The 54,580-nt window shown below is 69.2% G+C and carries 57 protein-coding genes and 1 other RNA gene (2 of these 58 only partly in view); 25 read left to right on the plus strand and 33 right to left on the minus strand.

Annotated features, from left to right (window positions below):
* From BUR94_RS03340 to BUR94_RS03355, 4 genes are all read left to right on the plus strand, one after another.
* Nucleotides 1–248: the final stretch of a YcjF family protein gene (locus BUR94_RS03340; protein ID WP_074254842.1), read on the plus strand. It extends 754 nt beyond the left edge of the window; only the last 248 of its 1,002 coding nucleotides appear in the window; its start codon lies off the left edge, out of view; the stop codon is at nt 246–248.
* A 74-nt stretch (nt 249–322) separates the two neighbouring features.
* Entirely contained in the window at nt 323–3,121 is a 2,799-nt protein-coding gene (locus tag BUR94_RS03345; protein ID WP_084192893.1) for a DUF2339 domain-containing protein, read from the plus strand.
* Nucleotides 3,122–3,328: 207 nt separating this feature from the next.
* Nucleotides 3,329–6,301 (plus strand): isoleucine--tRNA ligase, encoded by a 2,973-nt coding sequence (ileS, locus tag BUR94_RS03350; RefSeq protein ID WP_074254844.1) that lies wholly within the window; start codon nt 3,329–3,331, stop codon nt 6,299–6,301.
* On the plus strand, nt 6,298–6,753 hold the full coding sequence (locus BUR94_RS03355; RefSeq protein WP_074254845.1) for a methylated-DNA--[protein]-cysteine S-methyltransferase: 456 nt from the start codon (nt 6,298–6,300) through the stop codon (nt 6,751–6,753). Before ileS ends, BUR94_RS03355 begins: the two co-directional genes overlap by 4 nt.
* Here the strand turns inward: BUR94_RS03355 and BUR94_RS03360 are convergent.
* The 6 genes from BUR94_RS03360 to fsa all read right to left on the minus strand — a co-directional run bounded on the left by BUR94_RS03360 (nt 6,750) and on the right by fsa (nt 11,285).
* Nucleotides 6,750–7,328 carry a ferric reductase-like transmembrane domain-containing protein gene (locus BUR94_RS03360; protein ID WP_245794355.1) on the minus strand — a complete coding sequence of 193 codons (579 nt, stop codon included), beginning with the start codon at nt 7,326–7,328 and terminating at the stop codon, nt 6,750–6,752. The two genes, BUR94_RS03355 and BUR94_RS03360, sit on opposite strands and share 4 nt — an antisense overlap.
* A gap of 4 nt (nt 7,329–7,332) precedes the next feature.
* Nucleotides 7,333–7,827, minus strand: a complete 495-nt coding sequence (locus BUR94_RS03365) for a peptidase associated/transthyretin-like domain-containing protein (protein ID WP_074254846.1) — start codon at nt 7,825–7,827, stop codon at nt 7,333–7,335.
* Between the two features lie 92 nt (nt 7,828–7,919).
* Nucleotides 7,920–8,618 (minus strand): CDP-alcohol phosphatidyltransferase family protein, encoded by a 699-nt coding sequence (locus BUR94_RS03370; protein ID WP_074257555.1) that lies wholly within the window; start codon nt 8,616–8,618, stop codon nt 7,920–7,922.
* A 97-nt stretch (nt 8,619–8,715) separates the two neighbouring features.
* A complete protein-coding gene (locus tag BUR94_RS03375; RefSeq protein ID WP_074254847.1) occupies nt 8,716–9,648 on the minus strand; it encodes a tyrosine recombinase XerC in 933 nt (310 codons plus the stop codon).
* On the minus strand, nt 9,645–10,352 hold the full coding sequence (locus BUR94_RS03380) for a DUF484 family protein (RefSeq protein WP_074257556.1): 708 nt from the start codon (nt 10,350–10,352) through the stop codon (nt 9,645–9,647). Before BUR94_RS03380 ends, BUR94_RS03375 begins: the two co-directional genes overlap by 4 nt.
* 279 nt (nt 10,353–10,631) lie before the next feature.
* Nucleotides 10,632–11,285, minus strand: a complete 654-nt coding sequence (gene fsa, locus BUR94_RS03385; RefSeq protein WP_074254848.1) for a fructose-6-phosphate aldolase — start codon at nt 11,283–11,285, stop codon at nt 10,632–10,634.
* A gap of 84 nt (nt 11,286–11,369) precedes the next feature.
* Between fsa and BUR94_RS03390 the strand changes: the two genes are divergently transcribed.
* Nucleotides 11,370–13,565, plus strand: coding sequence for a primosomal protein N' (locus BUR94_RS03390; RefSeq protein WP_245794357.1), 2,196 nt, complete (start codon nt 11,370–11,372; stop codon nt 13,563–13,565).
* A gap of 308 nt (nt 13,566–13,873) precedes the next feature.
* On the opposite strand, the gene BUR94_RS03395 is transcribed toward BUR94_RS03390, so the two are convergent.
* Nucleotides 13,874–14,620: a YebC/PmpR family DNA-binding transcriptional regulator gene (locus BUR94_RS03395; protein WP_074254849.1), complete on the minus strand. Its 747-nt coding sequence runs from the start codon at nt 14,618–14,620 to the stop codon at nt 13,874–13,876.
* A gap of 142 nt (nt 14,621–14,762) precedes the next feature.
* On the opposite strand from BUR94_RS03395, the gene BUR94_RS03400 reads away from it, so the two are divergent.
* Entirely contained in the window at nt 14,763–16,541 is a 1,779-nt protein-coding gene (locus BUR94_RS03400) for an SLC13 family permease (RefSeq protein WP_074254850.1), read from the plus strand.
* A gap of 25 nt (nt 16,542–16,566) precedes the next feature.
* On the opposite strand, the gene BUR94_RS03405 is transcribed toward BUR94_RS03400, so the two are convergent.
* Complete coding sequence (locus tag BUR94_RS03405; protein ID WP_074254851.1) at nt 16,567–17,445, minus strand: LysR family transcriptional regulator ArgP; 879 nt, start codon at nt 17,443–17,445, stop codon at nt 16,567–16,569.
* 87 nt (nt 17,446–17,532) lie between these two features.
* Here BUR94_RS03405 and BUR94_RS03410 point away from each other — a divergent pair, with 87 nt between their 5' ends.
* Together BUR94_RS03410 and BUR94_RS03415 are read left to right on the plus strand one after the other, a co-directional pair.
* Nucleotides 17,533–18,138 carry a LysE/ArgO family amino acid transporter gene (locus tag BUR94_RS03410; RefSeq protein WP_074254852.1) on the plus strand — a complete coding sequence of 202 codons (606 nt, stop codon included), beginning with the start codon at nt 17,533–17,535 and terminating at the stop codon, nt 18,136–18,138.
* A gap of 42 nt (nt 18,139–18,180) precedes the next feature.
* Nucleotides 18,181–19,101 carry a DMT family transporter gene (locus BUR94_RS03415; protein WP_074254853.1) on the plus strand — a complete coding sequence of 307 codons (921 nt, stop codon included), beginning with the start codon at nt 18,181–18,183 and terminating at the stop codon, nt 19,099–19,101.
* 22 nt (nt 19,102–19,123) lie between these two features.
* Here the strand turns inward: BUR94_RS03415 and BUR94_RS03420 are convergent, their stop codons facing one another.
* The 18 genes from BUR94_RS03420 to BUR94_RS03505 form a co-directional block, all read right to left on the minus strand.
* Nucleotides 19,124–19,792, minus strand: a complete 669-nt coding sequence (locus tag BUR94_RS03420) for an SDR family oxidoreductase (RefSeq protein WP_074254854.1) — start codon at nt 19,790–19,792, stop codon at nt 19,124–19,126.
* 1 nt (nt 19,793) lies between these two features.
* Nucleotides 19,794–20,228 carry a DUF1178 family protein gene (locus tag BUR94_RS03425; protein ID WP_074254855.1) on the minus strand — a complete coding sequence of 145 codons (435 nt, stop codon included), beginning with the start codon at nt 20,226–20,228 and terminating at the stop codon, nt 19,794–19,796.
* Nucleotides 20,229–20,260: 32 nt separating this feature from the next.
* Nucleotides 20,261–20,719 carry an NUDIX hydrolase gene (locus tag BUR94_RS03430; RefSeq protein ID WP_245794359.1) on the minus strand — a complete coding sequence of 153 codons (459 nt, stop codon included), beginning with the start codon at nt 20,717–20,719 and terminating at the stop codon, nt 20,261–20,263.
* 124 nt (nt 20,720–20,843) lie between these two features.
* The gene (locus BUR94_RS03435) at nt 20,844–22,118 is read right to left on the minus strand and encodes a 3-deoxy-D-manno-octulosonic acid transferase (protein ID WP_175570418.1); all 1,275 of its coding nucleotides are present in this window, start codon (nt 22,116–22,118) and stop codon (nt 20,844–20,846) included.
* Between the two features lie 62 nt (nt 22,119–22,180).
* The gene (locus BUR94_RS03440) at nt 22,181–23,290 is read right to left on the minus strand and encodes a thiolase family protein (protein ID WP_074254857.1); all 1,110 of its coding nucleotides are present in this window, start codon (nt 23,288–23,290) and stop codon (nt 22,181–22,183) included.
* A complete protein-coding gene (locus tag BUR94_RS03445) occupies nt 23,287–24,471 on the minus strand; it encodes an AMP-binding protein (RefSeq protein WP_074254858.1) in 1,185 nt (394 codons plus the stop codon). The genes BUR94_RS03440 and BUR94_RS03445 overlap by 4 nt, the downstream gene beginning before the upstream one ends.
* Nucleotides 24,468–25,280, minus strand: coding sequence for a metal ABC transporter permease (locus BUR94_RS03450; RefSeq protein ID WP_074257559.1), 813 nt, complete (start codon nt 25,278–25,280; stop codon nt 24,468–24,470). Before BUR94_RS03450 ends, BUR94_RS03445 begins: the two co-directional genes overlap by 4 nt.
* Entirely contained in the window at nt 25,270–26,070 is an 801-nt protein-coding gene (locus tag BUR94_RS03455; protein ID WP_074254859.1) for a metal ABC transporter ATP-binding protein, read from the minus strand. The genes BUR94_RS03450 and BUR94_RS03455 overlap by 11 nt, the downstream gene beginning before the upstream one ends.
* On the minus strand, nt 26,067–26,552 hold the full coding sequence (locus BUR94_RS03460; protein WP_074254860.1) for a transcriptional repressor: 486 nt from the start codon (nt 26,550–26,552) through the stop codon (nt 26,067–26,069). Before BUR94_RS03460 ends, BUR94_RS03455 begins: the two co-directional genes overlap by 4 nt.
* Nucleotides 26,553–26,618: 66 nt before the next feature.
* Entirely contained in the window at nt 26,619–27,062 is a 444-nt protein-coding gene (gene dtd / locus BUR94_RS03465) for a D-aminoacyl-tRNA deacylase (protein ID WP_074254861.1), read from the minus strand.
* Entirely contained in the window at nt 27,059–27,985 is a 927-nt protein-coding gene (locus tag BUR94_RS03470) for a carbohydrate kinase family protein (protein WP_074254862.1), read from the minus strand. Before BUR94_RS03470 ends, dtd begins: the two co-directional genes overlap by 4 nt.
* Nucleotides 27,986–28,100: 115 nt before the next feature.
* A complete protein-coding gene (locus BUR94_RS03475; RefSeq protein ID WP_074254863.1) occupies nt 28,101–29,207 on the minus strand; it encodes a TFIIB-type zinc ribbon-containing protein in 1,107 nt (368 codons plus the stop codon).
* A gap of 68 nt (nt 29,208–29,275) precedes the next feature.
* The gene (locus tag BUR94_RS03480; RefSeq protein ID WP_074254864.1) at nt 29,276–29,746 is read right to left on the minus strand and encodes a cytochrome b; all 471 of its coding nucleotides are present in this window, start codon (nt 29,744–29,746) and stop codon (nt 29,276–29,278) included.
* Between the two features lie 79 nt (nt 29,747–29,825).
* Nucleotides 29,826–31,043: an SPFH domain-containing protein gene (locus BUR94_RS03485; RefSeq protein WP_074254865.1), complete on the minus strand. Its 1,218-nt coding sequence runs from the start codon at nt 31,041–31,043 to the stop codon at nt 29,826–29,828.
* A 118-nt stretch (nt 31,044–31,161) separates the two neighbouring features.
* Nucleotides 31,162–32,079 carry a DUF2927 domain-containing protein gene (locus tag BUR94_RS03490; RefSeq protein WP_074257560.1) on the minus strand — a complete coding sequence of 306 codons (918 nt, stop codon included), beginning with the start codon at nt 32,077–32,079 and terminating at the stop codon, nt 31,162–31,164.
* Nucleotides 32,080–32,127: 48 nt separating this feature from the next.
* Entirely contained in the window at nt 32,128–33,327 is a 1,200-nt protein-coding gene (locus BUR94_RS03495; RefSeq protein ID WP_074254866.1) for a toxic anion resistance protein, read from the minus strand.
* 29 nt (nt 33,328–33,356) lie between these two features.
* Nucleotides 33,357–34,268: a 5-bromo-4-chloroindolyl phosphate hydrolysis family protein gene (locus BUR94_RS03500; protein WP_074254867.1), complete on the minus strand. Its 912-nt coding sequence runs from the start codon at nt 34,266–34,268 to the stop codon at nt 33,357–33,359.
* Between the two features lie 169 nt (nt 34,269–34,437).
* Nucleotides 34,438–35,241, minus strand: a complete 804-nt coding sequence (locus BUR94_RS03505; protein ID WP_074254868.1) for a pseudouridine synthase — start codon at nt 35,239–35,241, stop codon at nt 34,438–34,440.
* A 63-nt stretch (nt 35,242–35,304) separates the two neighbouring features.
* Between BUR94_RS03505 and BUR94_RS03510 the strand changes: the two genes are divergently transcribed.
* A complete protein-coding gene (locus BUR94_RS03510; protein WP_074254869.1) occupies nt 35,305–35,757 on the plus strand; it encodes a nucleoside deaminase in 453 nt (150 codons plus the stop codon).
* Nucleotides 35,758–35,853: 96 nt separating this feature from the next.
* Here the strand turns inward: BUR94_RS03510 and BUR94_RS03515 are convergent, their stop codons facing one another.
* The gene (locus BUR94_RS03515) at nt 35,854–36,525 is read right to left on the minus strand and encodes a metal-dependent hydrolase (protein WP_074254870.1); all 672 of its coding nucleotides are present in this window, start codon (nt 36,523–36,525) and stop codon (nt 35,854–35,856) included.
* Between the two features lie 117 nt (nt 36,526–36,642).
* Here BUR94_RS03515 and gatC point away from each other — a divergent pair, with 117 nt between their 5' ends.
* From gatC to BUR94_RS03555, 8 genes are all read left to right on the plus strand, one after another.
* Nucleotides 36,643–36,930: an Asp-tRNA(Asn)/Glu-tRNA(Gln) amidotransferase subunit GatC gene (gatC, locus tag BUR94_RS03520; RefSeq protein ID WP_074254871.1), complete on the plus strand. Its 288-nt coding sequence runs from the start codon at nt 36,643–36,645 to the stop codon at nt 36,928–36,930.
* Nucleotides 36,930–38,417, plus strand: coding sequence for an Asp-tRNA(Asn)/Glu-tRNA(Gln) amidotransferase subunit GatA (gatA, locus tag BUR94_RS03525; RefSeq protein WP_074254872.1), 1,488 nt, complete (start codon nt 36,930–36,932; stop codon nt 38,415–38,417). Before gatC ends, gatA begins: the two co-directional genes overlap by 1 nt.
* 42 nt (nt 38,418–38,459) lie before the next feature.
* Nucleotides 38,460–39,215 carry a hypothetical protein gene (locus BUR94_RS03530; protein ID WP_074254873.1) on the plus strand — a complete coding sequence of 252 codons (756 nt, stop codon included), beginning with the start codon at nt 38,460–38,462 and terminating at the stop codon, nt 39,213–39,215.
* A 19-nt stretch (nt 39,216–39,234) separates the two neighbouring features.
* Nucleotides 39,235–39,921 carry an N-acetylmuramoyl-L-alanine amidase gene (locus tag BUR94_RS03535; protein ID WP_245794363.1) on the plus strand — a complete coding sequence of 229 codons (687 nt, stop codon included), beginning with the start codon at nt 39,235–39,237 and terminating at the stop codon, nt 39,919–39,921.
* A gap of 60 nt (nt 39,922–39,981) precedes the next feature.
* Nucleotides 39,982–40,348, plus strand: an RNA gene (gene rnpB / locus BUR94_RS03540) — RNase P RNA component class A.
* A 123-nt stretch (nt 40,349–40,471) separates the two neighbouring features.
* Nucleotides 40,472–40,639: a 50S ribosomal protein L33 gene (gene rpmG / locus BUR94_RS03545; RefSeq protein ID WP_012179442.1), complete on the plus strand. Its 168-nt coding sequence runs from the start codon at nt 40,472–40,474 to the stop codon at nt 40,637–40,639.
* 122 nt (nt 40,640–40,761) lie between these two features.
* A complete protein-coding gene (locus tag BUR94_RS03550; protein ID WP_084192894.1) occupies nt 40,762–41,313 on the plus strand; it encodes a GNAT family N-acetyltransferase in 552 nt (183 codons plus the stop codon).
* A 48-nt stretch (nt 41,314–41,361) separates the two neighbouring features.
* Complete coding sequence (locus BUR94_RS03555) at nt 41,362–41,910, plus strand: P-loop NTPase family protein (RefSeq protein WP_074254874.1); 549 nt, start codon at nt 41,362–41,364, stop codon at nt 41,908–41,910.
* A gap of 28 nt (nt 41,911–41,938) precedes the next feature.
* On the opposite strand, the gene BUR94_RS03560 is transcribed toward BUR94_RS03555, so the two are convergent.
* From BUR94_RS03560 to BUR94_RS03575, 4 genes are all read right to left on the minus strand, one after another.
* Nucleotides 41,939–42,916, minus strand: coding sequence for a zinc-binding dehydrogenase (locus BUR94_RS03560; RefSeq protein ID WP_074254875.1), 978 nt, complete (start codon nt 42,914–42,916; stop codon nt 41,939–41,941).
* Nucleotides 42,917–42,977: 61 nt separating this feature from the next.
* Nucleotides 42,978–43,565, minus strand: a complete 588-nt coding sequence (locus tag BUR94_RS03565; RefSeq protein ID WP_074254876.1) for a TetR/AcrR family transcriptional regulator — start codon at nt 43,563–43,565, stop codon at nt 42,978–42,980.
* 120 nt (nt 43,566–43,685) lie between these two features.
* Nucleotides 43,686–44,420: a Bax inhibitor-1/YccA family protein gene (locus BUR94_RS03570; protein WP_074254877.1), complete on the minus strand. Its 735-nt coding sequence runs from the start codon at nt 44,418–44,420 to the stop codon at nt 43,686–43,688.
* Nucleotides 44,421–44,603: 183 nt separating this feature from the next.
* The gene (locus BUR94_RS03575) at nt 44,604–44,837 is read right to left on the minus strand and encodes a YjiS-like domain-containing protein (protein WP_074254878.1); all 234 of its coding nucleotides are present in this window, start codon (nt 44,835–44,837) and stop codon (nt 44,604–44,606) included.
* Between the two features lie 123 nt (nt 44,838–44,960).
* Between BUR94_RS03575 and BUR94_RS03580 the strand changes: the two genes are divergently transcribed.
* Nucleotides 44,961–45,923 carry a LysR family transcriptional regulator gene (locus BUR94_RS03580; protein WP_084193101.1) on the plus strand — a complete coding sequence of 321 codons (963 nt, stop codon included), beginning with the start codon at nt 44,961–44,963 and terminating at the stop codon, nt 45,921–45,923.
* On the opposite strand, the gene BUR94_RS03585 is transcribed toward BUR94_RS03580, so the two are convergent.
* Entirely contained in the window at nt 45,874–46,839 is a 966-nt protein-coding gene (locus tag BUR94_RS03585; RefSeq protein WP_074254880.1) for an NADPH:quinone oxidoreductase family protein, read from the minus strand. The two genes, BUR94_RS03580 and BUR94_RS03585, sit on opposite strands and share 50 nt — an antisense overlap.
* A 325-nt stretch (nt 46,840–47,164) precedes the next feature.
* Between BUR94_RS03585 and BUR94_RS03590 the strand changes: the two genes are divergently transcribed.
* The 4 genes from BUR94_RS03590 to BUR94_RS03605 all read left to right on the plus strand — a co-directional run bounded on the left by BUR94_RS03590 (nt 47,165) and on the right by BUR94_RS03605 (nt 50,321).
* On the plus strand, nt 47,165–47,551 hold the full coding sequence (locus BUR94_RS03590; protein WP_074254881.1) for a helix-turn-helix domain-containing protein: 387 nt from the start codon (nt 47,165–47,167) through the stop codon (nt 47,549–47,551).
* Nucleotides 47,552–47,655: 104 nt separating this feature from the next.
* On the plus strand, nt 47,656–48,471 hold the full coding sequence (gene hisN, locus BUR94_RS03595) for a histidinol-phosphatase (RefSeq protein WP_245794365.1): 816 nt from the start codon (nt 47,656–47,658) through the stop codon (nt 48,469–48,471).
* Complete coding sequence (locus BUR94_RS03600; RefSeq protein ID WP_074254882.1) at nt 48,468–49,805, plus strand: 8-oxoguanine deaminase; 1,338 nt, start codon at nt 48,468–48,470, stop codon at nt 49,803–49,805. Before hisN ends, BUR94_RS03600 begins: the two co-directional genes overlap by 4 nt.
* Before the next feature lie 69 nt (nt 49,806–49,874).
* Nucleotides 49,875–50,321, plus strand: coding sequence for a CAP domain-containing protein (locus BUR94_RS03605; RefSeq protein ID WP_074254883.1), 447 nt, complete (start codon nt 49,875–49,877; stop codon nt 50,319–50,321).
* A 9-nt stretch (nt 50,322–50,330) separates the two neighbouring features.
* Here BUR94_RS03605 and guaD read toward each other — a convergent pair whose 3' ends face one another.
* Complete coding sequence (guaD, locus tag BUR94_RS03610; RefSeq protein WP_074254884.1) at nt 50,331–51,656, minus strand: guanine deaminase; 1,326 nt, start codon at nt 51,654–51,656, stop codon at nt 50,331–50,333.
* Between the two features lie 163 nt (nt 51,657–51,819).
* On the opposite strand from guaD, the gene mgtE reads away from it, so the two are divergent.
* From mgtE to BUR94_RS03625, 3 genes are all read left to right on the plus strand, one after another.
* Complete coding sequence (gene mgtE / locus BUR94_RS03615) at nt 51,820–53,229, plus strand: magnesium transporter (protein ID WP_074254885.1); 1,410 nt, start codon at nt 51,820–51,822, stop codon at nt 53,227–53,229.
* The gene (locus tag BUR94_RS03620; protein ID WP_074254886.1) at nt 53,226–53,777 is read left to right on the plus strand and encodes a 5-formyltetrahydrofolate cyclo-ligase; all 552 of its coding nucleotides are present in this window, start codon (nt 53,226–53,228) and stop codon (nt 53,775–53,777) included. Before mgtE ends, BUR94_RS03620 begins: the two co-directional genes overlap by 4 nt.
* Before the next feature lie 119 nt (nt 53,778–53,896).
* Nucleotides 53,897–54,580, plus strand: partial view of a TIGR00282 family metallophosphoesterase gene (locus tag BUR94_RS03625; RefSeq protein WP_074254887.1) — the 5' portion only. The gene runs 141 nt beyond the window's last position; 684 of the gene's 825 nt are visible here — the first part of the coding sequence; the start codon lies at nt 53,897–53,899; its stop codon lies beyond the right edge, outside the window.

The following is a 54,580-nucleotide window of genomic DNA, read 5'->3' on the forward strand; positions in this document are numbered from 1 at the left end:
CCGGCGCGGTGGCGGTGGGCGACGACCTGATCGGTTCGGTCGCGGGCGGCGGCGTGCTCAGCAAGCTGTCGCGCCGCTTTGGCGAGGGGGTCATCAACGGGGCGCTCACCGCGCGGGTGGGCGTGGCGGCCATGGAGGTTTGCCGTCCACTGCCCTTTGGCGAGGGGCGCAGGCCGAGCGTCACCGGCCTCGTGCGGCGCGCGCTGACCGGGCTCTTTGGCCGGGGCGAGCCAGCCGAGGCGGAGTGATCGCCGCTTCACTGTTTCGTTTCAGGGCATTACTGTTTCTGAAAACGGGACAGTGAGGGCGGATCGTGGAAGTAATGGTGGCGCTGTTGACGCTTGCCGTCATCGGGCTCGGCGTTTGGCTCATTGCCGTTCAGATCGGATTGGGGCGCGTGCAGCGCAGGCTGGGCGCGGCGTTGCGGGAGCTCGAAGGGCTCAAGCGGGCAGGGCAGACCCCGCGGACAGAGCCCGAGGAGGCGGAGGGGATTGCGTCGACCGCGGCGGCCGAGGCCGAAGTGGCGCCACGCAAGACGGCGCGGGAGCTGCTTGACCCGGCCATCACGCCCCCCGAACCTGCGCGAGACGGTGAACCCCGGCGCAAGCTGCCGTGGGAAGAGGGCTACATTCCCGAGACGGAGACCGGGGGCGCCATCCCCGACGGGCCGCGCGAGCCGGGGGCGGGAGAGAAGGTGGTGGCCTGGTTGCAGGCCAACTGGTTCTACGCCGTTTCGGCCCTGTCTCTGGCGCTGGCGGGACTGTTCCTGGTGCAATACGGCATCGAGCAGGGCTACCTGACGCCGACGATGCGGGTGGCCGCGGCGCTCGCGCTGGGTGCGGCGCTGATCGGGGGCGGAGAATGGATCCGAAGGCGCCAGACTGATGCCACGGCCTACCTGCCGGACACCTTCAGCGCGGCGGGCATTGTCTCGCTCTATGGCGGGGTCCTTGCCGCGCGGGCGCTCTACGGGCTGATCGGGCCGGGGGTGGCGATGTCGGGGCTGGTGGCCGTCTCGGTGGGCGCGATGGTGCTGGGCTGGCTCAATGGCCCGGTGCTGGCGGCCTTCGGGCTGATCGGCGCGGGCGCGGCGCCCTTCCTCGTGGGCGGCGATGCCGACAGTGCGACGCTCTTTTATGTCTACTACGGCTGCCTCGGGATCGTGGGCCTTGCCATCGACGCCTGGCGGCAGTGGCGCTGGGTCTCGGTGCTGGCGCTCGGCGTGGCGGGCGCGGGCGGGCTGGCCTGCTTTGCCGCCTCGGCCGAAATGCCGGGCTTTGCGGTGCTGCTCACCGTGCTGGTGCTGGCCGCCATGGCTTTTCCGCGCCGCGAGATTGGCCCGACCCACGAGGGCGGCGCGCCGTTGCGCTGGCTCTTCGACCGGAGCGCGGGCAAGGGCGGGTTCGACGTGCTGATCGCCTGGGGGGCGATGCTGGCGGCCTGCGTGGTTCTGCTGGCGCTGCCGCGCGCGGGCGCGGCAGAGCTTCTGCTGATCGAGGGGCTCTTCACGGTGCTGATCCTCGCGGTGGCGCTCTGGGCCTGGCAGGCGCGGGCGCTGAGCGAGCTGGCGCTCTTTCCGGCGCTGGGCTTTCTGGCGGTGATCCCGCTCGAAAGCTTCCTGGGCGGGGTGCTGATGCGCGACACGATGCGGCCCGATGCGACGGGCGTGCCGATGCCCGCGCTGCCGCTGGAGGCAAGCATCGTGCTGGTGATGGCGGCCCATGGCACGGTGGCGGCGGCCTGGCGGAGCCTCGTGGCCACCCGCGGCGGTGCGCTGGGCCGGGAGGCGCTGTTCTGGGGTCTCTTCGCGGCCCTCTTCGCGCCGCTCGTGCCGCTCGGGCTCGAGCTGTTCTGGCTTTCGCCGCGCGTGCCCGGCACCTTTGGCTGGGCCGGGCACGTGCTGGCGCTGGCCTCGCTGATGGTGGCGATCGCGGTGCGCTTTGCCAGGGCCGACGGCGGGCCGGGCCGCCGCACCGCATGGGCGGTGCTCTCGGCCTCCGGGCTCATTGCCCTGGCGCTCTTCGTGATCCTGACCAAGTCGGCGCTGACGGTGGCGCTGGCGGTGCTGCTGGTGGTGGCGGCGGCGCTGGACCGGCGGTTCAGGCTGCGGGAGATGCAGCTCTTCATCGCGCTGGGCGTGATCGTTCTGGGGTGGCGCGTGGTGATCGACCCCGGGCTGGTCTGGTCGGTGCAGGCGAGTTGGGGCGCGTTCTTTCTGGGCTTCGGCGCGGCGCTGGCGGGCATGGCCGCGGCCTGGCGGCTGCTGCCGGAAGAGAACCGCCTGCTGGGTCGGGCCTTTCTCGAGAGCGGGCTGCTGATGATCGGCGGTATCTTCGTGACCGCGACGCTCTGGCGGTTCATCGACGAGCGGGTGGGCGGCGACGGGCTGGCGAGCCACTGGACGATGGGGTTGAGCGCCATGGTCTGGCTCTTCTGCGCCGCCGCGCAGGTCTACCGCATGCGGCTGGGCGGGCGGCTGAAGTGGCTGCGGATCACGCTGGCCTCGCTTTACGTGCTGGTGGCGGGCCTCTTCCTGCTGGTGGGGCTGACCATCTCCAACCCCTTCGTTTCGGAGGGCGGCTACTCCTTGCCCGACACCACGATCCACGGGCCCTTGGTGCTGGATAGCCTTGCGGTGGCCTACCTCGGCCCGGCGCTGGTGCTGCTGCTCCTGGCCAGGGTCGGCGCAGGGCGCTGGCGCTACGCGGCCTGGGTGCCGGCGGGCGCGTTGGCGGCCTTCTGGGTGTTTCTCGAGATCCGGCGGTTCTGGCAGCCGGGGACGGTCTGGGTGGGCGTGGGGTGGCTCGACGGCGAGCTCTACACCTACACCGTCGTGCTCATCGCGCTCGGCGCGGCGCTCTTGTGGCAGGCCATCGCCACGGGCTCCACGCCGCTGCGGCGGGCGGCGCTGGTGGTGATCGGGGTTGCGGTGGTGAAGGTCTTCCTGATCGACGCGCGGGGCCTGACCGGGCTCTTCAGGGTGTTCAGCTTTCTTGCGCTGGGCCTGTCGCTCGCGGCGCTGGCCTGGCTCAACCGATGGGCGGCGCAGGAAGCGGCGGAGCGGCGAAGCGGCGAGGAGGGTCCGGAGCAGAGCGGCGAGGGCGACGAGCCGCCCGGATGAGGGCAGGGCTTGGCGCGTCTGGGCGTCCTCGCGGCTGGACCTTGCCCGCAGCCCTGCCTATAAGCCATGCCATGACATTCGCGGGCCTCGTCATCATTCGAATTAGCGGCCCGGCGCTCTGACAGATGAGCCGCCGGGACAAGGCGCATGGCCTGCCGCGCCGCTCCTCACCGAACACCCGAAAAGACCACGCCAAGGACGCCCCCAATGTGCGCCGACACGCCTGACTACAAAGACACCCTGAACCTTCCCGTGACCGAGTTTCCGATGCGCGCGGGCCTGCCCAAGCGAGAGCCCGAGTGGCTGGCGCGCTGGGAGGAGATCGGGGTTTACGACCGCCTGCGCGAGAAGGAGGGCCGCAAGCCCTTCATCCTCCACGACGGCCCGCCCTATGCCAACGGCCACCTGCACATCGGCCACGGGCTGAACAAGATCCTCAAGGACATGGTGGTGCGCTCGCAACAGATGATGGGCCGCGACAGCCGCTACGTGCCGGGCTGGGACTGCCACGGGTTGCCGATCGAGTGGAAGATCGAGGAGCAGTACCGCCAGAAGGGCAAGAACAAGGACGACGTGCCGGTGGTCGAGCTGCGCCGCGAGTGCCGCGCCTTCGCCGAGGGCTGGGTGGACATCCAGCGCGAGGAGTTCAAGCGGCTGGGCGTGACCGGCAACTGGGCCGATCCCTACCTGACGATGGACTTTCACGCCGAGGCGACCATCGCCGCCGAGTTCCAGAAGTTCCTGATGAACGGCTCGCTCTACCAGGGCTCCAAGCCTGTCATGTGGTCGCCGGTCGAAAAGACCGCGCTGGCCGAGGCGGAGGTGGAATACCACGATCACCAGAGCCACACGATCTGGGTGAAGTTCCCGATCGCGGCCTTCGGCGGCTCGCCGGAGTTGATCGAGCACCTGCAATCGCAGGGCGCCGAGTCGCAGCCCGAGGTGATGGGCGCGATGATGAAGATGGCCGAGGATTTCGGCCATTCCCACGTCGTCATCTGGACCACAACGCCCTGGACGATCCCGCAGAACCGGGCGGTCTGCTTCAACCCCGACATCTCCTACGGTCTCTACCAGGTCACCGAGGCCCCCGAGGGCAACTGGGCGCAGGTGGGCGAGAAGTTCATCCTCGCCGACGATCTCGCCGAGGAGGTGCGCAAGGCCGCCAAGATCGACGCCTGGGAGCGCAGCTTCGATGTGCTGCCGGCCCAGATGAGCGCCCTGCAGTTTGCCCACCCTTTCCGCGGGCTCGAGGGCGCCAATGGCGAGTGGGATTTCAACGTGCCACTGCTGCCGGGCGAGCATGTGACCGCCGAGGCGGGCACCGGCTTTGTGCACACCGCGCCCAGCCATGGCGATGACGACTACCAGATCGGCCGGAAATACGGGCTGGAGATGACCTACAACGTGCTGGAGGACGGCTCCTTCCGGCCCGACCTGCCGTTTTTCGGCGGCGAGGTCATCATCAAGCCGAACGGCAAGGAGGGTGGGGCCAACAAGGCGGTGATCGACAAGCTCGTCGAGGCGGGCATGCTGGCCGCGCGTGGCCGGATCACCCACAGCTACCCGCACAGCTGGCGCTCCAAGGCGCCGCTGATCTACCGCAACACGCCGCAATGGTTTGCGGCGATCGACAAGGATCTGGGCGACGGGCAGGACACGCTGGGCACCACCATCCGTGCCCGCGCGCTGACCGCCATCGACAAGGTCAAGTGGACCCCGCAGAGCGGCCGCAACCGTCTCTACGCGATGATGGAGAGCCGCCCCGACTGGGTGCTGTCGCGCCAGCGTGCCTGGGGCGTGCCGCTCACCTGTTTCGTGAAGAAGGGGGCGCTGCCGGATGATCCGGAGTTCCTGCTGAGGGACGAGGCGGTGAACGCCCGCATCATCGCCGCCTTCGAAGAGGAAGGCGCGGATGCCTGGTATGCCGAGGGGGCCAAGGCGCGGTTCCTCGGCGACGACTACGATGCGGAGGCCTACGAGCAGGTGTTCGACGTGCTCGATGTCTGGTTCGACTCAGGGTCGACCCATGCCTTCGTGCTGCGCGACCGGGCCGATGGCGCGGCGGACGGCGTGGCCGATCTCTACCTCGAAGGCACCGACCAGCATCGCGGGTGGTTCCATTCCTCGCTGTTGCAGTCTTGCGGAACCAAGGGCATCGCCCCCTATCGCGGCGTGCTCACCCATGGATTTACGCTGGACGAGAAGGGCAACAAGATGTCCAAGTCGCTCGGCAACACCATCGTGCCCGAGGAGGTGGTGAAGCAGTACGGCGCGGATATCCTGCGTCTCTGGGTGGCCCAGACCGACTACACCGCCGACCAGCGGATCGGGCCCGAGATCCTGAAGGGCGTGGCCGACAGCTACCGGCGCCTGCGCAACACCATGCGCTTCATGCTGGGCTCGCTGGGCGGGTTTGACGCCGCGCAGGCGGTCGATCCTGCGGAAATGCCCGAGCTGGAGCGCTGGGTGCTGCATCGCCTTGCAGAACTGGATGTGCAGGTGCGCGAGGGCTACTCTGCCTACAACTTCCAGGGCGTGTTCCAGGCGGTGTTCAACTTTGCCACGGTCGAGCTTTCGAGCTTCTACTTCGACGTGCGCAAGGATGCGCTCTACTGCGATGGCGACAGCACGCGCCGGCGTGCGGCGCTGACCGTGCTCGACATCCTCTTCCACCGGCTCACCACCTGGCTGGCGCCGGTGCTGGTGTTCACCATGGAGGAGGTCTGGCTCGAGCGGTTCCCCGGCGAGGGCTCCTCGGTGCACCTTGTCGACTTTCCCGAGACCCCGGCGGCCTGGCGCGACGAGGCGCTGGCGGCCAAGTGGGCCGGCGTGCGCCGGGTGCGGCGCGTGGTGACGGCGGCACTGGAGGTGCAGCGGCGCGACAAGGTGATCGGCGCCTCGCTGGAGGCCGCGCCGGTGGTGCATGTCGAGGATGGCGAGGTGCTCAAGGCATTGAAGTCGGTCGCTTTCGAGGACCTGTGCATCACATCCGACATCTCGCTCTCGGGCGACCCGGCGCCCTCCGAGGCCTTCCGGATGCCCGAGGTCGAAGGCGTGGGCGTGGTCTTCGAGAAGGCTCAGGGCCAGAAGTGCCAGCGTTGCTGGAAAATCCTGCCCGACGTGGGCACGCACAAGCACGCGGGCGTCTGCGGGCGCTGTGACGAGGCCTTGGGGTGACCACGCTCGCCCTGTCCACCCCGGTCGGCCGCATGGTGCTGACCGAGGAGGACGGGGCGATCACGCGGGTCGCCTGGAGCCGGGATGCGGCGGGTGACGGCTCGCCGCTCTTGCGTGAGGCGGAGCGCCAGATCGGCGCGTATTTCGCCGGAGAGCGCGAGGGGTTCGACCTGCCGCTGAGGGTAAGGGCGGCGCCCTTGGTGGTGCAGGTCTGCGAAGAGATTGCCGCAATTCCCTTTGGCCATACCCGCACCTACGGTGAGATCGCGCGGTCGCTGGGCACCGCGGCGCAGCCCGTGGGCGCGGCCTGCGGGGCCAATCCGATACCGCTCATCATTCCCTGCCACAGGGTGCTGGGCGCCAGCGGTCTTGGCGGGTTTTCGGGCGGCGTGGGGGTGGAAACCAAGGTGGCCTTGCTCAAGCACGAAGGCGCGGCGAGCCTTCTGATCTAGCGGCGGAGCAGGCGCAGGTCGACCAGGGCGGCCACGGTGGCGGCCAGCACGGCAAGGCAGAGTGCCCATTTCGACCAGAGCTCCATCGCGCCTTCGATCTGGACGGCGTGGAGCACGGTGGCCAGGACCACCAGCGCGGCCAGCGCGTTGTGCGCCCAGCGCCAGCCGCGCGACGGGACGTGCCTGCGCAGGGCGACCAGCACCCCGGTCAGCGCGATGCCCCAGAGCGAAACGAAGCCCCAGAGCGAAAACGGCGTCGGCGCGCGCAGGAGCAGGGCATCCAGCGTGTCGGGCGGGCTGGTGACCCAGAGGCCGGCGAGGTGGAGCGCGGCAAGGGCCAGGAGCGCCACCCCGGCGCGGCGGTGCCAGAGGCGGCCGCGAGGTCCGCGCAGGCCGGGGAGGTAGCCGGCGGCCAGCAAGGGCTGGGCCAGAAGCAGGCAGAGCGCGAGGATGCCGGCGAAGCCGCCGGTGATGTAGGCGAAGCCGCGGTAGGCAAGCCAGGGGCTGCCGGCGGCCAAGCCGACCGGCACGGCGACAAGGGCCACGACGAAGAGCCAGGGGAGCGTGCGACGCAAGCCGTCAGGCAGGGGCAAGGACGAAGTCGCCACGCACCGAGGTATCTGACGGGCTCGGCATGACGGGGCGCAGGAAGACCGTTTCGAAGGCACCGTCATCATAGGCGAGGTGGGCGTGAGGCTGGCCGAAGTTGGGCACGATCTGCTCCATCTCGAGGGCAAAGCTGCCATCGGCCCGGGTCAGGGTGGAGCCGTGGTTGCGCGGCTCGCGCTCGCCGCCCAGGGTGGTAGCGGCCCAGATCTGGATGCGCAGGCCCTCGAGCGGCTTGCCGTCACCGGCGCGGAGCACCTTGCCGTGGACGATGAAACCGTTGCCCAGCTTCTCCACCATCGGGGCACCGGGGCGATAATTGTTGGCGCCGCCGCGCATGGAGCGGGTCGGGGCAAAGCCTGCGGCGCGGGCCGGGGCGGTGGCCCCGAGCGGAAGCTGCGCCATCGCCACGGCGGCGAGGCTGGCGGAAGCGGCGGTCAGAAAGCTGCGGCGGGTCTGGAGGAGCATGGGCGGGGTCCGGCACGGCTGCGGTTGCCGCGATGGTAGCCTGAAACGCGCCGTGGCGCACCTGATCGGACGGCACGATTGCGTGAGGCGGTTCAGCCGGCGCGGCGCTCGGGGATGACCTGCTGGAGGATGCCGGCAAAGCTGATCCAGAGCGTGGTCAGCCCCAGTGACCACGACAGCCAGGGCTGCTGCTCGAAGCTCTGCCAGGCGGCGATGACGGCCAGCGCGACCCAGATCACAGAGACCGGCAGGGTGATTTTGCGCCAGCGCCTGGTCCGCGTCGGGTGGACGAACTTCAGCGGCAGGAACATGGCCGCCGCAAGCACCGCGCAGGTGACGACGATGATCCACGGCGCGGGGTGCATGGCCATCAACACCAGCACCGCGAGGTTCCAGCAGCCGGGAAATCCCCGGAAGGACTTGTCGGTGAGCTTCATCCGGGTGTCGGAGAAGTAGAGCACCGAGGAGAAGCAGATTCCGAGTGCGCAGAGCGCCCCCCAGGGCGAAGGCAGCAGCTCGGAGCCGTAGAGCGCGTAGGCGGGGATGAAGACGTAGGTCAGAAAGTCGATGATCAGATCGAGCAGCGCCCCGTCGATGATGGGGGCATGAATCGTAACGTTGTACTTGCGGGCCAGCGGCCCATCGATGCCGTCGACCGCGAAGGCCGCCAGCAGCCACAGAAACATGACCGGCCAGTCGCCCTGGACGGCCGCCAGCATCGCCAGCATCGCAAGCGCTGCCCCCGTGGCGGTGAAGAGGTGGACCCCGTAGGCCTTGAACCGATCCGACATGGGCCGAAGGGTTACCGGGCCGGGCAGGGCGCGGCAATCGAAATTCCGGTGCCGGTGCGGATTGGCCCTGCGGGCGTGGCCGATGGGTGGCGCGGGGTCACGCCCGCTTGCGCCCCATCGGGTGCGCGCGATCATAGACATCCATCAGCCGGGCGGTGTCGACCGCGGTATAGGCCTGTGTGGTCGAGAGCGAGGCGTGGCCGAGCAGCTCCTGGATCGTGCGCAGGTCGCCGCCCGCTTCCAGCAGGTGGGTGGCGAAGCTGTGGCGCAGGGCGTGGGGCGTGCAGGTGGCAGGCAGGCCGAGCTGCATCCGGGCGGCCTCGGTTACCTTGGCCACGGCGCGGCGCGAGAGCGGCTTGCCCCGCACCGAGCGGAAGAGCGGGCCGGCGGGCTCGAGCCGGTGCGGACAGTCGCGGCGGTAGTCCTCCACCGCCTGACGGGCGATGGGCAGCACCGGCACGATCCGCTCCTTGCCGCCCTTGCCGGTGATCCGCAGCACATCGGCCAGCGGTGCGTCGGCCCCGGTGAGCGCCAGCGCCTCGGAGATCCGCAGCCCGCAGCCGTAGAGCAGGGTGACCACGGCCACGTCGCGGGTGGCGACCCAGGGCTCGGGGTGCTGGAGCGAGACGGTTTGGATCAGGTCGCGGGCGGCGGCGCGCCCCACGGGGCGCGGGAGCTTGCGCTGGTACTTGGGCGCGCGCACCGAGAGCGGGGCGGACATCTCCATGCCCTCGCGCTCCGCGATCCAGCCAAGAAAGCCCTTCACGGCGGAGAGCATCCGCGCAAGCGACCGCGCGCCAACGCCGCCTGCGCGCTCATGGGCCATCCAAGCGCGCATGTCGGGCAGGGTGAGGCTGGCGAGCCCTGCGAGGCCGATGGCCTGGCCCTTGTGCTGTGGCAGGAAAGCCAGAAAGCCCGAAACATCGCGGCGGTAGGCCTCCAGCGTGTTCTCCGCCCGGCCATCGAGCGCCCGGAGCTGGGCGAGCCACAGCTCCAGCGCCTCGGTCAGCGCCGGAGAGGGGGCGATCATCCCAGGAAGCGCCGCATCTGGCGCTCGAACACCCCGGCGAAGAAGCCCAGCAGATCGGTGCCCTGGGAGGGGCGAAACTGGTGCGGATCCTCGGCGCCCATGACCAGGAGGCCGGGCAGCCGGCCCTCGCCGAAGTCGAGTTTCAGGCAGGCTTCGGAGTGGATGTTGGGTGCGGCGGCGCCATAGATCACCGAGAACTGCGGCCGGGTCTGGCGCAGGGTGACCGGGCGCACCGGCTTGTCGCGGCCCATGGTGAGGTAGTCGTTCACGAAGCCCGGAGGGGCGACATGCAGCACCTCGCCGAGCTTCTTGACGGCGGGATCCTCGCCCTCCTGAACGCTCTCGAGCACCAGCTTCAGGCAGTCGACGCGGAGGATATGGGCGACCTCGTTGCCGAGGTTCTTCAGGAATTCCTCGAAGTCACCGGGCTCCAGCATGCTGAGCACCGCGCGATGCACCTGGTTGGTGCCGGCGAGGTTTTCATAGGCGGCGGCGATGACGGAGCGGTGGGTATCCTCCAGCCGGTCGAGCCGGGCTTCGAGCCGCTCCATCGCGATGCCGCGCAGGTCGACGATATTGCCGCCCAGCGACCTTTCGTTGGCCGCGATCAGCGCGTGCATGATGTCGCGATCCTCAAGGATCATGTCTGGTTCGGAAATGATCATGGACCGCAGCCCGATCAGCTGCTCCGCCGCTTCGCTCATGTCTGCCTCTTTCTCCGACATGGGCGGATCATACCCCATGCGTGGTTTTTGTTGCGCCTTTTGTTTCAAACCGGGGTGCGGGCGGGCAAGGAATTTGTGGCGGGCGGCGGGGCTGGAGCGACGAGGGTGGCGCTTGAGTCACAGGGACGGCGTGGCGGCGCTGCCCACGAAGCCGAAGAAGAATCGCCGTGGAAAAATGGGGAAGATCGGGGCGGTTCCGGGTGAACCGTGGTGGATCCCCGGGCAGATTCGTGCTGCCCGAGGCCCTGCCTGACAGCGTCAGAGGATCTTGATGCCGGCCTTGGCGGCGTCTTGCACGAACTGGTCGAGGCCCTTGTCGGTCAGAACGTGGTTGGCCATCTGCTTGATCACGCCGGGAGGGGCGGTGGCCACATCGGCGCCGATCAGGGCGGCGTCCTTCATGTGGTTCACCGAACGGATCGAGGCCGCGAGGATCTCGGTGGAGAAGCCATAGTTGTCGTAGATGGTGCGGATGTCCTGGATCAGGTCCATCCCGTCGAGGTTGAGGTCGTCGAGCCGGCCGATGAAGGGGGAGATGAAGGTGGCCCCGGCCTTGGCCGCGAGCAGCGCCTGGTTGGCGGAGAAGCAGAGCGTGACGTTGACCATGGTGCCCTGCTCGGAGAGCGCCTTGCAGGTCTTCAGCCCGGCCCAGGTGAGCGGTACCTTCACCGCGATGTTCTCGGCGATGCCGGCGAGCTTCTTGCCCTCTTCGAGCATGGTTTCGGCGTCGGTCGCCACCACCTCGGCGGAGACCGGGCCGTCGACCATGGCGCAGATCTCCTTGGTGACCTCGAGGATGTCGCGGCCCGATTTCAGGATCAGCGATGGGTTGGTGGTGACCCCGTCGACCATGCCGAGGTCGTTCAGCTCGGCGATGGCGTCGATCTCGGCGGTATCTACGAAGAATTTCATGGGCGGCCTCCTCGGGCGGGACTTGCGGTTGCGCCTCTCATACCGCAGGACAGGGGGCACTGAAACCCGGATATTGGGGCGATTGTGAGCGCTAACGGCATCTTTCAGGCGGGCGAGGCGGTCGCGGTGCTGACGACTCAGCCGCTGGGGGGCACGCTGGACTATGCCGCGCCCGAGGGCGGCGTGGCGGAGGGCGCCTTCGTGGTGGTGCCGCTCGGGCCGCGCCGGGTGATGGGTGTGGTCTGGGGGCCTGGGGAGGGCGGGTTCGACCGGTCCAGGCTGCGGCGCGTGGCGGAGGTGCTCGACGTGGCGCCGATGGGTGCGGGGATGCGGGAGTTCCTGACCCGCGCCGGGGCCTACACGCTCACCGACATGCACCAGATGCTGCGCATGGCGACCCGGGCGCCCGGGCTCACCACGCCGCCGGGGCTGCGCAAGGTTTACCGGCCCGGCGCGGGCGAGGTGGACCGGATGACCCCGGCGCGGGAGCGGGTGCTGGGGGTGCTGGAGGAGCATGGCGGGCTGTCCTTCACCCTGGGCGAGCTGGCGGAGATTGCCGGGGTCTCGACCGGGGTGGTGAAGGGATTGGTGAAGCTGGGCGCGGTGAGCGAAGAGCTTGCGCCGCGCGACGTGCCCTACCCGGCGCTGGACCCGGGATATGGCGGCAAGGCGCTGAACGAGGAGCAGGCGGTGGCGGCTGCGGCGCTGCGGGCAGGCGTGGCCTCGCGGGACTACGGCACCACGCTGCTCAAGGGGGTGACGGGCTCGGGCAAGACCGAGGTTTACCTGGAGGCGGTGGCGGAGTGCCTGGCGCAGGGGCGGCAGGCGCTGGTGCTGCTGCCGGAGATCGCGCTGACGCAGGAGTTTCTGGCCCGGGTCGAGGCACGCTTCGGGGCGCGGCCGGCGGAATGGCACCACGGGGTGACGGTCACCGAGCGGCGGCGGTGCTGGAAGATGGTGGGCGAGGGCGGGGCGCAGTTGGTGGTGGGCGCGCGCTCGGCGCTGTTCCTGCCGTTCCGCGAACTGGGGCTCATCGTGATCGACGAGGAGCATGACGGCTCCTACAAGCAGGAGGACGGCGTCACTTATTCGGCGCGCGACATGGGGGTGCTGCGGGCGAGCATCGAGGGCGCGCAGGTGGTGCTGGCCTCGGCCACGCCCTCGCTGGAGAGCTGGGCCAACGCCGAGGCGGGCAAATACGCGCGGGTGGAGCTGGCCTCGCGGTTCGGCGCCGCCGTGCTGCCCCAGATGCGCGCGATCGACATGCGGACGGAGGGGTTGCCCGGCGACAGGTGGGTGTCTCCGACCCTGCAGGGCCTGGTGCGCGACCGGATGGAGAAGGGAGAACAGGCGCTGCTCTTCCTCAACCGGCGAGGCTATGCGCCGGTGACGATCTGCCGGGCCTGCGGGCACCAGGTGGCCTGTCCGGACTGCGATGCGCGGATGGTCGAGCACCGGTTCCTGCGCCGCCTGATGTGCCACCAGTGCGGCCACACCGAGCCCGTGCCCGAGACCTGCCCGAGCTGCGACGTGGAGGGCAAGCTGGCCCCGGTGGGGCCGGGGGTGGAGCGGCTGGCGGAGGAGGTGACGGCGCTGTTTCCGCAGGCGCGGGTGGCGGTGCTGTCGTCGGACCTGTTCGGCTCTGCGCGGGCGTTGAAGGTGGCGGTGGAGGGCATCGCCGCAGGGGCGGCGGATATCGTGATCGGCACGCAGATGGTGGCCAAGGGGCACAACTTTCCGCTGCTGACGCTGGTGGGGGTGATCGACGCCGACCTCGGGCTGCAGGGCAGCGACCTGCGGGCGGCGGAAAAGACCTTTCAGCTGATGCGGCAAGTGGCGGGGCGGGCCGGGCGCGCCGAGGCGCCGGGGCTGGCGGTCTTGCAGAGCTACCAGCCGGAGCACCCGGTGATCCGCGCGATCCTGAGCGGCGAGGAAGAGGCCTTCTGGCGGGCCGAAGCGGAGGAGCGCAAGGCCGCAGGCGTGCCGCCCTATGGCCGGCTGGTGGGGATCGTGCTGAGCTCGCCGGAGTTGGAGGACGTGAACGCGCTGGGCATGGCCATGGCGCGGCGGGCGGAGCCGCTCAGGGCGATCGGGGCGCAGGTCTTCGGGCCTGCGCCTGCGCCGATCGCCCGGATCCGGGGGCGGCACCGGGTGCGGCTGCTGGTGAAGGCCGGGAAGGCGGCGCCGGTGCAGGGGGCGGTGACGGCCTGGCTGGCGCAGTTCGACTGGCCCGCGCGGGTGCGGGTGCAGGTGGACGTGGATCCGTTGAGCTTTTTCTGAGGCGAGTCGGTGCAGGCCACGATCCGGGCTCGCTGCACCCGCGTGCCCTGCCTCGGCGGGGTCGGGACCGGAGAGGTCGGGCCGGTGACGGTTTCACACCCCCACACCCTCGTGGGATATTTGCAGGACCAATGAGGAAAAGACGTCCTGCTCCTCATTGGTCCTAGAAATATCCCCGCCGGACGCACTGCATCTCCTTGGACGGGGCCTCCGCCGCGAAGGTGCCGCATGAGAAAAGGGCGCGGACCGTGGAGTCCGCGCCCATACCAGGCAGGTCGTGCGCCGGAAGGCGCTCATCTGGAGTCCGGTCAGGCGGAGAGCTGTTCCATCACCTCGTCGGAGACCTCGAAGTTGGTCGTGACCCGCTGCACGTCGTCGTCGTCCTCGAGCACCTCGATGAGGCGCATCAGCTTCTGCATGCCTTCGAGGTCCAGTTCGGTGGTGGTGGTGGGACGCCAGACCAGCTTGGCGGTCTCGCTCTCGCCCAGCTCGGCCTCGAGCGCGGTGCTGACCTCGTTGAGATCGGTGTCGGCGCACCAGATGACGTGGCCCTCGTCGGTCACCTCGGCATCCTCGGCGCCGGCCTCGATGGCGGCCATCATCACCGTGTCCTCGTCACCGGCGGAGAGCGGGTAGGTGACCTGGCCCTTGCGGTCGAACATGAAGCTGACCGAGCCGGTCTCGCCCAGGTTGCCGCCGTGCTTGCCGAAGGTGCTGCGCACGGTCGAGGCGGTGCGGTTGAGGTTGTCGGTCATCGCCTCGACGATCACCGCTACGCCGCCGGGGCCGTAGCCCTCGTAGCGGATCTCCTTGAAGTCGTCGCCGCCCGCCGCCTGGGACTTGTCGATCGCGCGCTGGATCACGTCCTTCGGGACCGATTGCGACTTGGCTTCCTTCACCGCCAGCCGGAGCCGGGGGTTCTTGTCGGGGTCGGGGTCGCCCATCTTGGCCGCCACGGTGATTTCCTTGGCGAGCTTGGAGAAGAGCTTGGAGCGCAGCGCATCCTGACGGCCCTTGCGGTGCTGGATGTTCGCCCATTTTGAGTGGCCGGCCATGGGGGCCTCCGTGACTGTCGGTTTGGTGTACTGGCGGGCTATATAGGGCAGAGGCGCAGGGTGGGGCAAGCGGGCGCGGCGGGTTTCCTTGGGCGCGCGCTGCGGCCATGCTGGCCGGGATGGAACAGGGGAGCAGGGCAAGGTGACATCGGAGCAGATCACGCTATTCGCGCTCTTCGGAGCGGTCTTCGGGCTGCTGCTCTGGGGGCGGTTCCGCTACGACCTGGTGGCCTTTGCCGCGCTGATGGCGGGCGTGGTGCTGGGAGTGGTGCCCTCGGAGCGGGCCTTCGAGGGCTTCGGGCATCCGGCGACGCTGGTGGTGGCGCTGGTGCTGGTGGTCTCGGCGGGGCTGGTGAACTCGGGCGCGGTGCTGCTCATCACCCGCACGCTGGTCAGCTCGTCGCGGCGGCTCGGCGGGCACATCGCCTTGATGGGGGGCGTGGGCGGCGTGCTTTCGGCCTTCATGAACAACGTGGCGGCGCTGGCGCTGCTGATGCCGGTCGATATCCAGACCGCCCGGAAGGCCGGGCGGTCGCCCGGGCTGAGCCTGATGCCGCTCAGCTTTGCCACCATCCTCGGCGGCATGGCCACGCTGATCGGAACGCCGCCCAATATCATCATCGCCGCGATCCGAGGAGACGCGCTGGGCGAGCCGTTCAGGATGTTCGACTTTGCCCCGGTGGGCGGGCTGACGGCGCTGGTGGGGCTGGCCTTTGTTGCGCTGGGCGGCTGGCGGCTGATTCCCTCCACGGGCGACGGCGCAGGCGCGGTGTCGGCCAGCGAGATGAAGAACTACATCGCCGAGCTGACCGTGCCGGAGGGGGCGAAGTTTGTCGGGCGCCGGGTGCGCGATGTGGAGGAGCTGGCGGCCAAGGCCGACGTGGGCGTGCTGGGGCTCGTGCGCGGTGGCAAGCGGCTCTACGGGGCGCAGCGGCTCACCCGGATCGAGCCCGAGGATGCGCTCGTGCTGGAGGCCGTGCCGGATGCGCTGGACGAGTTCCGCGCCTCTCATGCGCTGGTTTTCTCGGATGAGAAGCGCCGCGAGCTGCTGGCCGACGCGGGCGCGGGGCTGGGGCTGATCGAGGTGGTGGTGCCGGAGGATGCGCGGATCGCAGGGCGCTCGGCCCATGGCATCGGGCTGAGCTGGCGCCAGCGGACCATCCTGATGGGCATCTCGCGGCAGGGCAAACGGATCACCTCCCAGGTGCGCAAGGAAATCGTGAAGCCGGGCGACATCCTGCTGCTGCTGGCACCCAACGACCGGGTGGTGGAGGTGACCGACTGGATCGGCGCGCTGCCGCTGGCAGACCGGGGCCTGGCGGTGACGCAGGACAGCAAGACATGGCTCGCCATCGGGCTCTTTGCCGCTGCCGTGGCCGCGGCCTCCCTTGGGCTGATCTACCTGCCGGTGGCCTTGGGGATCGTGGTGGTGGGCTACGTGCTGACGAGGATTCTCACCCTGACGGAGCTATACGACCACATCGAGTGGCCGGTGGTGGTGCTGCTCGGCTCGATGATCCCGCTCGGCGCGGCGCTGGAGGCCTCGGGCGGCACCGAGCTGATCGCCGGGGCGCTGGTGCGGATGACGCAGGGATGGCCGGCCTGGGCGATCCTGACCGCGCTCATGGTGGTGACGATGACGCTCTCAGACGTGCTCAACAACACCGCCACGGCGATCGTGGCCGCGCCCATCGGCATCCAGATGGCCACCACGCTGGGGGTTTCGCCCGACCCGTTCCTGATGGCCGTCGCGGTGGCGGCCTCCTCGGCCTTTCTCACCCCGATCGGGCACAAGAACAACACGCTGATCCTCGGGCCGGGGGGCTACTCCTTTGGCGACTACTGGCGGATGGGATTGCCGCTGGAGGTGCTGGTGGTTGCCGTGTCGATCCCGTTGATCCTGGTGTTCTGGCCGCTGTAAGGGGGGGCGCCCGCCCTGCACCGGTTCAGCATGCCGCAGCGAGATGGCGGGCGGCGGCGCGCCTGACCGACCGGGTGAGATCCGCGAGCGCGGGCGCGGCGAGGCGGGAGACCAGCCAGTAGAGCGGCCGGTCGAGGGTGAGGCCGGGTTTCAGCTCGACAAGGCGGCCCGAGGCGAGGTGCGGCGCGGCGAGTGTCGCCGGGTTCAGGCCCCAACCCAGGCCGGCGAGGGCGGCGTCTATGAAGGCCGATGTGGCGGGCAGCCTGTGCTGGGGCGGGGCGGGCTGGGCCCCGGTGGCGGCCTCCATCCACTGGGCCTGCAAGCGATCCTTGGTCGAGAAGTTCAGACAGGGCGCGCGGGCAAGGGCCTCTGCCGTGGCACCCTGGGGAAAGTGGCGCGCGGCGAAGGCGGGCGCGCAGGTGGCGTGGTAGCGGAGCGTTCCGAGGGCATGAACGTCGCAGCCCTGCACCGGGCCGGGCTGCGCCGAGATGGCGGCCAGCACCTCGCCGCGCCGCAACCAGTCGGCGGAATGGCCCTCGTCATCCACCACGAGATCGAAGCTGAGGCCCTCCACCCCGGCCATGGCCTCGATGAACCAGGTGGCGAGGCTGTCGGCATTGACCGCGAGGCGGAGGGTGGCGGGGGCGGCGGGTTGGCCGAGGTCGGCGGCAAGCGCGCGGGCGAGCAGGCCCAGCTCCTCGGCGTGGCGGTAGAGGCGCGCGCCGGTTTCGGTGGCCTCGCAGGGCGTGGTGCGGCGGATCAGGGGCGTGCCCATCCGCTCCTCCAGCTTGCGGATCCGCTGGGAAATGGCGGGGGGCGTGACGTTCAGCGCCGCGGCGGCGCCCTCGAAGCTGCCGGTCCGCAGCACGGCGTGAAGAGCGAGCAGGGCGGGATCGGTGAACATTAGCAATTCTTATGCAAGATCATTGTGTTTCACTAGGCTTATTCGGGCCGGCCCGCTACCAGCATCGCAACGCAAGGAGACAGAGACATGTGGGATGCTGCCATCGCGGGGTTTTCGCTGAGCCTCGGCCTGATTCTGGCGATCGGGGCCCAGAACGCCTTCGTGCTGCGGCAGGGGTTGAAGCGGGCCCATGTGTTCGAGGTGGCGCTGACCTGTGCCCTCTCCGATGCGGTGTTGATCGCCGCGGGCGTGGCGGGTTTTGCCACCCTGGCCGACATCATGCCCGGCCTGCTGCCGTGGTTTCGCTGGGGCGGTGCCGTGTTTCTGGTCGCCTACGGGGCGCGGAGCTTCTGGGCGGCTTGGCGCGGTGGCGAGGCCCTCGAGAGCGCAGGAAACGGCGGGCCCTCGCTGCTGGCGACCCTGGCCACCTGCCTGGCGCTGACCTGGCTCAACCCGCATGTCTATCTCGACACGGTGGCGCTGCTGGGCTCGATCTCCACGCGCTACGCCCCCCATGAGGTCGCCTTCGGGGCCGGGGCGACGCTGGCCTCCTTCACCTTCTTCTTCACCCTTGCCTACGGCGCGCGGCTGCTGGCCCCGGTCTTTGCCCGGCCCGCGGCCTGGCGGGTGCTCGACCTGGGGATCGGCGTGGTGATGTGGATCATCGCGGCGGGGCTGGTGGCGGGGGGCTGAAGCCCGGTTGACCTTTATCCGTGCCTCGCGCACATAGTTCACATGGCAACGGTCTCCCCAACGGATGTGGCCCCGAGCCGCCCGGTGGCGGGCGTGCTCTGGATGGTGCTCACCGGCATCCTCTTTGTCTTCGTCACCGCGTCGGTCAAGTTCACCGGTGGTCGGGTGCCCGCCCCGCAGGCGGCCTTTCTGCGCTATGCCCTCGGGCTCGTCTTCATCCTGCCGATGATCCCGGCGATCCGGGCCGACAGGCTGGGGCTGCGCGAGATGAAGATCTTTGCCGCACGGGGCGCGGGGCACACGGTGGGGGTGATGCTCTGGTTCTACGGCATGAGCACGATCACCATCGCGGAGGTCACGGCGCTGAACTACATGTCCCCGGTCTACGTGACGCTGGGCGCGGTGTTCTTTCTGGGCGAGACCATGGCGCTGCGACGGATCCTCGCGGTGCTGGCGGCGCTGGGAGGCGCGCTCATCATCCTGAGGCCGGGCATGCGCGAGCTTGAACCGGGGCACTGGGCCATGGTGGGGGCGGCGCTCTGCCTCGCGGCGAGTTACCTGATCGCCAAGCAGGTCTCGGGCCGGGTGAGCGCGGCGACGCTGGTGGCGATGCTCTCGGTCACCGTCTCCGTCGGGCTCGCGCCCTTTGCCTGGGCGGTCTGGGTGCCGGTGAGCTGGCACGACCTCGGCATCCTCTTCCTGACGGCGGCCTTTGCCACGGGCGCCCATTACGCGATGGGCGTGGCCTTCAAATGCGCGCCGGTCACGGTGACCCAGCCGGTGACCTTCCTGCAGCTCATCTGGGCCGTGCTGCTGGGCTACTTCGTCTTCGACGAAGGGATCGACGCCTGGGTGCTGGTGGGCGGCACGGCGATCATCGCCGCGATCAGCTTCATCACCTGGCGCGAGGCGGTGGTGAGCCGCCGGCAGGTGACGCCGGTCTCTGGCGAGACGAAGTTTTGAGCCAGGCGGCGGGCCGACCGGGCTAGAAGGCGTGTTCGCGGCCGTCCCAGGTGAGGAACTTGCCGGTGGTGCTCAGGGTCAGCGCCTCGATCCGCGCGGCAAGGCCCTCGGCGGCCTCCTCCACCCCGATCTCCGCCGCGCTGCCGCCCATGTCGGTGCGCACCCAGCCGGGGTGATAAATTCCCACGGCGATGCCCTCGTGCTTCAGGTCGGCGGCAAGGTTGCGCCCGAGGTTCAGCAGGGCCGCCTTGGAGGCGCGGTAGATGTAGCTGCCGCCGGGCGCGCGGGTGTCGGAGGCCATCTGGCTGGAGATCAGCGCGATCCGCGGAGCTGTGGCGGCCCGCAGGTTGGGCAGCAGGGCCTGAACAGCAAGGAAGGCTGCGGTGACGTTCACCGCGAAACTCTCGGCCCACATCTCCGGCGGGAAGCCGGTGGCGAGGTTCTGGCCCTTGTCGGGGTAGATGCCGGCGTTGCAGACCAGCCGCTCCAACGGGGCGCCCTCCAGGTGGTCGGGCAGGGCGGCGATGGCGGCGGGGTCGGTCATCTCGACCTGGGCCCATGCCAGACCATCGACCTCGGGCGCGGCGTCACGGCAGGTGCCGATCACGGGGCCGTGGGCGGTGAGGCGGCGGGCCAGCTCAAGCCCGATGCCGCGGCTCGCGCCGGTGACGAGTGCGGCAACCCGTGCCATGTCAGTTGGTCTTGCGGGGGGCGGCGAAGGGCAGGGGCATGACGGGGATGCCGTCTTCGAGCAGGGCCTTGGCATCCTTCAGGCGGGCTTCGCCATGCACCGACCGGTGCGGCTCGTCGCCCTCGTGGATGGCACGGGCGACCCGCGCAAACTCGCCGCCGACATACTCGCTTTCGCGCTCGACCTTGGCGCGCAACTCGGCCAGGGCCTTCTCCTGCGGGGTGGAGGCGGTGCTGAGGGGGCGGGCGGATGGCGCGGCGGGTTCGGGCGTGCCGCTGCCGATGCGCGGTGCCATGACCGACTTCTCGACCTCTGCGATGCCGCAGAGCGCACAGCTCAGGTGCCCCGCCCGCGCGAGTGCGTCATAGGCATCTGCGTCGGCAAACCAGCTCTCGAAGCGGTGGCCGTCGCGGCATTGGAGGCTGTACTTTATCATTGCCCTTTATCTAGCGGTGCCGACATGAAAATTCAATTACTGGCGGCGGATACGCCGGGCAGGAACTCGGGTGTGAAGGCGGCCAGAATGGCGCGCAGCTCGGGCTCCGCCACCTTCTCCGCGGCCTTGGCCAGGGAGAACCACTTGCGCTTGCGTTGCTTCCGCTCGGGGTAGTTCTTGTGCAGCTCGGTGACATCGAGGGGGAAGACGGCGACAAGGCAGGGCAGGCCCCTGCGCGGCCCCGAAACCTTGATGTAATGGTAGACGCCGAGACAGCGCGGAACGGGGTTTCCGGTCGCGCCGGCCTCTTCCCAGGCCTCGCGGGCGGCGGCCTGGGCGCCGGAGCGCCCGTCCATCGGCCAGCCCTTGGGAATGATCCAGCGCTTGCGGGTGCGCGAGGTGATGAGCAGGACCTGGGTCTCTCCCTCCACAACCCGGTAGCACAGCGCCCCGAACTGGGTGCGCAGGCCGCGCTTGTTGCGGCCGATCATGCGAACCGGGATATGAAGAGGTTTCAGATGGCTCATCCTTCGAGTCGCTTTGGCGTCATGAGATCAACGCTACCATGTGGGAACGATCCGGGAAGCCCTCGCAACCGGCAATTTCACGCAACCGTCACGGATTGGGCGCAGTCAGCCCGGCGATGCGCGTGATCCGCGCAACCAGTGGCTCGAGGTCCGGCTGACGCTCCGCCGCGACCCGGCGGGCGTCTTCGGCCATTCTGCCGCGCAGCTCCGGTGTGAGCGTGGCGAGGGCCTCGGCCAGCGCGCTGGCATCGGCCACGACGCCTGCGGCGCCGGCCTCGTCGAGCGCGTCAAAGGCCTCGGCCTGGTTGAAGCAGGACGGACCGTGGAGGATCGCGCAGCCGAAGTGCACGGGCTCCCACGGCGTGTGTCCGCCCTTCTCGACCAGCGAGCCACCGGTGAAGCAGGTGCCCGAAAGCGCATACCACAGACCCATCTCGCCCATGGTGTCGGCGAGGTAGACCGGCGCGTCTGCCGGCGTCTCCGATTTCGACCGGGTCGAAAAGGCGAGGCCCGCGCGCTCGATCAGCGCCGCGACCTCGGGGCCGCGCCGGGCGTGGCGGGGCGCGAGGATGAGGCGGAGGGCCGGGCGGCTCTCGCGGGCTTTTGCGAAGGCCGACAGAACCAGCTCCTCCTCGCCCGGGTGGGTGGAGGCCGCGAGAACGGTGGTGTCGCGGTCGAAGTGAGCGCGCAGGGCAGCCAGCGCGGTAGGGTCGACCGGCGGCGGCGGCGTGGCGGTCTTGAGCGCGAGCGGCGCGGCGCGGGCGCCAGAAGGCAGGCCGAGGGCAGTGAAGCGCGCGGCGGCGGCTTCATCCTGAGCCGACAGCAGCGTGACCGCAGAGAGCACCTTGTGGGCGAGGCCGGGGAGCAGGGTCCAGCGTTTGGCGGAACGGGCCGAGAGGCGGGCGGAGGTGACGATGACGGGCAGGCCTGCCGCGCGGGCCAGGTCGAGACGGTTGGGCCAGAGCTCGTTTTCGATGACCAGGAGGGCGCGGGGCGCATGGCTGGCGAGGAAGCGGCGCAACACCGGGCGCAAGTCGACGGGAGCGAGACGGGCGGTTGTGCGGGGCAACTGCCAGGCGGCGGCCATGTCGCGCCCGGTGGTGGTGTTGGCGGTGATCGTGAGCTGCAGCTCGGGATGCGCCGAGAGCAGCGCGTCGATCAGCCCGCGTGCCGCGGCAAGCTCGCCGTTGGAGGCGCCGTGAAGCCAGAGCCGGGGGCCGGGCAGGCGCGGCTCGTCGGTGGTGGCGAGGCGCTCGCGCAGGTCGGCGGCCGTTTCGCTCCGCCGGATCAGGCGCAGTGCGAAGAGCACGGCGAGAACGGGCGCTGCGAGGGTGATGAGGAAACGATAAAGCGGCACGGGCATGCTTGGGCAGGGGCGGGTGGGCGGAGCGATACCCGGCATGGCACGGGCTGGCAAGCGCGGGCTCAGAGGCGGGTGAAGAGCGTGGCCGTTCCGAGGCCGCCTGCGGCGGCAATGGCGGCGAGGCCGGTTCTGGGCCCCTCCGGGCTGGCCAGGGCGTGGAACAGCCGGCAGGCGAGGATCGCCCCGGAGGCGCCGATGGGGTGACCGCGCGCAAGGGCGCCGCCCTGCGGATTGGTCCGGCTCTCGGGCAGCTCGGCGGCATGCAGCGTGGCGAGCGCCTGGGCGGCGAAGGCCTCCATCAACTCGACCTGGTCGATCTCGCCCGGCGCGAGCTGCGCCTGCGCGAGCACGGAGCGGATCGCGGCGACCGGCGCGAGGCCGGGCTGGGCCGGGTCGCCGCCCAGCATGGCGGAGGGGCCGATGGCGACAGCCGGGCGACCCAGGGCGCGGGCCTGCTCCTCGGTGGTGACGAGGAGGAGCGCGGCGGCATCGGCTTCGGGCGCAGTATTGGCGGCGGTCACGTCGCCGGCGAGAAACTTCGCCCGGGCCAGAAGGCGCGGTGAAAGGGTGCGGGCGTAGGGGTCTGCGTCGAGCCCGCCAAGCGGGGCGATCTCTGGCAGGGACGGTGCGGCGAGCGCCTTGCGATGCGAACCGGCGGCATAGGCATCCTGCGCCGCGCGCGGGATGGCAAGCGCATCGGCGGCCTCGGCCATATCGGGATCGCGCGCGGGATCGTGCGAGAAGCGGGGCCGGAGGTAGGGCTGCGGCGCGCCGCCATCGGGGTCCGTGGCCATGCGCAGGGGGCGGCGCGAGAAGCTCTCGGCGCCGCCAGCGAGGACGGCGCGGGCGCGGCCAGTCTCGACGAGGGCGGCGGCGAGGGTGATGGCATCGAGGCCGCCGGTGCACTGGCGGTCGATGGTGAGGCCGCCGACGCGCTCGGGAAGTCCGGCGGCGAGCGCGGCAACGCGGGCGGGATTGCCGCCGGCGCCGAGGGCATTGGCCAGGATGAGCTCGTCGATGTCGGCGGGCGCGAGGCCCGCATCGGCCAGGCATGCGCGGGCCACATGAGCGGCAAGCGCGGGCGCGTCGATGCGCGAGAGCGCGCCGCCGCGTGGCGCGACGGGCGTGCGGCGGGCGGCAATGAGCACGGCCTTGCGGGCGGGGCGGCTCATCGCGCGGCCTCTTCGCGGTGCTCATCGGCGGCGTGCGCCTCATCGCTGCGCGCTTCGGCCAGCATGGCCGCGATGGCGGCGAGATCGGTCTTGCCGGAGGGACGCCGGGGCCAGTCCTGGGGTGCAAGCCGGGTGAGGCGGCGGGGGCGGACCAGCGCCGGCAGCCCGGCGAGGGAGAGCGCATCCGGCGTGGCCGAGCCGGTGTAGGCGGCAACGAGGCGGGTGCCCCGGAGCCGGTCGGGCAGGGCAATGACGGCAGCCTCGGTGACGCCGGGGAGGGCGAGGAGAGCGGCCTCGACCTCTTCGAGCTGAACGGTCTGCTCGGCGATCCGCACGGCACGGTCGGCCCGGCCCGCGAGGCGGAGCTTGCCGCCCTCCATCCACCCGCGCTCGCCGACGGTGGTGAAGCCTTGGCTGTCGCGGTGCGGGTCGGGGCCATCGCCGTAGCGGGCGAAAAGATAGGGCGAGCGCAGCCAGACTTCGCCGGTGCCGCTGGCGTCGGGGTTGCGAATCTGCACGGTCACGCCCGGATAGGGCCGGCCATCGAGGGTGATGAAGCTGGTTTCGGCGGCACCGTAGAAGCCGTGGATCCGCGCGTTGGGAAACAGTGCCCGGGCATGGGCCTCGGTCGCCGCATCGAGCGCGCCGCCGCCGATGAGAAGGCGGGCGAGCGCGGGCGCGGGAGCGCCGCCGAGCAGGCGGATCTGCGCCGGCGTGGCCCAGAGAAGCGTGATGCCGCGCTCGGCCAGGGCCTGTTGCTGCCGGTCGGGGCGCAGGCCGTGGAGCAGGTGCGCCTCGCCCCCGACGTGGACCGCCTCGAGCGCGCCATAGAGGGTGAGCGAATGAGCGAGGCTGCCGAGGGTGGCGATGCGGCTGCCGGGCCCGAGAGACCAGGCCGCCCGGTTGACCTCGAAGCTGGCGATCCAGCTCGACTGGCTGCGCAGGATGCGGCGCGGGGTGCCGGTGGTGCCGCCGGTCCGGGTCTCGAAACAGGGCGTGGCCTCGGGGGGGCTCACGTCAAGCGCAGGCGGGGCGAGGCAGAAGGTCGAGACAGGTGCTGCAGCGAGGGCGGCACGCAGCAGGTCGGTCTCGGTTTCGCGCCCGGCGGGTGCGCCCAGCGGCACCTCACCCTCGGGGCCGAAGAGGCGTGCGGAGGGCGCGGTGGTGAAATGAGCGCTCATTGCGTGCGGCGGAACAAGGGGGCCAGGAGCGGGCGCAGCAGCGAGGTCAGTGCGAAGAACCCGGCGGCGGTGCAGACGATGGTGGGGCCGGTCGGGCTGTCCCAGTGGTAGGAGAGCCGCAGGCCACCGAGGGCGGAAGCCACGCCGATGACGGCTGCGAGGGCGGCCATGATCTCGGGCGTGCGGGCGAGCGGGCGGGCGGCGGCGGCGGGCAGGATCAGCAGGGCGGTGATGAGAAGCGCCCCGACAACCTTGATCGCCACCGCGACGGTGAGGGCGAGGGCAAAGACCATGACGAGGTTTTCGCGCCGCGGGTCCACGCCGGAGGCACGGGCGAGATCGGGCGAGATCACCGACACCAGCAGCGACTGCCAACGCCAGACCAGCGTGGCGACGACCAGCACCACGCCGCCCCAGATCAGCCCGAGGTCGCCGCGAGAGACGGCGAGGATGTCGCCGAACAGATAGGCCTCGAGATCGAGCCGCGCGCCGCCGGGGATCAGCGAGACCGCGAGGAGGCCCGAGGCAAGGGCGGCGTGGGCGAGAACCCCGAGCAGGGTGTCGGAGGCGATGCGGCGGCCCGAGAGCCCGCCGACGGCAAGGCCCATGGCCAGCGCCGCCACGCCCACCCCCACCGGAATGGCGATTCCGAAGCCGAGCGACAGGGCCACTCCGAGCAGGGCGGCATGCGCCGTCGCGTCGCCGAAATAGGCCATCCGCCGCCAGACGACAAAACAGCCGAGCAGCGCAGACACCAGCGCAACACCCATCCCGGCGAGGGCTGCGCGCATGAGGAAATCATCCAGCATGGCTGCGGCCGCGGTGATCGGGGGTGTGTTCATGGTCGTGCCCATGCCCATGCGCATGATCGTGGCCATGGTGGTCGCCGTCATGGACGTGGTCGTGCTCATGGCGATAGAGCGCAAGAGCGCCGCCGGTGCCGGGTCCGAAGAGGGCGCGGTATTCGGCGGAATTGCGCACCACCTCCGGCGTGCCCTCGCAGCAGATGTGGCCGTTGAGGCAGATCACCTTGTCGGAGGCGCTCATCACGACGTGCAGTTCGTGGCTGACCATGACCACGCCGCAGCCGAGGCTGTCGCGCACGTGTTCGATCTGCTTGTAGAAGGCGGCCTGGCCGGGCTGGTCGAGGCCCTGGGTCGGTTCATCGAGCAGCAGTATCTGGGGTTCCGCCAGCAGCGCACGTGCCAGGAGCACGCGCTGAAGCTGGCCGCCCGACAGATCGGCAAGCTGGCGATGCTCCAGTGCGGCCACCTCGGCATAGCTCAGCGCACGGGCGCGGGCGTCGGCGCTGACCCGGCGCGGCAGCGAGAGAAAGCGCGCCACGGTCATCGGCAGGGTCGGGTCGAGCGGGAGCTTCTGCGGAACGTAGCCGATCCGCAGCCCGCGCAGGCGGGTGATGCTGCCGGCCGAAGGCGGGAGCTCACCGATCAGGGCCTTGAGAAGGCTGGTCTTTCCCGATCCATTGGGGCCGACGATGGTGGTGATCTCGCCCGGTTCGAAACCGGCGGAGACGCCCGAGAGCACCACCTGGCCGTCCCGTTTGAGGGTGATGTTCGAAACCTCGATCAGGGCTGTCATGCAGCGGACCCGGGCTGGCATTGCGGGCAGAGACCGCGGGCCTCGATCACGGCATCTTCGACCGTGAAGCCGGCCTCGCGGGCATCCTTTCCGAGAGGGGTCTTCTCGGAGAGGCTCTCGGCCACGCGGCCGCAATCGCGGCAGATCAGGAAGGCCGCACCGTGGCCCACGCCGGCCTCGGGATGGGCGCAGGCGATGTAGGCGTTGAGCCGCTCGATGCGGTGGGCAAATCCGTGTTCGGTCAGAAAATTCAGTGCGCGGTAGGCGACCGGCGGCTTGTCGCCCAGCCCCTCGGCGGCGAGCCGTTCCAGCAGGTCGTAGGCGCCGATTGCCTTGTGGCTCTCGAGCAGGATCTCCAGCGCGCGCCGGCGCAGCGGCGTGAGGCGGGCCCCACGCGCGGCGCAGGCCGCCTCGGCGGCGGCGAGCGCGGTGGACACGCAGGCGCGGTGATCGTGCGGGGCAAAGCCGGTGGGGTCGGACATGAGCGATCCGTTATGTTGTAACAGTGTGCTACCTAGCCCCGATGGCCCGGCGCTTCAAGTCTCGCGTCACGCCTCGGTGTCGAGCCAGATGGTGATCGGGCCGTCGTTGACAAGGGCCACCTTCATGTCGGTGGCAAAGCGTCCGCGTCGGGTGGGGATGCCAAGACCGGCGAGGGTCTCGGCGAAATGCTCGTAGAGCGCGCGGCCGGTTTCGGGCGCGGCGGCGGTGGAAAACCCGGGCCGGTTGCCCCGGCGGGTGTCGGCCGCGAGGGTGAACTGGCTGACGACCAGTGCGGCGCCGCCCGTGTCTGAGACCGAGCGGTTCATCTTGCCGGCCTCGTCCTGGAAGATGCGCAGCTTGGCGACGCGGGCGGCGAGTTTCTCGGCCTCGGCCTCGGTGTCGCCCTCCATCGCACAGACCAGCACCAGCAGGCCCGGGCCGATTTCGGCGATCCGCACTCCCTCGACGGTGACGGAGGCCTCGAGCACCCGCTGCAGGAGTGCCCTCACGCAAGCTCCTCCGCCCAAGGCGGGTTGGCCCCGGCACGCTGGACGGTGACGGCGGCGGCCTTCACGCCAAGGCGCAGCGCTTCGATCACCACCTCCTTGGGGAGCCCCTCGGTCAGCGCTCTCTTCGAGAGCGCCCCGGCCCGGTCGAGGCCCGCCAGCACGCCCGCGTTGAAGGTGTCGCCCGCGCCTACGGTATCGACCACCTCGACCCGCTCGGCCAGCACCGTGTGGGCCCCCGAGGCGAGGTAGGCGGTGACCCCCTTGGCGCCTTCGGTGACGCAGATCATCTTCGGCCCCTTGGCCAGCAGCTCCTCGGCGTGCGCGGCGGGGTCGGCATCGCCGAACATCCAGCGCAGGTCTTCATCCGACAGCTTGAGGATATCGGTATGGGCCAGCATCGCCTCGGTGCGGGCGCGATACTCGGCCTCGTCGGGGATGAAATCGGGGCGGACGTTGACGTCCATCATGATGAGCTTGCCCTTCGAGTGGCGCTTCATCAGCGAGAAATAGGTATCGCAGCAGGGTTTTACCGCGAGCGAGATACCGCCGAAGAACACCGCCCTGGCAGCGCGGGGCAGGGCGGGCAGGTCGCGGACGCGGATCATCCGACCGGCGCTGCCCTCGTCGAAGAAGGCATATTCCGCCTGGCCGTTGGTCAGCCGGACGAAGGCCAGCGTGGTGGGGCGGTCGGACCGGATCAGCAGGTCGGGCCCGACCCTGGAGGCCGCCAGCCCGGCGACCAGCTGCTCACCGAAGATGTCGTTGGACACGCCCGAGACAAGGCCGACCTGCGAACCGAGGCGGCCAAGCGCGATGGCGGTATTGTAGACGGAGCCGCCGCAGACCGGCAGAAACATCGCCTCGCCACCCTTGCTCTCGCGCGGGAGCATGTCGATCAGGGCTTCGCCTGCACAGATGATCATCGGGTCCCCTCCGGTGCGCCGTTACCGCTAACAGTTCCTTGCTGGTAACGGCTCTAGCCGAAAGCGGCTGCACGATGCAAGAGGCGCGCCACGGGGCGGAGCGCCGCAGCCCGCCCTACTGGCTCATCGCCACCGCGTAGCCGATGGCCCCTGCCACGATCACGCCCAGCACCACGGCGAAGGCGATCTTCCAGGCCGACCAGGGCCGCTCGCCCTGCACCTTGCCCGACTGGCCGTTGACCACGAAGCGGTAGCTCTTGCCCTTGTACTTGTAGGCCGCCAGCCAGACCGGCAGCAGGATATGCTTGAAGGTGATGTCGCTCATGTCGGTCGAAAGGGTGATGATCTTCTGCTGGTCGCCCCCGATATCGAAGCGCACGTCGCGGCGGATGGTGGCCTCCATGACGCCCTTGGCCTCCTCGAACCCTTCGGCCAGGTCCACCTGGTAGCCCTCGGCACGGAACCCGGCGAGAAAATGCGGCGCGTAGGGCTCGAGGCCGGTCAGGTTCCAGGGTTCGAGCCCGTCGGTGTATTTCTTCGGCAGCGACCGGGAGGCCAGCACCAGCACGTCATCGAACCAGCGTGCCACCCGGCCCTTCACCGGGGTCCAGGCGATCTTGCGGACCCGTCGTTGCTCCGGCTTTCCGTCGCGCATCACGGTTTCGGTGACGTAGTAGTAGACCCCGCGCATGCCGGTGTAGCGGCTCTTGGTGTCGGCGTCATAGGTCCAGTAGGGGACGTAGATGCCCTGCATCCTGCGGCCCTTGCGGGCGTAGTCCTGCAAGCCGCCGGGCGCGAACCAGAGCTTTCCGAGCCACTGGGTCATCGCGTCGCGTGCCTGCTCCTCCTTCAGCGCGAAGGGCACGAGGCCCTTGGGCTTGATGTGGCGGTGGGTGCCGGTGTCGGTCACGATGGGCGTGGCGCAGAACGGGCACTCGGTGGCGTGGGCATCCTGATCGAACTCCACCTGAGCGCCGCAACTCGTGCACTGCGTGACCCGGGTTTCCTCCATCTCGGCCTCGGGCAGCTGGGCCCTCAGGGCGGCTTCGTAATCGAGCTCCTCGATGGCGGGCGGCGCCTGGGTCTCCATCACCGCCTCGTCGCGGTGGCCGCAGTGGTCGCACATGAGCGTGGAGGAGGCAGGGTCGAACCGCATGTCGGCACCGCAGGCGGGGCAGGGAAAGCGATGTTCTTCGTTGGCGGTGGAATCGATGCTGGTCATGGAAATCGCGCTTGAGCCGGAATGGGTTGGCCGCAGGTTAGGGGAAGGCGCGGAGCAGGGCCAGAGTCCTAACGTCTTTCGAGCCCCATGCGGCCAAGAAGGCCATCCTTGAGGATGAACTGGTGGTAGAGCGCGGCGGCGGTGTGGGCGGCGGCGGTGAGGAGCAGGAGCGTTTTCAGCAGCTCATGCACATCGGCTGCCTCTTCCCATCGGAGATAGAAGGCAAAGCCGCCCGACCAGGGCGTGGCGATCGCCAGCGCGTAGAGCGCCCAATGGCTCGCCTCGGCGACACGTTTCTGCCAGGCCGGATCGGCCTCGGGCGGCGGCGGCGCACCGCGGAAGAGCCGCAGGGCGAGACGGGCCAGCATGAGGAAGAAGACGGTGAGGCCAAGGATGCCGTGGAACGGCAGGGCGGCATCGGCGGGCAAGTCCTCCCAGTCGTCCATCTGGTCGGAAAGCAGGAAGGCGACGACGATGAGGATCACCACGAGCCAATGGAGGAGGATCTGGAGCCGGGAGTAGCTGGCGGGGCGGGGCATGGCGGGGCCTTGAAAAAAGCCGCGCCCGTTGGGGCGCGGCGGAAACGATCGAGCCTTGCGGGAACCGGTGCTCCCTGTCTCACACTCCCGGCGGCGTGGGCGGGGGGAGGATGGTGAAGAGTTGGGCGAGTTCGGGGATGTCGCCGGCCTTGATCCAGCCGTCCTGGCCGGCGGTCCAGACCATGGAGTCGCGGCTGAGCGAGCCTTCCTGCGCCATCCGGCCCATGCGGGCCTTGGAGAAGGGGCCGTCGGTCGCGCCGCCCGCGGCGACGTGCCAGAGCTTTTCGACCGGCGGCGGGGGCGGGGGCGGCGGGGCGGCGTGGTGCGTGGGGGCGTAGCCGGGCTGGCCGCCGGGCTGGTGGGTGGCGTGGCCCGCGGGCGCACCCCAGGGGCCGGGCTGGGGCTGGCCATAGCCCGGTTGGCCGTAGCCCTGGGGGTTCATCGCGTTCGCCATCTGGCCCGCCATCGCCATGCCCATGCCCATGCCGAGGCCGGCGCCCATCCCGCCCCCGCCTGCGCCGGGGTTGGCGGCGGCCGCGCTCATCGCTTCGGCGGCGGCGAACTGGGTGTATTTGCCGAGATCGCCCACCACGCCCATGGAGGTGCGCTTGTCGAGCACCTCCTCGACCGCCGGCGGCAGGGAAATGTTCTCGATGTAGAGCTCGGGAATGATCATGCCGTATTCGGAGAGGGTCTTGCTGACCTCGGTGGAGATGATCTTGCCCATGTCGGCGGTGTTGGCCGCCATGTCGAGCACCGGGATGCCGCTTCCGGCCATCACGCGGGAGGCCTCCTGCACGATGATGTTGCGGATCTGGAAGGTGATCTCGTCGGCGGTGAACTCGCCGTCGGTGCCGACGATCTCGGCCATGAAGAGGGCAGGGTCGCTCACCTTGACCGAGTAGGTGCCGAAGGCGCGGATACGGGTCGGGCCGAACTCGGGGTCACGCAGCATGACCGGGTTCTTGGTGCCCCACTTGTTGTCGTTGAAGCGGGTGGTGTTGACGAAGTAGATCTCGCTCTTGAACGGCGACTGAAAGCCATGGTCCCAGTGCTGGAGCTTGGTCATGATCGGCATGTTGTTGGTCTCCAACATGTACATGCCCGGCGCGAAGACGTCGGCCAGCTGGCCCTCGTGTATGAAGACGGCGGCCTGCCCCTCGCGGACGGTCAGCTTGGCGCCATACTTGATCTCGTGGCCGTAGCGCTCGAAGCGCCAGACCATCGTGTCGCGGGTGTCGTCGGTCCAATGGATGACGTCGATGAATTCGCCGGAGAGAAAATCGAGAATGCCCATGGGGTGTCTCCTTAAGGAAATGCGCTGACTATAGACGGTGTGGCGGCTGTGGCCAGAGGGCCCCGCCCTCGGCCCGTTGCCGGAAGATCGGGCGCGTCGACCGGGACGGACCGGGCGCTCACACCCCGCCCCCCATCATCTCGCCCACGATCCGCCGGACGATGGGCCTGGCCTCCACGGCGGTCATCCCCGGCGTGAGGCGCCGGTCGTAGAGGATGCGCAACAGCTGCTCGTCATGGGTGGTGAGCAGGCCGAATTCCTCGTCGTCGTTGAAGATCGACGGGCGGGCCTCCGGGCTGTCGTTGGCCAGGCCCAGCCCCTGCGCAAGCTCTTCGTGGATGCAGGAGAGGCGCAAAAGGTCGGGGTGTTCGGCCCGGATGATCGCCACGGCGCGGGTATAGACCGAGCTGGTGCCCGTGGTGGTGGCGAACACCAGGCAGAGCGTGTCGCGCGGCAGGTTCTCGATGGTGCGGATGGCGGCATTGTCGATGCCCGGCACCAGCGCCCGCAGTTCGGGGCCGATGGCGGCGCGCTCGTCCTCGTTCAGCATCAGCACGGTGAAATTGCCGTTGCCGGTGCCCATGCTCATCGGGTGACCGGTGGCGCGGCTGAGGCGGCGGACATAGGCGGCCACGCTGGCCCGGTCCTTGGCGCGCTGGGCCTCGGGCACGGTCTCACCAAAACGCAGCCCGAACCGGATCGGCTGCTCCCAGCGACGCAGGCTCGATTCGGACTGCTGGGCAATGAGAGAGCCGCCGCGCGAGACATATTCGTCGAAGAGCGCGATCCGGATGAAGTTCTCGGTTAGCTGGCGATCCGAATAGGGCGTGTCGGGGCCGCCGCCGTCGCGCCGCAGCAAGCCACGGGCCAGGAGGTCGTTCTGTACCCGGCCATAGTAGCGGGTGGCCGTGCGGCTGGCTTCGGAGGGCTCCTTGGGCCGGGGCGCGGGCGGCTCGGGCGAGGTCGGCGGCTCCGGTGCGGGGTCCGGTGCGGGCAGGTCTTCGCAGGCCACCAGGGTGAAAGCGGCGAGGATCATCGCCGCCTTCGGGAGCAGTTTGGTCAGGCGCAACGCGCGGCCCCTTTCTCAGCTGCCCGAGACAGCGGTACCGGCGGTATCGCCGAGCCCTGTCTTGCGGGCCTTGGCGGAGGCCAGCGTCTTTTTCAGCTCGCTCTCCATCTTGTGCAGCTCCTGCTCGGCCTCGGCGCGCTTGCGCTTGCCCTCGTCGGCGATCTGGAGGCTCTCCTCGATGGTGGCGACCAACTCGGCGTTGGCGGTCTTCACCGCGTCGATGTCGAACACGCCGCGCTCCATCTCGGTACGGATCCTGGCATTGGTCTCGCGCAGGTTCTTGGCGTTCTGGGTCAGAAGCTCGTTGGTCAGGTCGTTGGCCGAGCGCACGGCCTCGGCGGCCTCGGCGCTGCGCTGGATCGTCACCGCCTGCGCCAGCTGGGTCTCCCAGAGCGGCACGGTGTTGACCAGCGTGGAGTTGATCTTGGTCACAAGGCTCTTGTCGTTTTCCTGCACCAGCCGGATCGACGGCAGGCTCTGCATGGTGACCTGGCGGGTCAGCTTGAGGTCGTGCACCCGGCGCTCGAGGTCGTCGCGGGCGGCGCGCAGGTCGCGCAGCTCCTGGGCCTTCATCACGCCGGCCTCCTCGGGCGCGGCCTGCACCTCGGCTTCCTTGGCGGGGATGGTGGTGGCGTCGAGCTCGGCGATCTTGGCCTCGCCGGCGGCGATGTAGAGCGCCAGCTCGTCGTAGAAGTTGAGGGTCTTCTCGTAGAGCAGATCGAGCGACTTGATGTCCTTCAGCAGCTTGTGCTCATGGCCTTCGAGCTCGGCGGTGATCTTGTCGATCTGGTCCTGCACATCCTCGAAGCGGCTGAGGAAGTTGGCGAAGGGCGCGGCGCGGCCGATCAGCTTTTCCCACCAGCTGCGGGAGCGGCGCACGTCGAGCTCGGACACGGAGAAGCCGCGGATGGTGGTGACCATCTTGCGCAGCCCGTCACCCGCTGGGCCGGCGTCCTTGTTCTTCACGTCGGCCAGCATGGCCTGGGAGATGGTTTGCAGCTCGGCCTGGGCGGCGGAGCCGAAGTTCACGATCGAGCCGGTGTCGCTCATGTCGAGCTCGCCCATGCGGCGGGTGATCTCGGCCGAAAGCGCGGGGTCGGCCTCGGAGAGCGGCACCACTGCATTGGCCTCCACCGGCTCGGGCAGCACCACGGCGTTGACCTCTTCCACCTGTGCCAGCGTCTCTTTCGCCTTGGCGTGAACATTCTGTTCCATTGTCCCTGGTCTCTCCTGTATGCGCGGGCTCAGACGGCCCCTTCGCGCTGCAAACGCTCGCGCAGCACTTCGATTTCGATGTCGAGGTCGGTCTTGTCGTCGAGCAGCAGTTTCTCGGTGCGCTGCGCGTAATTGCTCTCCATCTCGTCGAGGAGGGCAAGGTAATCTTCGCGGGCCTTCGGGTCGTGCTTGCGGGCGTAGAAGTCGGCGAATTTCACCGTCGCATCGCGCGCGCCCATCAGGTAGACGCCCATGAACTTGCGCGCCGCCGTCAGGTCGCGCGGGTCTTCCTCTACGGTGCGAAACATGGTGCGGGCGGTCTGCGAGAAGCGGGCGACGCGATCGGCCACGCCCCGGTCGCCCGCGCGTTTCACTGCGTCGGCCATGGCGGCAAGGTGAGCCTCGGCCTCGCCCACGGCGCGGGCCACGCGGTCTTGCTGGTGGGTGTCGATGCCCTCCATGCCCTTGTCGGACATCGGGTCGAGCCCGAAGGCGAAGCCGTGAAGCCCGGCGCCGAGGATGGCGAAGATCACCGCCTCCAGCACCCCGTGGCCGGCGAGCCCGACGAGGCCGAGCCCCGCGCCGGTGAGCGCCGAGCCGAAGAGCTTGCGGGGGATGCCGGGGCGGCGGGCGACCTTGCGCGCCTCCCAGGCCTCCTGCGCCTTCAGCCCCTCGCGGGTGAGCCAGGCGGCGAGCAGCAGCACGCCCACGGCGGCGAGGTAGAGCGCAAGGCCGGTCGGATCGGAGGTGAAGGCATGCCAGAGAAAGACCAGCGGCACCACGAACATCAGGTTCGAGCGCATTCCCGCCCGCGCCCGGGTAGCCCCGGCAAAGCGTGGCGCCATGCTCGACACCTTCGGCGCGCCCGGGGCGGGTTTCACCCCTGCGTCACCGGCCTGCGAGCCCTTGGGGCTGAACTTGCCGCCGTAGCGCTCCGCCATCAGGTGCCTCCGCCGGTGAAGGCGGCATAGAGCATCAGCGCCAGAAGCAGCGCGAAGCTCAGTTTCTGCAACCCGTCTCCAGACATAGCACTCCCACCCGCATCGTCCCGGCGCGTATCTCAGGTTATAGGCGAATGATTTTCTGCGGGCCAGCGCGGATCGGGAGGTTTTATCTGCCCTTGGGGAAAGGCGCGCGGCGGCGCTGGGGCTTCTTCTTGGGTGTGGTCGCGGGCTTGAAGTCGGGGTCGAGCCCGAGCTGGTCGCGCAGCACGCGGGCCTTGATCTCCTCGGCCTGGCCTGCCTTGAGCTCTCCCAGCCGGAACGGGCCGAAGGACACCCGCAGCAGCCGGTTGACGGTGAGGCCCACGGCCTCCATCGCGCGGCGGATCTCGCGGTTCTTGCCTTCGCGCAGGCTGACGGTGGCCCAGGCATTGGCCCCCTGCTGGCGGTCGAGCGTGATGGTCATCGGCTGGTAGGCCACGCCCTCGACGGTGATCCCGCGGCGCAGCGGCTCGAAGTCCTCGTCCTTCGGCGTGCCGTGGAGGCGGACGCGATACTTGCGCACCCAGCCGGTGGAGGGCAGCTCCAGCCTGCGCTTGATCTCGCCGTCGTTGGTGAGCAGCAGCAGGCCTTCGGAGTTGAGGTCGAGCCGGCCCACGCTCATCACCCGGGGCATGCCTTCGGGCAGGTTGGCAAAGACCGTCTCGCGGCCCTTCTCGTCGCGCTCGGTGGTCACCAGCCCGGCGGGCTTGTGGTAGAGCCAGAGGCGCGGCGGCTCGGGCGTGGCCAGCGGCTGGCCGTCGACGGTAATCTTGTCGGCCTCGGTCACGTTGAGCGCGGGGCTGTCGATCACCTTGCCGTTCACCGCCACGCGGCCCGCTTCCACGATCTTCTCCGCCTCGCGGCGCGAGGCGAGGCCCGCGCGGGCGAGCACCTTGGCGATCCGGTCGCCGGGAGGGGTCTTGTCTGCCATGTGCCCGCTCTAGCCGCGCGCGAGGGGCTTGCCAAGGGTGTGAGCGCGGGGCAGGGGAGGGGGATGAGCTTTGTGAGCCATATGGATGAGGCGCTGGCGGAGGCGCGGGCCGCCGCCGCGCGGGGCGAGGTGCCGGTGGGCGCGGTGCTGGTTGCGCCGGGCGGCGAGGTGATCGCGCGGGCGGGCAACCGGACCCGCGAGCTCCGTGACCCCTCCGCCCATGCCGAGATGCTGGTGATCCGTGCCGCCTGCGCCGCCGCCGGCTCCGAGCGGCTGCCGGGCCACGTGCTCTACGTCACGCTGGAGCCCTGCGCGATGTGCGCCGCCATGATCGCCGCCGCCCGCATCGCCCGCGTCGTCTACGCCGCCCCCGACCCGAAGAGCGGCGGGGTCGATCATGGTGCCCGCGTCTTCACCCACCCCCAGGCCCACCACGCGCCCGAGGTGCTGGGGGGCATCGGAGAGGAAGAGGCCGCCGCCCTGCTGCGCGATTTCTTCGCCGCCCGCCGCGACTGAGCCCGCTTCCGTCTCGTCTTCTTGCGGATAATACTCCACGGGGGGTGTTAAACCCCCTCGGCCCGACGGTGCAGCCGGGCGGTCTGGACGCGCGGCTCAGAGCTCGATCGGCACAAGCACCTCGGGCTCCACCACGTCCACCCCCTTCAGCCCCGCCTTCAGCGCCTCGGCGTCCTGCGCCAGCGCCGGGAAGGTCCGATAATGCGAGGGCAGCACCATCTCGAAGTCGAAGAAGCGCCTGGCGGCCCAGGCGGCCTGCTCCATGTCCATCGTGTAGAAGCCGCCGCAGGAGAGGATGCCGACATCGGGCTCGAAATAGGCGCCGATCCACTCCATGTCGGCCATGATCCCGGTATCGCCCGAAAAATAGACGCATTTGCCGTCGCCCTTGAGCACATAGCCTACCTCGGTGCCGGCGCCGCTGCCCTGGTAGGAGGTCGAGTGCGAGGCGGGCACCATCGTCGCCTTGACCCCGCCCAAGTCCACCGTGCCGCCCTTGTTGAAGCCGGTGGCCTCGACGCCCTCCAGCCGGCTCGCCAGTTCGACCATGGTAAAGACCGGCAGGCCCTTCTCCCTGGCCATCTCCGGCACTCCGGCGGTGTGGTCGTCATGGCCGTGGGTCAGCAGCACGTGGGTTGCCCCCGAGAGCGCCTCTTCCCTGCGGTCCGCCGGGAAGGCGGGGTTTCCGTCGAGCCAGGGGTCGATCAGGATCACCGCCTCTTCGGCCTCGAGCTTCCATCCGCCATGTCCGAGCCAGGTGAGTTTCATATCCGCCTCCATGCTGGTTTTGGCGCGAAGGTAGGACGGGCCTGCGCCCCCGTCCACCGCTTGCAGGTCACGCGCCCCGGCGATAAACGGGCGCCGAGACCCGATAGGAGTATGCCGATGTCGATCGACACCGAGACCGCCCGCCGCGTGGCGCACCTGGCCCGGATCGCCGTGCCGGAAGAAGACCTGCCGGCCCTGGCGGGGGAGTTCAACGCCATCCTCGGGTTCATCGAGCAATTGTCCGAAGTCGACGTGGAGGGCGTGGAGCCGATGGTTTCGGTCACGCCGATGCGCCTGAAGCGGCGCGACGACGTGGTGACCGATGGCGGCCAGCAGCAGGCGGTTCTGGCCAATGCGCCCGACGCCCGCGAGGGCTTCTTTGCCGTGCCGAAGGTGGTGGAGTGATGAGCGACCTGACCAGACTGACCATCGCCGGCGCCCGTGACGCGCTGCGCAAGGGCGAAACGACCTCGGTGGAGATCACCGAGGCCTGTCTTTCGGCCATCGAGGAGGCGGGGGCGCTCAATGCCTTCGTGCACCATACGCCCGAGATCGCGCTGGAACAGGCGAAGGCCGCCGATGCGCGGATCAAGGCGGGCGAGGCGCCGTCGATGTGCGGTATCCCGCTCGGGATCAAGGACCTGTTCTGCACCAAGGGGGTGCCTTCGCAGGCGGCTTCGGCCATCCTGGGCGGGTTCAAGCCGGAGTATGAGAGCACCGTCACCAGCCAGCTTTTTGACGCGGGCGCGGTGATGCTGGGCAAGCTCAACATGGACGAATTCGCCATGGGGAGCTCCAACGAGACCTCGACCTACGGCAACGCAGTGAACCCCTGGCGGCGCGGCAATGACGACGCGGCCCTCACGCCGGGCGGCTCCTCGGGCGGCTCGGCCAGCGCGGTCGCTGCCGATCTTTGCCTTGCCGCCACCGGCACCGACACCGGCGGCTCGATCCGCCAGCCTGCCGCCTTCGTGGGCATCACCGGTCTGAAGCCCACCTATGGCCGGGTCAGCCGCTGGGGCATCATCGCCTTCGCCTCCTCGCTCGACCAGGCCGGGCCGATGACCAAGGACGTGCGCGACTGCGCGATCATGCTGGGTGCCATGGCGGGCCACGACCCGAAAGACAGCACCTCCGCCGAACTGGCGGTGCCCGATTTCGAGGCGATGCTGACCGGCGACATTCGCGGCAAGGTGATCGGGATTCCGTGCGAGTATCGCATGGCGGGCATGCCCGAGGAAATCGAGGCGCTCTGGGCCGAGGGCACCGAGATGCTCAAGTCCGCGGGCGCAGAGATCCGCGACATCTCGCTGCCGCACACCAAGTATGCGCTGCCCACCTACTACGTCATCGCGCCTGCGGAAGCCTCCTCCAACCTCGCCCGCTACGATGGCGTGCGCTTCGGCCACCGGGCGAAGCTGGCGCAGGGCGACGGCATCGTCGAGATGTACGAGAAAACCCGCGCCGAGGGCTTTGGCGACGAGGTGAAGCGCCGAATCATGGTGGGTACCTACGTGCTCTCCGCGGGCTACTACGACGCCTATTACAACCGCGCCCGCAAGGTGCGTGCCCTCATCAAGCGCGATTTCGAAGAGGTCTTTGCGGCAGGCGTCGATGCCATCCTGACCCCCGCCACCCCCTCCGCCGCCTTCGGGCTGGGCGAGATGGCCGAGGCCGATCCGGTGCAGATGTATCTCAACGACGTCTTCACCGTCACGGTCAACCTGGCGGGGCTGCCCGGCATCGCCGTGCCCACGGGCATCGACAAGCAGGGCCTGCCGCTGGGTCTTCAGCTCATCGGGCGGCCGTGGGAGGAGGGCGACCTTCTGAACACGGCCTACGCACTCGAACGTGCGGCGGGATTTGTGGCCAAACCGGGCAAATGGTGGTAATTACCCGGCCAGAGGCAAAACGAGAGAGCAGAGAGTTCTTCGATGCGAGCATGGCTTCCCCTTTGTGCGGTTGCGGCTTTGGCCGCGTGCAGCCCGACGGTTCCCGACAGCGGTTCGGGCGTGGGCTTCGGCGACTATGACAGCTATCAGTCCCAGCTGAGGCGCGACACGGCGCTGGCCACGTCGCAACGCCAGACGGTGCAGGCTCCGGCCACAGCCGTGGCCTCCTCCGATTCCTACCCCTCCGCCGAGGCGCCCGCCGCGACGGGCGCTCCCACGGCAGCCGAGATCGACGCGGCCCTGGGGCGCACGCCGAGCCCGCAGACGCAGCCGGTGATTACCCCAGCGGCACCGATCCAGACGGCAGCCATTACCCCGGCTCCCACCGCCGCGCGCAGTTCCGGCAGCGGAGCCGCTATCTCGGACGAGCAGAGCTTCAGCGCCGTCTCGTCTCGCGAGTCGATTGCCAGCGACGCCGAGCGCATGCGCCAGAACCGCGCGCAGTTCGAGCAGGCCCCGGTGACGGCCCTGCCGAGCCGCCCCGAGGATACCGGGCCGAACCTGGCGCAATATGCGCTCTCCACGACCAACCTGCCGGGGCAGCAGATTTATCGTCGTGGCTTCACTACCCAGCGCAAGTATGATCGCGCCTGCGCCGCCCAGCCCTCCGCGGCGCTGGCCCAGCAGGCCTTTCTGGCCGCCGGCGGCCCGGAAAAGGACAGGCTCGGCATGGACCCGGACGGCGACGGTTTTGCCTGCGGATGGGATCCGCGCCCGTTCCGCGCCGCCAAGGGGTAAGCGGGGGCAGGGCCCCGGCGTGGAGATCCAGAGCTATCCAACGCCCAACCAAGGCGAACGGCGCGGTGGGGCGCGGCCCGACATCGTGCTGCTCCACTACACCGCCATGCCCGACACCCGCTTGGTGCTGGAACGCCTCGCCAACCCCGAAGCGGAGGTTTCGGCGCATTACGTGGTGAGCCCGGAGGGCGGCGTCTGGCAGATGGTCGACGAGCCGTTGAGGGCCTGGCACGCCGGAGCCGGGCGCTGGGGCAGCTGCGACGACATCAACTCCCGCTCCATCGGCATCGAGATCGTGAATTCCGCCAGGGAGCCCTTTGCGGCGCCGCAGATGCGCGGGGTAGAAACACTGGTGGCCGGGATCATGCAACGCTGGCACGTGCCGCCGGAGCGCGTGCTGGGCCACTCCGACATCGCGCCGGGCCGCAAGGTCGACCCGGGCCCGCGCTTCGACTGGCGTCGGCTGGCCTTGCAGGGCCTGGCGGTCTGGAGCGAGGCCGAGGGCGCGCGCGCCGATTGGGAGGGCTTCTTGCAGGATGCAGCCGTGTTCGGCTACAGTTCCGAGGTGGCGCCCGAGGTACTGCTGCAAGCGTTCCGCGACAGGTTCCGGCCCGGGGTCTCCGGTGTGCTCGATGGCACGGATTGCGCCCGCATGGCCGAACTCGCGGCCCGCTACCCGGCCGATCCGGGCGCGGCGCGGGTCTGACCCGCCCGTCACAGATCACCCGTTGACCGGGCCGCCCATCTCGCCTACCCAGCACGTCGCGCGGATGGCCGGGTGGCTGCGGGGGCAACCTCGAGGAAAGTCCGGACTCCACGAAGCGACGGTGCCGGGTAACGCCCGGGCGGGGCAACCCGACGGATAGCGCCACAGAGAAGAGACTACCCCGCATGCCGGGGGAAAGGTGAAACGGTGGGGTAAGAGCCCACCGCGGGGCTGGCAACAGCGCCGGCAAGGCAAGCCCCACCGGGAGCAATGCCAAATAGGAGCCTCACACGGGCCGCTTCGGCCTCGGGGCTCGGGTTGGCAGCTAGAGGGTCGGCAGTAATGCCTGCCCGAGATGAATGGCCACCCCGCCCGCAGGCTCAGGTCCGGGGGCGGACAGAATCCGGCTTACAGGCCATCCGCGCAAATATTTTTACCGATCCCCGCTCGGGGGCGGTTGACTCGGGGCACGGCAGGGGTAAAAGGCGGGCTCCAAGATACACCTGCGGAGTGCCCCCGTGCGCGCTCCCCCCGCAAGAGGACGAACAAGATGGCCAAACCGACCACCATCAAGATCCGGCTGAACTCCACTGCCGACACTGGCCACTTCTACGTGACCAAGAAGAACGCTCGCACCATGACCGAGAAGATGGTCGTACGCAAATACGACCCGGTCGCGCGGAAGCACGTGGAGTACAAGGAAGGCAAGATCAAGTAAGCCTCTCCCTCCACGGAAAGCTCAGAAAACCGCGCGACGCCCAAGGCTCGCGCGGTTTTCTTTTCTGATACAGCCAGCACCCCGCGAGCCTCCTCTCCCCAAGGTCCCAAGGAGGCCCTGCCATGCAGACCCAGATCAGCGAACTGCCCGGCCGTGCGCCGCGCCCCGCGCTGCCGCCCTTCACCATCCGCCCCGCCCGCATGGGCGACGTGGCGCGGGTGGGCAAGCTGCTGGCCGATTCCTACGCCTACCTGCTGGCGCCCGACTACGGGCCCGAAGAGCTTTCCGCGGCCCTGCCTTTCATCACCCGGCCCCGTGCCTCGCTGCTCTCCTGCGGCACCTACTATCTGGCCGATACCGGTGACGGGCTGCTGGCCGCGGGCGGCTGGACCTTTCACGCTCCGGGCGGTGGGGCGACCGGGCCGCGCGAGGTGGGCCACATTCGCCACGTGGCGACCGCGCCCCATGCAACGCGGCAGGGCGTGGGTCGCGCCCTGATGGAGCACGCAATGTTCGAGGCGCAGATGGCCGGTGTGCGGCGGCTGATGTGCTATTCGACCCGCACCGCGCGGGACTTCTACGCCGCGCTCGGGTTCCGCGCCCAGGGCGAGATCAGCGTGACCCTGGCCCCGGGGCTGGAATTTTCTGCCGTGCAGATGTGCTGCGATTTGTGACCTGCGCCGCACTTGCGAAGTTTCCTGCCGCGCCGCAGAATTACCGGCATGGAACGGGTGATGATCGTCGGAGGGCCCGGATCGGGCAAATCCACCCTGGCGCGTGCGTTGGGGGCCCTCACCGGCCTGCCCGTGTTCCACATGGACCACATCCACTACGCGCCCGGCTGGGTGCCGCGCGACGCCGAGGTGAAGGACTGGATGAGCCGGGAGGTCCATCGCCAGCCGCGGTGGATCTTCGAGGGCGGCCATTCGCGCACCTATGCCGACCGGCTGGCGCGGGCGAACCTGTTGATCTGGCTCGACCTGCCGGTGGGGCTCAGGCTGTGGCGGGTCTGGTGCCGGACCTGGCGTTACCTCGGCAAGACGCGACCCGACCTGCCTGCGGGCTGCACCGAGCGGTTGGATCGGGGCGCGGTGGACTTCTGGCTCTTCATCTGGCGCACCCGGCACAGCAGCCGGGCAAAGCTCGCCGAGATCGCCGCCGCCCCGCCGCCGCATCTGACGGTCGTGCACCTGCGGTCGCGCCGCGAGGTGCAGGCCTTCCTGGGCGCGGTGGAGGGCAGGGGGCTTGCAGGCCAAAGGGAGCCGGCGTGAGGCCGCCGGCCCCCCTGACAGCGGGAGATCAGCCGCGCAGCAGGATCTTGCCGCTGCGGCCCGGCGTGAGCGAGGCCTTCACCGCCTCGACCGGCTGATCGAGCGAGAACTCCCCGCCGGAGGGCAGGTGCAGCTCGCCCTTGGCAGCCAGGGTCACCAGCTCTCCGATGAGCCGGCCCTTTTCGGCCGCGTCCATCTCGCCGATCACCCGCGACCCCCAGAAGCCCTTGACCGTCAGGTGGCGCGAAATGACCGACCCGGCCCGCAGGTGGAGCGGTTCGCCGGTGGCGGTGCCGAAGACGACAAGCGTGCCATCGGTGCCGAGCAGGTCGGCGATGTCGGCCACGATCGGGCCGCCGACGCTGTCGATCGCGGCCCGCGCGCCACCCTTGCCGAGGATCTCGCGGGCGCTGGCGACCCAATCCGCGTTGGAGGTGGAGAGCACGTTGGCGATGCCCATCTCTTCCAGCTCCGCGACCGCCTCGGCGCGACGGACGAGGTTGAGGGTCTTCACTCCCCGCGACCGGGCCAGCTCGGCGAAGATCTTTCCGACGGTGCCGTTGGCGGCCGTCTGCACGACCCAGTCGCCCTCGCGCACCTCCAGGAATTCCAGCAGGGCCAGCGCGCTGAACGGCATGGCGATGAGCTGGGCGCCGGCCTCGTCGCCAATGGCCTCGGGCAGCGGGATCACGCCCGCGGCGGGGGCGATGAACTGCTCGGCCCAGGCACCATGCACACCCGCAGCCACCACCCGCTTGCCGAGAAGCGCCTCGTCAACGCCTTTCCCCAGGGCTTCGATGGTGCCGAGTGCCTCGGTGCCGCCGACCGCGGGCAGCGCAGGCTTGTAGCCGTAGGTGCCGCGTGTGGTCCACAGATCGTGGTTGTGGATGGGGGAAAGGGTCATCCTGATGCGCAGCTCGCCCGGTTTGGGCTCGGGCACGGGAATATCGGAGGTGTGCAGCACATCTGCGGGTTCACCGAAGGTGTCATAGGTGATGGCTTTCATGGGGAAATCCTTTCTGACGTCCGCGGCCGGATGGTGCGGAGCGGGTTTGGATGGGTTTGGATCAGATGAAGAACCGCGCGTGGGTGTCTTCCATGGCCTGCTCGAGCGGCAGGCGGCTTCGGGCGAGCTTGGCGCGGATGGCCGCGCCGAGCCATTGAGTGTAGAGCATCGCCCCGCTGCGCTCGGGGTCGGGCTGAGGCACCAGGGAGCCGTCTTCGGCGCCCTCGCGCAGCAACCCGGCGAGACGGGTGCACACCTGGGAGACACCCGCGTCAAGGATCTGGCGCATGTCTTCGGAGAGGTCGGCGATTTCGGCCGCGAGCTTCACGACGAGGCAGCGGTCGGCCATGGTGACGGAAGTGGTGCCGAGAGCGCCGCTGAGGTAGCGGTTCATCCGGTCGGCGGCAGGCCCGGGGAGGGCGATGACCGCGTCGAGGGCCGCAAGGTATTCCTCCACGTAGCCTTCGAGCAAGGCGCAACCGAACGCCTCCTTGGAGGCAAAGTAGTGGTAGAACGAGCCCTTGGGTACGGCCGCGGCGGCGAGAATGTCTTTCAGGCCAACACCGCCGAAGCCGCGTTCAAGCACCAGCGAGCGGCCTCGGTCGAGGATGCGAGCGCGGGTCTGGTCGGATGTGCGTGGCTCTGTCATGGGGCAGATCTAGGGTGTAATAGACCGGTCGTCTAGTACCTCGCCCAGATAATTCCCGGGCAAAGAAAAACCCGCCGGATTGCTCCGGCGGGGTGATCTTTTCAGCCTTGCAGCTGTGGCTTATTCGCGCCCGCCCATCAGCGAGAGCAGGAACATGAACATGTTGATGAAGTCCAGGTAAAGGCTGAGCGCGCCCATGACGGCGGCCTTGCCGAGCCACTCCTGGTCCCCATGCGCCGCGTGGGCGATGTAGGTGTTCTTGATGTTCTGCGTGTCGTAGGCGGTCAGGCCCGCGAAGATCAGCACGCCAAGGATCGAGATGGCGAACATCATGCCCGGGCTTTGCAGCCAAATGTTGATGATCGAGGCGACCAGGATGCCGATGACGCCCATGATCAGGAAGCTGCCCCAGCCCGAGATGTCCTTCTTGGTGGTGTAGCCCCAGAGGGACAGACCGGCGAAGGCGATCGCGGTGACCAGGAAGGTCTGGGCGATCGAGAAATCGGTGTAGGCGGCGAAGATCCAGCTGATCGACAGGCCCATCACGGCCGAGAAGCCGTAGAAGAACACCTGCGCGGCCGCCGCCGACATGCGGTTGACCATCGCGCCGAAGGCGAAAATCATGATCAGCGGGGCGAACATGACGACCCAGCGCAGCGGCGTGGCGAAGATCTGCATCACCAGCGCGTCGTTGGTGCCGATGGCCCAGGCCACCGCAGCGGTGAGCAGCAGGCCCACCGACATGGTGCCGTAAACCTTGCTCATGTGGGCGCGCAGGCCCTCGTCGATCTGCGCTGTGCGGACACCGGCACCGGCGGTGCGGCCCATGTCGCGCATCGTGTCAAATTCTGCCATTCATGCCTCCATCTGCACAATTCAAGAACCGCGCCCGCGGCGCGCGAGGCGGTTTGAAATGAATATCGGCATGAAGCCCCGATGTTTCAAGGTATTCTCTGTCGGAAACATGCTGTTTCGTCTCAGATTATTTCGAGAGCGGCGCGCTCGGGGACAGGCGCCGCTCTCGGAGAGCCGGCAGGATCAGGTCCGCCAGCCCTGGGGAACGTCCCAAAGCCGGCGCGCGGCTTCGAGGCGGGCCTCGTCGGGACTCACACCGATGTCCTTCAGCAGGGCGGCGTCAAGGTCGGCCAGGGCGCGGCGCTGACGGCGCAGGGCCACGAGGTCGAGCACGCGGGCAACAATGCCGCCGCGGGCCGGGGCGATCTGGCGTCCGGACAGGGCGCTGGGGGCGAGGGGAGTAGCGGTATGGCTCATCGGTCCGATCCTTTGCTATCTGTGAAGGTTGCGATCCGTTCGATCAGGATGGTTGATATATGGCGCGACCTGCGGCATATTGAAAACGAATGTTTGTGACGCCTCCCATCACGGAGATTGATGATGCCCCGCAACCTGGATCTCACCGCCCTGCGCAGTTTCGTCACCGTGGCCGACTGCGCCGGGGTCACCCGCGCGGCGGGGCAGCTCAACGTCACCCAATCGGCCGTCTCGATGCAGCTGAAACGGCTCGAGGAGGCGCTGGACCAGCGGCTGCTGGATCGCTCGCAGCGCCAGATCACGCTCACGCCCGCGGGCGAGCAACTGCTCTCCTACGCGCGCCGCATGCTGGCCCTGAACGACGAGGCCTTCACCCGGCTGACGGCAGAGGAGTTCGAAGGGCGGATCGTGCTCGGCGTGCCCCATGACATCGTGCTGGGGTATATTCCGCGACTGCTTCAGCGCTTTGCGGCCGAGTTCCCGCGGGTTCGCGTGCACCTCGTCTCCTCCTTCACCCGCAGCCTGAAGGAGGACTTCGCGAAGGGTGAATGCGACATGATCGTGACAACCGAAGATGGCCTGGACGAGGGTGGCGAAACCCTCCGCGAGGTGCCGCTCGTCTGGGTCGGCGCCCCTGGTGGCTGTGCATGGCGCCGTCGTCCCCTGCCGCTGGCCTTCGAGGAAAAGTGCTTCTTCAAGACCATCGTCCAGCGCGCCCTCGACGATGCCGGCCTGCCCTGGACCATGCAGGTCAGCTCGAACTCATCGCGCACCGTGGAGGCGACGGTCAACGCCGATCTCGCGGTTCACGCCATGCTGGAAGGGATGCACCCGCCCACCACCGAGCCGATCTGTCACGGCGGCGCACTGCCCGAACTGCGCTCCTTCAGGATCAACCTCTATGGTGCGGCCAACATCAAGAACCCGGCCGAGGAGGCGCTGGCCGAGCTGCTGCGCCGGTCCTACACCGGTCGGCTGCCGACGACCGGCATGTCCCCGGTGCCGGTGGGCGACACCGGTGTCATCGGCGAGGCGGTCAGCGCCGTGGCTCAACAACAACCTTACCGGTCGAGCGCCGCGTCCTGATCAGCTCCATCGCCGCGTCGATCTCGTCGAGCGGCAGGCGGTGCGAGACGTGCGGGTCGAGCCCGCCGGTCTCCCAAAGGCCCATCAGCTCCTTCAGTGAGCCGGTCAGCACCTCCGGCGCAAAGCCCATGTAGCCCCCCCAGTAGAGCCCGGAGACGGTGAGGTTCTTCACCAGCAGGTGGTTCGCCTTGATCTGGGGCACCTTGCCCCCCGCAAATCCGATGGCGAGCAGGCGGGCCTCGGGCCGCGCAGCGCGGAAGCACTCGCCGAAGAGGGGGTCGCCCACGGTATCATAGAGCACGTCGATCCCGCCGAGCGCCTTCAGCTGGCCGCGAATGTCGTCGCTTGTGGCCTCGATAAGGTGTGTGGCCCCTGCCGTGCGGGCCACCTCCAGCTTGTCGGCGCCACGGGCGATGGCCACGACCTCGGCGCCGAGCTTGGCGCCCAGCTCCACCGCCGTCAGGCCGACGCCGCCTGCCGCACCGGTGACCACGAGGCGCTCGCCCGTGGTCAGCCGCGCCCGATGCGCCAGCGCAAGGTGCGATGTGCCGTAGGCCACCAGAAAGGCCGCGGCAATGTGAAACGGCATGGCATCCGGCAGCTGGAGGCAGCGATCGGCAGGAAAGCACCCCGCTTCGGCCAACCCGCCGCGGCCGCCAAAAACGCCGACCCGATCACCGGCGGCGAGGCCGGCGACGCCCTCGCCGAGGGCGGTCACGGTTCCGGCCAACTCGATCCCGAGGGTAAAGGGGGCAGGGGGCGTATCCTGGTAGGTGCCCTCCACCATGAGCAGATCCGCGAAGTTCAGACCGCAGGCCGCGATCTCCACGGCCACCTCGCCGGGCCCCGGCTGGGGCGCAGGAACCTCCACGAGGCTCGGGCGTTGTCCGGCTGCGGTGACGCGATAGGCCTTCATGTGCACTCCCTCCGATTGCGCACCTTGAGTAGGACTTGCGGCAAAGCTGCGCAATGCTGTAGATATTTGCATAATGCAATTGCAATATGCGATAGTTGAGGGGGTAAACTAAATGCAACCGCAAATTGCATTGCGTTTCTCCCCTAAACTTGCCGTAGAGCGGCGCGCATGACATGGTTTCCGCAAGGGAATCGCCCTGCAACTCCCTGAATTCCTTGTAGATGAAGATTTTTTACCAAGTTTGGTAAAGATTTCCCCACCTCGGCGGTCGTTTGGCACGAAAGTTGCTGCATAGGTAGGAAAGAAGACCCAGAAGGAGAGAGTAATGAAACATCCGGTCGACATTCACGTTGGCAAACGCGTCCGGCATCGTCGGTGGATGGTGGGGATGACGCAGCAGCAGCTTGCCGAGAAGGTCGGCATCAAGTTCCAGCAGATCCAGAAGTACGAAACCGGCATGAACCGCGTCAGCGCGTCCCGCCTGTGGGACATCGCCCACGCGCTCGACGTGCCGATCTCGTTCTTCTTCGAGGGGCTGAGCCAGGACCTGCCCAAGGTGTCCAAGGTCGAGGCAACCGAAGGCGAGGCCGTGCCGGGCGATATCCTCGGCGACCGCGAAGCGCTGGAGCTGGTGCGCAGCTACTACGCGATCCCCGAAAGCCAGCGCCGCCGCCTCTTCGACCTCGCCCGCGTTCTGAGCGACGTGAACTGACCACCGTTTAACTCGTGAAAATCGTAACCATCAGGAGAGCGCCCCACGCGGGGCGCTTTTCTCGTTAGGGCGGCTGCGTTAAGGCTCGGTCAGGGGGATGCACGATGATGCGAGAAGACCTGACAGCAGAAGAGGCCAAGGCGATCCGGGCCTGTGGCGCGGCGATGGCCGAGGCGGCGCGCGCGGTGATCCTTCCGCATTTCCGCACCGCCATGACCGCAGACAACAAGGCCGCGCCGGGCGGGTTTGACCCGGTGACCGTGGCGGACCGGGCGGCGGAGGAGGCCATTCGCGCTGTGCTGGCCGAGCGCCGGCCGCAGGATGCGATCCTGGGCGAGGAGTTCGGGCGGCAGGCGGGCGAGAGCGGCCTGACCTGGGTGCTCGACCCGATCGACGGCACCCGTGCCTTCATCTCCGGCACGCCGAGCTGGGGCGTGCTCATCGCCTTGCAGGACGCACGCGGGCCCTTCTACGGCATCATCGACCAGCCCTACACCGCCGAGCGCTTCGAGGGTGGCCTGGGAACGGCACGGCTCGCGGGGCCTCGGGGGGAGAGCCCGCTCAGGGTGCGCGAGGGCGTTGCGCTGGATGGTGCGACGCTCTTCACCACCTTTCCCGAGGTCGGCACCGAGGCGGAAGGGGCGGCGTTCCGGCGGGTGGCACGCGAGGTCCGGCTCACCCGCTACGGGCTCGACTGCTACGCCTATGCGCTGCTGGCGCTGGGCCAGATCGACCTGGTGATCGAGGCGGGCCTTCAGAGCTACGACATCGCTGCGCCGATTGCCGTGATCGAGGCGGCGGGCGGCGTGGTGACCGACTGGGAGGGCGGCCCGGTGCATGAGGGCGGGCGCGCACTGGCGGCGGCCACACCGGAGTTGCACCGCGCGGCGATGGCGCTGCTGGCGGGGCAGGGGGCATGACCCATCGGCTCATCCGCGGCGGCCATGTGCTGACGATGGATGACACCGGCCGCGAGGGCACGCTCGACATTCGCCTGCGCGGCGGCGTGATCGAAGAGATCGGGCCGAACCTGCAGGCGGACGGCGCCGAGGTGGTGAGGGCCGAGGGCTGCCTCGTCACCCCTGGGCTCGTCAACACCCACCACCACATGTTCCAGAGCCTCACCCGCGCGGTGCCCGCCGGGCAGGACGCGCTGCTCTTCGGCTGGCTCAAGGCGCTTTACCCGATCTGGGCGCGGATGACCCCCGATGACATCCGCCTGTCGGCGAGGCTCGCCTGCGCCGAGCTTGCGCTCTCGGGCTGCACCATGAGTTCTGACCATCTCTATCTCTTTCCCAACGGCGCACGGCTCGACGACAGCATCGAGGGCGCCTCCGGGGTGGGCATCCGCTTTCTGGCGACACGCGGCGCGATGAGCATCGGCGAAAGCAAGGGCGGGTTGCCGCCCGATGCGCTGGTGGAAAAGGAGGCCGCGATCCTCGCCGATAGCGCGCGGGTGGTGGAGCGCTTCCACGACCCGTCGCCAGAGGCCATGGTGCAAGTCGGCCTCGCACCCTGCTCGCCCTTCTCGGTCAGCCGGGAGCTCATGCGCGATGCCGCCCTGCTGGCGCGCGAGAAGGGCGTGCGGCTTCATACCCACCTTGCCGAGAACGAGGAGGACATCGCCTATTCGGAGGCGCAGTTCGGCTGCCGGCCCGGTCAATATGCCGAAGACCTTGGCTGGACGGGCGATGACGTCTGGCATGCCCATTGCGTCAAGCTCGACGCGGCCGAGATCGACCTGTTCGCCAGCTCCCGAACCGGCGTGGCCCATTGCCCCTGCTCCAACTGCCGCCTCGGCTCGGGCATCGCCCCGGTCCGGGCCATGCGGGACGCAGGCGTGCCGGTCGGGCTGGGGGTGGATGGCTCGGCCTCCAACGACGCCGGCAACCTCGCGGCCGAGGCTCGGATGGCGATGCTGCTGCAGAGGGTCTCGGGCGGTGCCGATGCGATGAGCGCGCGCGAGGCGCTGCGCATCGCCACGCGCGGCGGAGCGGAGGTGCTGGGGCGCGGCGGTCACCTCGGCCAGATCGCAAGGGGCTTCCGGGCCGATCTCGCGATCTGGGACATGGGCGGCATCGAGGCTGCCGGGACCTGGGACAGCGCGGCGCTGCTGCTGGCCGGGCCCACGCGGGTGCGCGACCTTTTCGTGGAGGGGCGCGTGGTCGTGGCGGGAGGGCATCTCGCCACGGTCGACGCCCCGACCCTGTCGGAGGAGGCGGCCGCAGCCACCCGGCGGCTGGCCACCGGCTGACGCGACTGTGAGTTTCCCATGCCCCAAGGGGCGGGCAGACTCCACGCCAGGTACAATGGGAGCCCCCTGATGAAACGAGCGCTGCTCACGGTCGGACTGCTGGCCCTCGCGGCCTGCGCTGCCCCGTCGCCGACTGCTCCGTCGGCACCGCGCGGCGGGGCCTCCTTCGACAGCGCGTTCAACGCGTACCGCGCCAGCCGCGGGCGCGGGACTGTCGCCGCGAATGCCGGCCTCACCCGCATCGCCGAGGCCCACGCCCGCGACATGGACCGGAACGGCTACTTCGCGCATCGCGGCCGCGATGGCGCGTCTCCCGCGCAGCGCATGGGCCGGGCCGGCTGCGGCGGTCTCACGGCAGAGAACATCGCCGGCGGCTACCCGAGCGAAAGCGCGGTGCTTGCGGGCTGGAAGCGGTCTTCAGGGCACAATGCCAACCTTCTCCGGCGGGGGATTCATCACTATGGGCTGGGCCGCTCGGGCAATCTCTGGGTGCTGGTTCTGGCCGAAACCTGCTAGGCCGGTGCCTCAGCGACGGCTGACACCGCCAACCCAGACGGCCTTCACTGCGCGGTCGTCGCCCATCATCATGGTCGGGAAGAGCGCCTCCCAGATGTCCCGTGCCCGCGCGGCACGCTGGGCGATGGCGGGGGTCGAGGCAAGGTCGAGCGCGATGATGTCGGCCGCGGAGCCGGGGGCCAGGGTGCCCACCTCCGCCTCCATCCGCAGTGCCCGGGCCGATCCGGCGGTGGCGAGCCAGAGCAGATGCGCCGGGTGGAGGACGGCACCGTTCAACTGGCTGATCTCGTAGGCCGCCCCCATGGTGCGCAGCATCGAGAAGGACGAGCCGCCGCCGGTGTCGGTTGCAAGCCCCACCTGGATGCCCTCGGCGGCCAGACCGGCGGCATCGAACACGCCGGACCCGATGAAGGTGTTGGACGTCGGGCAATGGATCACCGCCGATCCGCTCTCGGCCAGCCGCGCCCGCTCGCGTGGGGTGAGGTGGATGGCGTGGCCGAACAGGGCGCCGGGCCCGATCAACCCGTGCTTGTCGTAGGTGGCGAGGTAATCCTCGGCCGTCGGGCAAAGCTCCTTTACCCAGGCGATCTCCTCGACCTGCTCGGACAGATGGGTCTGCATGGCGCAGTCGGGGTGCTCGGCCCAAAGCGCGCCCATCGCCTCGAGCTGCGCCTCGCTGGACGTGGGTGTGAAGCGCGGGGTGATGGCGTAGCGCGACCGGCCCTGCTTGTGCCAGCGCTTCAGCAGCGCCTTGCTCTCGTCATAGGCCCGCTCCGGGCTGTCCTTCAGCGCGTCGGGGGCGTTGCGATCCATCCCCACCTTGCCGGCAACCACGGCCATCCCGCGCGCCTGGGCGGCCTGGAACATGGCGGTGACGCTTGCGGGATGGGAGGTGCAGAAGGTCGCCACGGTCGTGGTGCCATGGGCGATGACGAGGTCGAGGTAGCGGCCGGCGATGGTGGCGGCATAGACCGGGTCGCCAAAGCGGCTTTCCTCGGGAAAGGTATAGCCTTCCAGCCAGTCGATCAGCCGCTTGCCCCACGACGCGATGATGCCGGTCTGGGGGTAATGTGCATGGGCATCGACGAAGCCGGGCAGCAGGAGCGCCGCGCCATAGTCGACCCGCCGGGCGGTGCCGTGGGTCTCGATCAGCCGGGCCGCAGGGCCGATCTCGATGATCTTGCCACCCCGTATGACGATCCCGCCGCGGGACAGGTGCCGCGCCGAGTCCTGCGGAGCGCCTTCGAACGGGTCCGAGGTGAAATCGAGTATCTGCCCCAGAAGCAGGGTTTCGGGCGCCGGTGTGGCGGTCGTGGGAGAGGGGGCAGCGGACATCGGCAAAAGGTTAAGCCGCACCTGCGTGACGGACAATGCGTGAATTCACTCACGGCCCTCCGCGGCATCCGAATTCACGCTGGCGCTACGTTGCCTCCGGTGCCGCTTGCGCCCCGGTCCGCGTGCAATATGTTGGCGGCACAACCCGGAAGGAGGCCCGCCGATGAGCGAAGAGCCGATTGAAGACACGATCGAGGCGGAGCGGCCCGAGGAACGCGAAGAGCAGGAATACGGGCTCACGACTCCCTTCGTGCAGGCGGTCCTGGAAGCGGTCTTCAACGAGGATGCGGCCACGCTCACGGCGCTTCTGGAGCCGCTCCATGCCGCCGACATCGCCGACCTCATCGAGCAGATGGGCGAGGGGCCGCGCAGCGACTTTCTCGCGCTGTGGGGCGACAACATCGACGGCGAGATCCTGACCGAACTCGACGAGACGATCCGCGAGGACGTGATCGCCGCGCTGTCGCCCGAGGCCCTGACCGAGGCGGTGCGCGAACTCGATTCCGACGACGTGGTCGACCTCGTCGAATACCTCGAGGAGGATCAGCAGGAGCAGATCCTGGAGGCTCTGCCCGCCGCCGACCGGATCGCGGTGGAAGAGGCGCTGTCCTGGCCCGAGGAATCCGCCGGCCGCCTGATGCAGCGCGAGGTCGTCCGCGCGCCCGAGCATTGGGACGTGGGCCAGATGATCGACTTCATGCGCGCCGAGGGGCAGGAGCTGCCGGAGCAGTTCTACCACGTCATCCTGATCGACCCCAAGCTGCACCCCACCGGCTATGTCGCTCTCGGCCGCATCCTCGCCAGCCCGCGCAGGACCCTGCTGAGAGACATCGCCGAAGACAGCTTTCGCACCGTGCCGGTGGACCAGGACGAGGGCGAGGTCGCCTATGCCTTCAACCAGTATCACCTGATCTCGGTGCCGGTCGTCGACCACAGCGACCGGCTCGTGGGGGTCATCACCATCGACGATGCCATGGCGGTGCTCGACCTCGAGGCCGAGGAAGACCTTCTGCGCCTCGCCGGCGTGCATGACGAGAGCCGCGTCACCGACTCGGTCTGGGAGACGACCAAGCTGCGCTTTCCTTGGCTCGCGGTGAACCTCGTCACGGCCATTCTCGCCTCGCTCGTGATCGACCAGTTCGAGGAGGTCATCGCACAGCTCGTGGCCCTCGCGGTGCTCATGCCGATCGTTGCCTCGATGGGCGGCAATGCAGGCACCCAATCGCTGACCGTGGCGGTGCGCGCCATCGCCACCAAGGACCTTACCGGCTCCAACGTGCTTCGGGTGATCCGGCGGGAGACGGCGGTGGGTCTGCTCAACGGCCTCGCCTTCGCCCTGTTGATGGGGTTGATCGGCTGGTTCTGGTTCGGAACCGCCATGCTCGGCGCGGTGCTGGCGCTGGCGATGATCATCAACCTGCTGGTGGCGGGGCTGGCGGGCATCCTCGTGCCGGTGCTGCTCGACCGGTTCAACATCGACCCGGCGCTGGCCTCCGGCGCTTTCGTGACCACCGTTACCGATGTCGTGGGGTTCTTCGCCTTTCTCGGCCTGGCGGCGGTGATGCTCCTGTGAGCCTCGCCGACGAGAAGAAGGCCGCCCGCGCGGCGGCTCTGGCACGGCGGGCCGAGGCCCATGCGGCGTGGTCCGGCCATGCGGCGGGGCACCTCTCCGAGGTGCTGGCCGGCTACCGCGGCGTGCCGCTCGCGGGCTACATGGCCATGCGCGACGAGATCGACCCTTTGCCCGCATTGGAGGAGGCCGCTGCCCACGGGCCGGTCGGCCTGCCCACCATCACCGCCCCGGCCACACCGCTGGTGTTCAAGCTCTGGGAACCCGGGGCCGAGATGGTGCCTGCGCGCTTCGGCACGTCCGAGCCCACCGGAGCGGTGATGCGCCCCGAGATCCTCGTGGTGCCGCTGGTGGCCTTCACCCGCGCGGGCGCCCGCCTGGGCTACGGCGGCGGCTTCTATGACCGCACGCTGGACCTGCTGCGCCGCACCGGCCCGGTGCTGGCCGTGGGCTTTGCCTATTCGGCCCAGGAAGCCGACGAGCTGCCCCTGGAGCCGACCGATGCGCCGCTCGACATGATCGTGACCGAGCGCGAAGTGATCTCGCTCTGAGCCATCCGGGCCGAGTGCCGGCGTCACCGGGCTATGCCGCGCCGAAAATGAGCCATTCCCCAGAAAAATGCGGCGGGCGCAGGCTTGTGGCGGGCGGCGTAGCGCCTTAGGGCTTGGACATGCGGATACTCTTTCTTGGCGATGTGATGGGGCGCGCAGGGCGCACGGCGGTGGCGGAACGTTTGCCTGCCCTGCGCAATGAATGGCGGCTCGATTTCGTGGTGGTGAACGGCGAGAACGCAACCTCGGGCGCCGGGCTGTCGCCCGATCACGCCAAGGCGCTGCTCGCGGCGGGGGCCGATGTGATCACCCTCGGCGACCACGCCTTCGACCAGAAGGACATGCTGAGCTACATCGGCTCGGAGCCGCGGGTTCTGAGGCCGATCAACTTTGCCAAGGATGCGCCGGGCAAGGGCTTTCGGGTGTTCGATGCCCCCGGTGGCCGCAAGGTGCTGGTGGCGCAGGTCTTGGGGCAGGTCTTCATGAAGCGGTGCTTCGACGATCCGTTCTCCGCCATCGAGCCGGTGCTCAAGGCGCATCCGCCCGGAGGTCTGGTGCAGGCCTCGCTGATCGACATGCATTGCGAGGCGACCAGCGAGAAGATGGGCATGGGCCATTTCTGCGATGGTCGGGCGAGCGTGGTGGTGGGCACCCACACCCACGTGCCGACCGGAGACGCCCAGCTGCTGCCCAGGGGCACTGCCTTTCAGGCCGATGCGGGCATGTGCGGCGACTACAACTCGGTCATCGGGATGGAACCCGGTGAGCCGCTGCGCCGCTTCGTGACCGGCATGGCCAAGGGC

This window comes from Vannielia litorea (assembly GCF_900142295.1).
In the GTDB taxonomy this organism is placed as follows: domain Bacteria; phylum Pseudomonadota; class Alphaproteobacteria; order Rhodobacterales; family Rhodobacteraceae; genus Vannielia; species Vannielia litorea.

Bases quoted from the DNA above. Each gene is read 5' to 3' on its own strand.
- BUR94_RS03345 (WP_084192893.1), top strand. From the start codon at position 323: ATGGTGGCGCTGTTGACGCTTGCCGTCATCGGGCTCGGCGTTTGGCTC.
- ileS (WP_074254844.1), top strand. From the start codon at position 3,329: ATGTGCGCCGACACGCCTGACTACAAAGACACCCTGAACCTTCCCGTG.
- BUR94_RS03365 (WP_074254846.1), bottom strand. From the start codon at position 7,827: ATGCTCCTCCAGACCCGCCGCAGCTTTCTGACCGCCGCTTCCGCCAGC.
- BUR94_RS03370 (WP_074257555.1), bottom strand. From the start codon at position 8,618: ATGTCGGATCGGTTCAAGGCCTACGGGGTCCACCTCTTCACCGCCACG.
- BUR94_RS03375 (WP_074254847.1), bottom strand. From the start codon at position 9,648: ATGATCGCCCCCTCTCCGGCGCTGACCGAGGCGCTGGAGCTGTGGCTC.
- BUR94_RS03380 (WP_074257556.1), bottom strand. From the start codon at position 10,352: ATGAGCGAAGCGGCGGAGCAGCTGATCGGGCTGCGGTCCATGATCATT.
- fsa (WP_074254848.1), bottom strand. From the start codon at position 11,285: ATGAAATTCTTCGTAGATACCGCCGAGATCGACGCCATCGCCGAGCTG.
- BUR94_RS03395 (WP_074254849.1), bottom strand. From the start codon at position 14,620: ATGGCCGGCCACTCAAAATGGGCGAACATCCAGCACCGCAAGGGCCGT.
- BUR94_RS03405 (WP_074254851.1), bottom strand. From the start codon at position 17,445: ATGTTCACCGATCCCGCCCTGCTCGCTCTTCACGCCGTGCTGCGGACC.
- BUR94_RS03410 (WP_074254852.1), top strand. From the start codon at position 17,533: ATGTGGGATGCTGCCATCGCGGGGTTTTCGCTGAGCCTCGGCCTGATT.
- BUR94_RS03415 (WP_074254853.1), top strand. From the start codon at position 18,181: ATGGCAACGGTCTCCCCAACGGATGTGGCCCCGAGCCGCCCGGTGGCG.
- BUR94_RS03420 (WP_074254854.1), bottom strand. From the start codon at position 19,792: ATGGCACGGGTTGCCGCACTCGTCACCGGCGCGAGCCGCGGCATCGGG.
- BUR94_RS03425 (WP_074254855.1), bottom strand. From the start codon at position 20,228: ATGATAAAGTACAGCCTCCAATGCCGCGACGGCCACCGCTTCGAGAGC.
- BUR94_RS03430 (WP_245794359.1), bottom strand. From the start codon at position 20,719: ATGATCGGCCGCAACAAGCGCGGCCTGCGCACCCAGTTCGGGGCGCTG.
- BUR94_RS03435 (WP_175570418.1), bottom strand. From the start codon at position 22,118: ATGCCCGTGCCGCTTTATCGTTTCCTCATCACCCTCGCAGCGCCCGTT.
- BUR94_RS03440 (WP_074254857.1), bottom strand. From the start codon at position 23,290: ATGAGCCGCCCCGCCCGCAAGGCCGTGCTCATTGCCGCCCGCCGCACG.
- BUR94_RS03445 (WP_074254858.1), bottom strand. From the start codon at position 24,471: ATGAGCGCTCATTTCACCACCGCGCCCTCCGCACGCCTCTTCGGCCCC.
- BUR94_RS03450 (WP_074257559.1), bottom strand. From the start codon at position 25,280: ATGCTGGATGATTTCCTCATGCGCGCAGCCCTCGCCGGGATGGGTGTT.
- BUR94_RS03455 (WP_074254859.1), bottom strand. From the start codon at position 26,070: ATGACAGCCCTGATCGAGGTTTCGAACATCACCCTCAAACGGGACGGC.
- BUR94_RS03460 (WP_074254860.1), bottom strand. From the start codon at position 26,552: ATGTCCGACCCCACCGGCTTTGCCCCGCACGATCACCGCGCCTGCGTG.
- BUR94_RS03470 (WP_074254862.1), bottom strand. From the start codon at position 27,985: ATGATCATCTGTGCAGGCGAAGCCCTGATCGACATGCTCCCGCGCGAG.
- BUR94_RS03475 (WP_074254863.1), bottom strand. From the start codon at position 29,207: ATGACCAGCATCGATTCCACCGCCAACGAAGAACATCGCTTTCCCTGC.
- BUR94_RS03480 (WP_074254864.1), bottom strand. From the start codon at position 29,746: ATGCCCCGCCCCGCCAGCTACTCCCGGCTCCAGATCCTCCTCCATTGG.
- BUR94_RS03485 (WP_074254865.1), bottom strand. From the start codon at position 31,043: ATGGGCATTCTCGATTTTCTCTCCGGCGAATTCATCGACGTCATCCAT.
- BUR94_RS03490 (WP_074257560.1), bottom strand. From the start codon at position 32,079: ATGATCCTCGCCGCTTTCACCCTGGTGGCCTGCGAAGACCTGCCCGCA.
- BUR94_RS03495 (WP_074254866.1), bottom strand. From the start codon at position 33,327: ATGGAACAGAATGTTCACGCCAAGGCGAAAGAGACGCTGGCACAGGTG.
- BUR94_RS03500 (WP_074254867.1), bottom strand. From the start codon at position 34,268: ATGGCGGAGCGCTACGGCGGCAAGTTCAGCCCCAAGGGCTCGCAGGCC.
- BUR94_RS03505 (WP_074254868.1), bottom strand. From the start codon at position 35,241: ATGGCAGACAAGACCCCTCCCGGCGACCGGATCGCCAAGGTGCTCGCC.
- BUR94_RS03510 (WP_074254869.1), top strand. From the start codon at position 35,305: ATGAGCTTTGTGAGCCATATGGATGAGGCGCTGGCGGAGGCGCGGGCC.
- BUR94_RS03515 (WP_074254870.1), bottom strand. From the start codon at position 36,525: ATGAAACTCACCTGGCTCGGACATGGCGGATGGAAGCTCGAGGCCGAA.
- gatC (WP_074254871.1), top strand. From the start codon at position 36,643: ATGTCGATCGACACCGAGACCGCCCGCCGCGTGGCGCACCTGGCCCGG.
- gatA (WP_074254872.1), top strand. From the start codon at position 36,930: ATGAGCGACCTGACCAGACTGACCATCGCCGGCGCCCGTGACGCGCTG.
- BUR94_RS03530 (WP_074254873.1), top strand. From the start codon at position 38,460: ATGCGAGCATGGCTTCCCCTTTGTGCGGTTGCGGCTTTGGCCGCGTGC.
- rpmG (WP_012179442.1), top strand. From the start codon at position 40,472: ATGGCCAAACCGACCACCATCAAGATCCGGCTGAACTCCACTGCCGAC.
- BUR94_RS03550 (WP_084192894.1), top strand. From the start codon at position 40,762: ATGCAGACCCAGATCAGCGAACTGCCCGGCCGTGCGCCGCGCCCCGCG.
- BUR94_RS03555 (WP_074254874.1), top strand. From the start codon at position 41,362: ATGGAACGGGTGATGATCGTCGGAGGGCCCGGATCGGGCAAATCCACC.
- BUR94_RS03560 (WP_074254875.1), bottom strand. From the start codon at position 42,916: ATGAAAGCCATCACCTATGACACCTTCGGTGAACCCGCAGATGTGCTG.
- BUR94_RS03565 (WP_074254876.1), bottom strand. From the start codon at position 43,565: ATGACAGAGCCACGCACATCCGACCAGACCCGCGCTCGCATCCTCGAC.
- BUR94_RS03570 (WP_074254877.1), bottom strand. From the start codon at position 44,420: ATGGCAGAATTTGACACGATGCGCGACATGGGCCGCACCGCCGGTGCC.
- BUR94_RS03575 (WP_074254878.1), bottom strand. From the start codon at position 44,837: ATGAGCCATACCGCTACTCCCCTCGCCCCCAGCGCCCTGTCCGGACGC.
- BUR94_RS03580 (WP_084193101.1), top strand. From the start codon at position 44,961: ATGCCCCGCAACCTGGATCTCACCGCCCTGCGCAGTTTCGTCACCGTG.
- BUR94_RS03585 (WP_074254880.1), bottom strand. From the start codon at position 46,839: ATGAAGGCCTATCGCGTCACCGCAGCCGGACAACGCCCGAGCCTCGTG.
- BUR94_RS03590 (WP_074254881.1), top strand. From the start codon at position 47,165: ATGAAACATCCGGTCGACATTCACGTTGGCAAACGCGTCCGGCATCGT.
- hisN (WP_245794365.1), top strand. From the start codon at position 47,656: ATGATGCGAGAAGACCTGACAGCAGAAGAGGCCAAGGCGATCCGGGCC.
- BUR94_RS03600 (WP_074254882.1), top strand. From the start codon at position 48,468: ATGACCCATCGGCTCATCCGCGGCGGCCATGTGCTGACGATGGATGAC.
- BUR94_RS03605 (WP_074254883.1), top strand. From the start codon at position 49,875: ATGAAACGAGCGCTGCTCACGGTCGGACTGCTGGCCCTCGCGGCCTGC.
- guaD (WP_074254884.1), bottom strand. From the start codon at position 51,656: ATGTCCGCTGCCCCCTCTCCCACGACCGCCACACCGGCGCCCGAAACC.
- mgtE (WP_074254885.1), top strand. From the start codon at position 51,820: ATGAGCGAAGAGCCGATTGAAGACACGATCGAGGCGGAGCGGCCCGAG.